The organism is Streptomyces sp. NPDC002680 (genome assembly GCF_042889145.1).
In the GTDB taxonomy this organism is placed as follows: domain Bacteria; phylum Actinomycetota; class Actinomycetes; order Streptomycetales; family Streptomycetaceae; genus Streptomyces; species Streptomyces adonidis.
The window spans coordinates 57672-115342 of the sequence record NZ_JBIAQP010000001.1 but is presented as its reverse complement, the minus strand read 5'-3'; the positions used below and the strand labels follow the sequence as shown (position 1 = coordinate 115342).

The following is a 57671-nucleotide window of genomic DNA, read 5'->3' as shown; positions in this document are numbered from 1 at the left end:
CTGGCCGACCCGGCGATGGCGTCGACCGTCGCCGCGGCCGGCGTCCCGTACGTCGCCATGCACTGGCGTGCGCCGAGCCGGGAGATGGACCGGCACGCGGACTACCGTGATGTCGTCGCCGAGGTCGGGGCCGAACTCGGCCGACGTCTGTGGGAGTTGACGGAACGCGGAGTCGACCCGGCCCGCATCGTCCTCGATCCGGGGCTGGGCTTCGCCAAGCGGCCCGAGCACGACTGGACGCTCCTGGCCGGTCTGGGATCCCTGCGGGAACTGGGGTGCCCTCTGCTCGTGGGTGCGTCGAGGAAGCGGTTCATCGGCGCGGCCCTCGCGGCCGGCGGTGCGGGTGAAGTGCCGCCCGGAGGGCGGGACATGGCCACGGCCGCGGTCTCCGCGCTCGCGGCCGTCGCCGGTGCGTTCTGCGTGCGTGTGCACGACGTCCCCTCCACTCTCGATGCCGTACGCATGGCATCCGCGTACCTCGACCACTGCGACCGCGACGCCGACCCGGTCCGCGCAGGGTGCGGGCCGCACCCGTAGACAGTCCGCGACCCAGTACTCGCTCGGGACCGGGCCGCACCGCCGGCTTGCTTGCGCTGGATCGTTCTCGGCATCACTAGATCGATTTAGCTTTCTCGGGACAGACCGCATGGATCGTACGGATCACCCAGATCCCTACGAACGAAGGAACAAGGAGCCCGCATGACAACCCCCTCCCTCCAGGACGCCATCGACAAGGCCGGATCGCCGATCCAGCTGCTGTGGCGGCCGGGTGCAGAGCCGTGGACCCCCGAGGTCGTGGAGCGCGAGTACGCCGGCTGGAGCCGCGAGCAGGCCGCGTGGCACGAGGGCGTGGCGCTGCTCAATCTCTCGCACCACATGTACGACATGTGGATCGAAGGCCCGGACGCCACCCGGGTGCTGGCCGACCACGGCGTCAACAACTTCGAGAAGTTCGCCATCGGGCAGGCCAAGCAGTACGTGCCGGTGACCCGGAACGGCCACATCGTCACCGACGGGATCCTGGCCCGCGAGGGCGAGAACAAGTACCTGCTCAGCGGGATCCCGGCCGCCCAGCACTGGGTGCAGTACCACGCCGAGAAGGGCGGCTACGACGTCGGCTTCGTCACCGACCCGTCCTCCGCGTTCCGCCCGGGCGGCGGCGATCCGAAGCTGTTCCGGTACCAGATCCAGGGCCCGCTGGCGACGGAGCTGGTCGAGCGGGTCTTCGGCGGGCCGTTGCCGGAGACGAAGTTCTTCCACTCCAGCGCCGTCTCCCTCGACGGCCGCGCCTTCCGTGCCCTGCGCCACGGCATGGCCGGCCAGGCCGGATTCGAGTTCATCGGCCCGTGGGAGCACGCCGCGTACGTCCACGAGGCGTTCCTGAAGGCGGGCGAGCCGCTCGGCCTGGTCCAGGTCGGAGCCCTCGCGTACGCCACGCCGAGCGTGGAGAGCGGCTGGATCCCCTCGCCCGTGCCCGGCATCTACACCGACCCGGACCTGGTGGAATACCGCAGGTACCTGCCCCTGTTCGGCATCGAGGGCAAGCGCCCGCTGAACGGCAGCTACTTCTCGGAGGACATCGAGGACTACTACGTCTCCCCGTACGAACTCGGCTACGGGAAGCTGATCCACTTCGGCCACGACTTCGTGGGCCGGGACGCCCTGGTGAAGGCCAGGGACGAGGCGCTGCGCGGCAAGGTCACCCTCGTCCTCGACCCCGACGACGTCCGCACCGTCATCGGACAGGGCGAGGACCCCGGCTTCGTCCTCAGCTACGCCCGCCACCGGGTGGAGAACGCGACCGGCATGGTCGGCATGACCATGCAGACGGCGTCCATCGACCCCGTCGGCGCGCTCCTGTCACTGGCATTGATCGACAAGGAGTACGCGGAGCCCGGCACCGAGGTCCGGGTGGTGTGGGGCGAGCACCCCGGTGCCGGCACCGACCCCGAGGCCGACCTCGGGCTCCCGCGCATCCGCGCCACCGTCCGGCCCGCGCCGTTCGACCAGCACGCGCGCACCCAGTACCGCCGCGACCGCTGACGCGGGCCCAGCACTCGGCCCCCGCAGACGAGAAAGCGAGACGCAAGACGATGAACCCCGCGAGCACGGTACGAACAGCGGTCAGTACGTCGCTGCTCGATGACTTCTCCCTGGAGATGACCGGGAAGGACGTCCCCAAACTGGAGGAGGCCCGCGACTCCATTCCCCAGGGCACCCGTATCAACGTCACCTTCCTCGGCAACGAGGACCTCTCGATGCGGCTGGACGCGGCCCGGGCGGTCAAGCGGCTCGGCTTCGTCCCCGTACCGCACATATCCGCCCGGCGCCTCGGGTCGCGCGACGACTTCGAACGGTTCCTGGCCGGCCTGCACGCCGACGGCACGTCCGACAACGCGTTCGTCGTCGGCGGGGATCCGACGCATCCCGAGGGGCCCTACGCCGACTCCCTCTCCCTGATCGACACCGGGCTGCTGCAGGAGTACGGCGTCCGCCACGTCGGCGTCAGCGGTTACCCGGAAGGCCACCCCGCGATCGACGGCGGCACACTCTGGTCCGCACTGCAGGACAAGCACACCTCCCTCGCCGCCCAGTCCCTGGAGGGCGGTGTCATCACGCAGTTCGGGTTCGACGTCGACCCGGTGCTCGCCTGGGTGGAAGAGGTACGGCGGCGGGGCATCGGGCTCCCGATCAGGATCGGTGTGCCCGGTCCGGCCGGAGTGCGCCGGCTCATGGCGTACGCCGCCCGGTTCGGCGTGGGGACCAGCGCGTCCGTCGTGAGGAAGTACGGGTTCTCGCTGACGAACCTGATGGGCACCACGGGCCCCGACCGCTTCCTGCGTGACCTCGCCGCGGGCCATGACCCGGACCGGCACGGCGAGTTGAAGATTCACTTCTATACGTTCGGCGGGCTCAGGGTCACCTCCGAGTGGGCCGCCCGCTTCCGCGAGGAGAGCCTGGCATGACCCTCACCCAAGACGCTCCGGCGCGCACCACCACGGGCGGGCCGCCCGCCCCGCAGGCCTCGCTCATCGTGCAGGGCGCCGACGCCACGGGCATCGTCGCCGCCGTGACGTCGGTCCTCGGCGGCCACGGCGCGAACATCGTCTCCCTCGACCAGTACTCCGACAACCCGCAGGGCGGCGCCTTCTTCCAGCGCACCGTCTTCGGTCTCGACGGTCTCCACGCCGTGCTGCCCGCCCTGCGGGCCGACCTGGACAAGCACCTGGTGGACGCGTTCGGGCTGAGCTACACCCTGCGTGACCTGTCCGTGCCCAAGCGGGTCGCGATCTTCGCCTCGAAGTCCGACCACTGTCTGCTCGACCTGCTGTGGCGGCACCGGCAGGGCCAACTGCCCGTCACCGTCGCCATGGTGATCTCCAACCATCCCGATGTGGCCGAGGAGGTACGAGGGTTCGGCATCCCCTTCTTCCACGTTCCCTGCCAGGGCGCGGACAAGTCCGCCGCGGAGGCGGAACATCTGCGGCTGCTGAAAGGCAACGTCGACTTCGTCGTCCTGGCCCGCTACATGCAGATCCTCTCCGGCGACTTCATCGCGGGCGTCGGCGTACCGATCATCAACATCCACCACTCCTTCCTGCCCGCCTTCATCGGCGCGGGCCCCTACGCCAAGGCCAAGGAGCGGGGCGTGAAGCTGGTGGGCGCCACCGCGCACTACGTCACCGAGGACCTCGACGAGGGCCCGATCATCGAGCAGGACGTCGTCCGCGTCACCCACGCCCACACCGCGACCGACCTCACCCGCCGGGGTGCCGACGTGGAACGCGCGGTGCTCTCCCGCGCCGTGCTGTGGCACGCCGAGGACCGGGTCATCCGCGACGGCAACCACACCATCGTCTTCGCCTGAGGCGAGACAGCCCATCGACTCCCACCGACAGGTGGCCCTGTCGTGCGCCACATCCTCGAACGACCGAGCCGGCCGTCTCGCCCCATGGCGGCCGGCTCGGTCGAATCGTTCCCCACCACACGAAGGCGGCTCGCCACCATGACAACCAGGATCGACGGCACCGGGATCGCCCGGCGGATCCGTTCGCGGGTCGCCGAGGAGGTCGCCGCGGCCACGGGCTCGGGACGCACCCCCGGGCTCGCGACCGTCCTCGTCGGGGACGACCCGGCCAGCGCCGTGTACGTCGCCGCGAAACGGCGCGCCATCAAGGAAGCCGGCATGCGCGACTTCCACCAGCATCTGCCCGAACACGCGACGCACGACGACGTGGCCGCCGTACTCGACGAACTGGCCGCGGACCCACAGGTGTCCGGCATCCTGCTCCAACTCCCGCTGCCCGGGCAGCTCGACGCGGCCACCCTCATCGACCGTATCCCGGTCACCAAGGACGTCGACGGTCTCACCACCGCCAGCCTCGGCCTCCTCGCCCGCGGGGAGCGGGGCCTGCGCCCCTGCACGCCCAGCGGCGTCATCGAACTCCTCGACGCCGAGGGCGTGTTGCTCAAGGGCGCGAACGTCGCGGTGGTCGGCTGGGGCGAACTCGTCGGCAAGCCCCTGACCCAGCTGCTGCTGCGGCGCGGGGCGACCGTGTCTGTCGCCCACGAGTTCACCACCGACCTCGCGGCGGTCACCCTGCCGGCCGACATCGTCGTGGTCGCCACCGGCGTCCGGGGCCTCATCGGTCCCGAACACGTCAGGCCCGGCGCCGTCGTCATCGACGTCGGCATCCACCGGACACCCTCGGGCCTGACCGGCGACGTCCGCTCCGACGAACTCGACGGCATCGCGGGCCGCATCACGCCCGTCCCCGGCGGGGTGGGCCCGATGACCATCGCGATGCTGCTGGTCAACACCCTGCGTGCCGCCCGCTGGAGCGCCGAACCCGAGGCCGTCGCGGCTTGAGGAGCCGGGGGAAGGGAGTTCCCTCCCGTGGCGCAGTTCGGCGGACACCTCGCCACCGGCTTCGTGGACGTCACCGGCGCCCCCTCGGCGCTGGACTCCGAGGGCTTCCGCGACGTACGACAGATCGAGGACCGACGCGTACCTACGACGTCCTGGCGCGGCCCGCGCCCGCCGACGAGGTCCACCAGGCCAACCTCTGCCGGGTGCTGTCCGCCCCGGTCGCGCCGGATGCCGATGTGACGGCGGCACAGGGGGAGGGGAGCGCCCTGCGGATCACCGAGGCGTTGGAGCCCTCGCCCCGGGGCCCCTACTGCGGAGGCACCGGCTGGGTCGACGGTCGGCATCCGCACGTTCTGGATCGACCGTACCGAAGGACTGCGGGCATCACTTGGGGCTCGGAGCCCGAACGGGAGTGACAGGAGACCGAGTTGAAGGCACGTCGGCTGCCGGCCGTCGGGAGTGGAGGTCCGGCATGCCGGTAGTCGGGGAACCCCCTGCCTGAGGCGCATCCTCGTCCGGGAGGTGAAACGATCTAGCGCGTAGAGTGAACTCCACGCACCCGGACGTTCACAGGCCGGCACCGACTTCCGGCGAAGTCGGCTCGTGGGGCCTGGAGCGTGCGGGGCCGACGGATGGGAGTGTGCCGACATGGGCCGTTCGGGCCGGGTGACGTTGACCGACGTGGCCAAGGCGTCCGGCGTGTCGCGGGCGACGGTGAGTTTCGTGCTGAACGACGACCCACGGCAGACGATCTCCGCGGCCACCCGGGAGCGGGTCATGGGGGCCGCCCAGGAACTGGGATACGTCCCGCACGGCATCGCCCGCGCCCTGCGCGAGGGGTCTTCGCGGATCGTCGTCCTCAACGTCGACTGGGGTATGGAGGGCAACTTCTCCCGCAGCTACGTCCGGGGCCTGGACGAGGAACTGGCCGAACACGACCACATCCTTCTGGTCCGGCACGGCCACTCGATCCCGGAAGCCACGCAGAAGGTCCTCGACACCATCGTGCCACGGGCGGTGCTGCGCCTCGGCGAGGTCTACATGCAGGGCGCCGAACCGCCCGAGCAGGACTGGGAGAACGGGTTCGCCGCCAACGCCGCGATGCAGATCGGCTATCTTGCCGAACGCGGGCACACCCGGATCGCGATGGCCATGCCCGACCACGAGTTCCCGCTCACCGAGGCCCGGCTGGGATTCGCCCAGGAGGCCGCCCGGCGCCTGGGACTGCCTCCCCTGGAACGCTTCGTCGTCCCGGGGCCCCGGGAGGTCGGCGCGGCCGCCGTCGAGACCTTCCTGGCAGCCCACACGGACGTGACCGCCCTGGCCGCCTTCGACGACGACATCGCGCTGCGCAGCCTCACGGCCCTGCGTGATCTCGGGCGGCGGGTCCCCGAGGACGTGGCGGTGATCGGCTTCGACGAGACCGAGTACGGCTCCCTGTCCACCCCCGCGCTCACCACCGTGCACATCGACGCCGAGGTCCTCGGACGGATCGCCGCACGCAACGCCCTGGGCGTCGACACCGGAACTCTGGCGCCCGCGTCCGGCCGGATCGTGGTACGCGCTTCGGTGTGACGGCCGCAAGCCCGTGAAAGGCGGGCGGACCCTCGTGGTTCCGGGGAGTCTCTGTTAGCGTGACTAGAACGATTAAGTGATGCTCGGCCGTACCGCCCCATGCTCGACGCGGCCCGGAGGGACACCGGAGCCGTGGACGACCGGAGGACCCCATGGACCGTCTGCTTCTCATGCGCAGCTTTGTCACCGTCGCCACCATCGGCAGCTTCAACGGGGCCGCCAAGACGTTGAGTTCGTCGGGGTCGCTCGTCTCACGCCATGTCGCGGAGCTGGAACGGCAGATCGGTGTGCGCCTCGTCAATCGCACGGCCCGTTCGGTGAACCTGACGGAACAGGGCCTGCGCTACGCCGAGTTCGCCTCGCGCATCCTCAAGGAGATCGAAGCGGAGGACTCCAGTATCGCCCACCGGCACGACCGGGCCGAAGGCGCACTCAACATCATCTGCCCCAAATGGATAGGGAGCTACGATCTCGGCGACGCCATCGCCGCATTTTCCGCCGCACATCCGAAAATCCATGTGCGGTTCGAATTGGGAGGACTGTCCGACCGGACCTACGATTTCATCGACGGTGGATTCGACGTCGCCTTCCACACGCGCGATCTGAGGGATTCAAGTGTCCGCCTCAAGAAGATCGCCTCACTGCCCTTCGTTCTGTGCGCGTCGAAGAAATACCTCGACCGGTGTGGCCCCGTCGCCCATCCGAACGACCTGACCGCCCACGACTGCCTCGTGCACGTCAACGACCCGGTGTGGCGCCTCGGCCACGGGCCCGCCAGCACGCTGCACAAGGTGCGCAACGTCGCCTTCTCGTCCAACTCCTATATCGCCCTGCAGAAAGCGGCCGTTCACGGGCGTGGCGTTGCCATGCTGCCGCAGCGGCTGGCTTACGACGAACTCGTGTCCGGCGCTCTGCAGGCCCTGCTTCCCTATGTGTCGGCGCCCGACCGCCCGCTCTACGCGATCTACGGGCCTGACCAGAACACCCCGCGAAAGATCGCCGTCTTTCTGGAATTCCTTGTCAAATGGTTCAGGGAGAATCCAATTCCCACCATTGGGTATTGAATCACGTACAGAAAATGATTTCGGACACGACCGACTCGGCTCGGGCTCCGGGGCGGCGCCCGAGGCGTACGGGAGCTTCTTCTTTGTTTGCAGAACGTGCAGCAACAGAGTCGCCGCACGGCTGTCGCTGAGGTCGACACGATCTGTTAGCGTCCACTGAATCGATCTAGTTCGCTTCGTCGACGATCAGTGGAGGGGCGACGCCCGCGAAGTGCGCCCCGGGTCAGCGGGATGACCACGGGACTCACGTGCATCGCAGAGTGGGAGTACGAAATGGATTTGGTCGCACAGCAGCGCAGCATCTACGAAGCGGTCCTCCGGCAGAACGAGGCGCCGTTCATCACCGAGCGGCCGGCGATGTTCAGCCCGGCCGCAGCAGCCCAGGACAAGGGCAACACGCGGGGCACGTTCGGCCGCTTCGCGCAGATCCTGCTCCCCGAGGAGTATTCGGACTGGGTGGAGGAGAGCGCCGCCCACGTCGGGTCGTGCTACATCGGCGACTGGACCTCACTGCACAAGGTGAAGGTGCACGGCCCGCAGGCGCTGGAGTTTCTCGGCAGGCTCGGGATGCGGGATCTCTCGCGGTTCGAGACCGGGCAGATCAAGCACCATGTGCAGCTCGACGAGAACGGCTGGGTCGCGTCCGAGGGCGTGCTGTGCCGGCTCGGGCCGCAGGAGTTCGTCTACACCGCGGGCAGCTGCGACTGGCTGCTGTGGCAGCTCGGCCGGGGCGGATGGGACGCGGCGGCGACCGACATCAGCCCCGACGTGTTCGTCTTCGGCGTCCAGGGGCCGGCGTCCCTGGCCACGCTGGAGAAGCTGACCGGGGACGATCTGCGCGACATCGGGTTCAGCTGCAGCAGGATGTCGACGGTCGGCGGGGTCCCGGTACGGGTCCTGCGCACCGGCATCTCGGGTGAGCTCGGCTACGAGCTGCACGGGTCGACCGAACACGCCAACGAGATCTGGGCGGCCGTCGTGGCGAGCGGGCGGGATGCAGGCATCCGCCAACTCGGCTTCCGGGCCCAGCCCGTTCAGCACATCGAGGCCGGTATCGCGACCAACGGGCTCGACTATCTGCCGGCGTCGATCCTCACGCCGGGTGCGCCGAGGCAGTTCCGCAAGGGAGCGCCCACGGGCAGTTTCGTCCCGGCCAACGGGGTGACCGACTACTTCCGCAAGCCGGCCGAACTGGGCTGGGGGTTCCGCAAGGGCGTCCCCGATCGGGACTTCATCGGCCGGGACGCTCTCGTCAAGGACGCCGAAAGCGGTGTCCCCACGCGGCGGTTGGTCGGTCTGCGGTGGAGCGAACAGGATGTCACCGGCGTCCTCACGTCGCTGTTGAGCGACGCCGGGCTGCCCGACCAGATGGAGATCCCTCGCTCGCGCGGTCCCCACTTCGACCATGTCCTGATAGACGGCAACCCGGTGGGCGTGGCCACGGGCCGGACCGTGAGCCCGACCCTGCGGGCGATGATCTCGCTCTGTGTGATTGCCCCTGAACACGCGACACCAGGCAAGGAAGTCGTTGTTCTCTGGGGCCGCCCGGGCACCCCGCAACGGGAGATCCGAGCGACGGTCACCGCACTGCCGTTTAAGCCGGACAACCGCCGAGCCGACATCGCGAAGCTGTGACGGTCCCTCTCACGGGCCGGTGTCGAGGCAGGCGTCCGCCAGACGGTGAGTCCGAAGTCGAGGTCGTCGGCCCGGCACATGGTGAACAGCACCTCGCCGCCGGTGGCGATACCGGTGAGGACCAGGCTGTCGATGTCGTGACGGCGCGGCAGGGCGCCGTACTCATCGCGGGGCGATGATCCGCCGCACCGCGTCCTGGGCCACCGCCACGCAGTGCTGCTCGGACAGGCCGTCGGTGCCCGAGGCGCGGACCCAGTACGTGGCGGTGGCGAGGACCAGTTGCAGGAGTTCGTCGGGGTTCCAGGCGGCATCGACCGTACCGGCTGCCTGTGCACGACGCACCGCGGCGATCTTCCGCTCGTGGTGGGCCGCGATCGTGTCGAGAGCCAGGGCCCGTTCGCACTGTTCCTCCAGCCGCATCCAGGACAACAGGCGTACGTCGTCAGGGCGTTGGAAGAAGAACCGGGCCAGGCGTCCCGCGTAGGCCACGACATCGTCGTCGTCGAGCCCGACGGCCAGCAGGCTGCGTTCGGCCGCGTTGCGGACCGCCTCGTCGAAGAGGCCCTGCTTGTCACCGAAGTACGCGTAGAGGCGTTCCTTGCTGGCGCCCGCGGTCTGCGCGATCCGGTCGATGCGGGCGCCGTCGGCGCCATGGCGGGCGTACTCGTCGATGGCCGCGTCGAGGATCCGCTGTCTGGCTTCCGCTCCCGTCCTTCGCATACCGGACACTCTACAGACGAACCAGTTTGTTTGACAAAGTCAACGGCATGCTCCTAACGTACAAACTAATTCGTTTGTTAAGCGAGCTCGGTGCTCGTTGGAGAGAGGCGGCGACCATGGTCGGCAACCTGGCCGGGAAGACGATCGTGATCACCGGAGCGACCTCCGGCATCGGGGCGACCGCCGCGCGGGCCCTTGTAGCGCAGGGCGCAACCGTCGTTCCCGTCGGGCGGTCGCCGCAGCGGGCCGCAGCCCTGTCCGACGAACTCGGCGTCGAGACCCTGGTAGCCGACTACGCCCGTTTCACCGATGTGCGCCGGCTCGCCGCCGAACTACTGGACCGCTGCCCGGTCATCGACGTCCTGGTCCACAACGCCGGCGGGGTCGTCAACGGGCGACAGCGCACCGAGGACGGCCACGAGACGACGTTGCAGACGAACTATCTGGCGCCCTACCTGCTCCAGTCGCTGCTGCACGACCGGCTGGCCGCCTCTCGCGCCAACGTCGTCGTCACCAGCAGCGCCGCGCACCGTTCCGCCCGGATCCGGCTGGACGACCTGGAGTACGACAAGCGCCGCTACATCGGGGGGCTGGCCTACGCCGCCGCCAAACTCGCGGATCTGCTGTTCAGTCGAGAGCTCGCGAGCCGTGCGAAGGAGACCGGCATCACCTCCGTCGCCTTCCACCCGGGCACGGTTGCCTCGGACTTCGGCCGTGACGCCAAGGGTTTCAGCAAGTTCATCTACCACACCCGGGCCGGCCGACGGCTGTTCGGAGTCGTGGACAACGACGAAGGCGCCCGACCACTGATCGCTCTCGCCGGCTTGTCCGACCCGCAGCAGGTCAACGGCCAGTACTTCGACCGGCTCAAGCCGGATGCCCCCACCTCGAAGCAGGCCCGGGACGCGGACCTGGCGGCCCGCCTGTGGGAGACGACCGCCGACATGCTCGGCCTACCCGCTGTGAGCTGACCGCGACGACCGTGCCCCGCGTCGGCCGTCGCCGACAACAACCAGCTCCGGCCGCGTGTCGTGGACCGCGCGCCGGGGCCCGACACCTCCTCAGAAGGCAGGAACGCCTCTCATGACCGAGACCCTCGGCATCATCGGCACCGGCAACATCGGCACCGCGGTGGCCCGTCTCGCCGTCGCCGCCGGCCTCAACGTGGTGCTCAGCAACTCCCGCGGCCCCGAAACGCTCGCCGACCTGGTCGCCGAGCTCGGCCCGCACGCCCGAGCCGCCACACCCGAGGAAGCGGCGCAAGCCGGCGACATCGTCCTGGTGGCCGTACCGCTCCACGCATATCGGCAGCTTCCCGCGATCGCCCTGGCCGGCAGGACGGTGATCGACGCCATGGTCTACTACCCGCACCGCGACGGCCGCATCGCGGAATTGGACGCCGCGAAACTCACGTCCAGCGAGCTCGTACAACGTCACCTCGCGGGTTCGTCGCTGGTAAAGACGCTGAACAACGTCGACTTCCTCCACCTGTTCACGCTCGCCCGGCCCACCGGGGCCGCCGATCGCAGTGCCCTGCCCGTCGCGGGTGACCGCAGTCAGGCGAAGACGGACGCGATCCGGCTGCTGGACACGCTCGGCTACGACGCGGTCGACATCGGCACCCTCGCCGACAGTTGGCGCGCCGGCCCCAACACGCCGGTGCATGTCCAGCCGTATCTGCCGCCGTGGCCCGAGGACCTGCACACCCCCGAGGAGCGTGGACGCTGGTTCTTCCGGACGCCGGGAATCCCGGTGCCCGCCCACCGGGTGACCGAGCTGATCGACTCGGCCGTCCCGGTACCGGCCGGCGGCCCGGACCCGACTGCCGCCCACGGCGGCGACACGGCGGAGGGCACCGCGAAGCAGGACCGTTGAAGCCGTTGCCCCGCCACGTAGGTAGGAGCCGTCGACCGGGCGGGGGGCTCGACCCGTCGGCGCGCCACTCGGTTCGCGCCTATCACCTCGCCGGATCGTGGCTCGCGTATGGACCGCAATTCCAAGTGGTCCTGCGGCATCTCTCGCATCGAACAGTCTCCGCGCCGCGCCGCACACCGTCAGCCGAGCTGCTCAAGCGTGCTTCGAAACGGCACCGATTCCAAGCTTCCACATTTCGTAGTTCCCGCATTCTGCCGTGATCTCGGCCGCCGCCTGAGCCGCGGTGAAGAAGTCGTCGACCACCGGCGAGGTGTGCGATGCCGCCACCGCGAGGCACACCTGGTCGGACGCCAGATCCGGAACGGGCACGTAACTGATGTTCGGATGTGAGTAGAACACGGTCGCCGAACGGGCCAGGAACGAGATGCCCCGGCCGGCCGCGACATGCTCAAGCGTCTCGTCCACCCCGCGCACCAGGTACCCGGCGTTCGGATGCGGTCGCCTGGTGGGCTGCGTGCTCGGGTCCATATGCCAGACCAGCGGCTCGCCGGCCAGGTCGGCCTCGGTGATCTGCTCCCGGCCGGCCAACCGGTGGCCGACGGGCAGCACCGCCACCCGCGGCTCGGTGTACAGCGGGGCGACGCGCAGGCCGGCCTCGTCCATGGGCAGCCGCACATAGCCGACGTCGATGCGGCCGTCGAGCAGCATCGGGGCCTGGTCGTCCCATTCGAGCCGCTGCACGTCCACCAGAACGTCCGGGTGCCGGGCGGCGAACAGCTGTACCGCCGGGGCAATCGCGATGCCCGCCCGGAAACCGACCATTATTCGCCGGCTGCCCCGCGCGGCGACGGTCACCCGGCGGCGGACCGCGTGCGCGGAGGCCAGCAGCGGGCCGGCGTCGGTCAGCAACTGCCTACCGGCGTCGGTCAGCACCACGCCGTGGCTGTCCCTTGTCAGCAGCGGGGTTCCGAGGTCCTGTTCCAGTGCGCGGATCTGCCGACTGAGCACCGGCTGCGCGATGTGCAGCTCATCGGCGGCGCGGCCGAAGTGCAACGTGCCGGCGACGGCGACGAAGTAGCGCAACTTGCGCAGATCCAGATCCATGGAACCTCCCGGTCCGGCGATGCCTTCAGGGTATCGCCACGGCTGAAATAGATCTTGGACACTCCACTCAGCCCAATGGCACCCTTAATACGTACCTAATGGGGCCGGGAGCGAATTCGACATCGAGACTTTATAGCAGGCCCGGAACCAGAATTACCGCACCAAGAATTAGGCACCATTCATCGCCCCATTCAGCTTCAGAAAGCAGACTCACCCATGAGCAGTATCAGCATTATCGGTCTGGGGAACATGGCCGGCGCCCTGGCCGACCGGGCGCTCGCCGGCGGCAACGCCGTCGAGATCATCGGCCGCGACCCGGCCAAGGCCAAGGAATTGGCCGCCGCGCTGGGCGGCGCCACGGTCGGGACGGCCGGCGCCGCACCGACCGGGGACATCGTTGTCCTCGCGGTGCCGTACGCAAGCACGGCGGCGGTGGTGAGCGAGTACGGGGACGCACTGGACGGCAAGGTCATCATCGACATCACCAACCCCGTCTCCCCGGATTTCCAGGGCTTTGTCACCCCCGACGGCAGTTCCGGCGCGCAGGAGATCGCCAAGGCCGCCCCCGCCGGCGCGCATGTCGTCAAGGCGTTCAACACCCTGTTCTCCCATGTTCTGGCCGCCGGCCCAGCCGAGGGCCGCCCATTGGACGTGTTTATCGCCGGCGACGACGCGCAGGCAAAGGCACGCGTGTCGGCGTTCATCGAGAGCCTGGGACTGCGTCCGTTGGACACCGGGCAGCTGGCAATGGCGCGAACACTGGAGAACGTCGCCCTGTTGGAGCTGGGCCTCGTCGCGCACTCCGTCAAGCACACCAACTTCTTCCTCGGCGTCAGCATTCTCGGCTGAGCACACCGGCACCACCACTTCTCGCACCACATCACGCCGGCCGGTCCACGGCACGCGAAGAACAACCCCTCCACCTGCCCTGACAAGGAAGTAACATGCGCGTTTTCGTCACTGGTGGGACCGGCCATTCCGGTTCGTACGTCATCCCCGAGCTCATCGCCGCCGGGCACGAGGTCACCGGCCTGGCCCGGTCGGACACCGCCGCGGCGGCGCTGTCAGCGCTCGGCGCGAAGGTGCGTCGCGGCGACCTCGGGGATCTCGACGGGCTCAAGGAGGCGGCCGCGGACTCCGACGGCGTCATCCACGTCGCGCACAGGCAGGATCTGCTTCCGTCCGGCGGGATCGACGCCGTGGCCGCCGCGGAGCTCCCGATCATGCTCGCGTACGGCGAAGCACTCGCGGGAACCGGAAAGCCGCTGGTCGCGGCGGGGAGCATAGGATCGCCGGGAAACCTGGGCCGGCCGGTCACCGAGGAGGACCCGGCGCTTCCCGGCGGCGATGAGTACAAGGGCACCCTGCGGGTTCGCAACGTCGTGGAAACCGCCGTGGTCGGCCTCGCCGAGCGGGGAGTGCGGTCTTCGGTCGTGCGGATCGCCAACATCGCGCACAGCACGACCGACCGTGCCGGCTTCCTCGTACAGCTGATCGCGCTCGCGAAGGAGAAGGGCTTCGTCGGCTACCCCGGAGACGGCGCGAACCCTTGGAACGCCGTGCACATCCGCGATGCCGCCTCCTTGTTCCGCTTGGCGCTGGAGAAGGGGCCGGCCGGCAAGTACTGGCACGCGGTCGGGGACGGGGCCATCCCGCTCCGCGAGATCGCCGAGGCCATCGGCAGCCGTCTGGGCCTGCCCGTCGTGAGCGTTCCCGCGGACGTACTGATGGTGCCGGGATACTTCGGCTTCCTCGCGAACATCGTCACGCAGAGCTACCCGGCGTCCAACCTCATCACCCGCCGGACCCTCGGCTGGGAACCCGCCCAGCCTGGCCTGCTCGCCGATCTGGACAACGGCCATTACTTCTCCGCCGGCTGACGGCGGAGCCCCGAGTCGGTGACGTGGCTGGCTCATGCGGGACGGGGTTCTCGCACGTGACGGCGGCGCTCGGTGCTCCCTGAGTGCTGTTCGGCGGAAGCAATCCTCTGTACGGGAAGAAGATCGTCTGCCTCGGCACGGTGCCACGGCCATGCCGGGGTCTTCGACAGACGCTCCGGCCGTGCGCATCCGTGACGCGCTCGACAAGAACCTGCTCGACCTCATCGAGGCCCACACCCTGGCCGTACTGCCCGGCAGCGACCAGCCGCTCGCCGAGTACATCGCACAGCGCCACGAACTCCACCGAGACCTCGTCGACGCCCTCGACGCCCTCGACGCGCGCGACCGCGACACGGCGCTGCGGCTCATCCACGAGCACAACACGAGCCTCGCCGGCGAAACCTGACCGCGCGCAGGGGATGTGGCGGGCAAGTCGCCCCGGAGTTGCCGCAAATCAACGAGGACGACGAACCGGTCATCGATGTCACCGAGTCCCGCCGACACACACGACGACTCGCTGACGCCGCGGTGCGCGCCTGACCCGTAGCGGCTCTGAACATCTCCATGGCTTGGGCGCAGGCATGACCACACGGCGCCGCATCGTCATCGGGGCATCGCAGGTCGGATGCGCCTCGGCCGCCGTGCCGCAGGGCTTTCGGTTTCGATGTTGAGATCGGTCATCACGATGAGCGCCATCTCCGGCCCTCGTCCGCGGGACGCGGCCCGGGCGACCGCGGCGCACTCCGCCTCGCATGCGGCATACCGGGCGACCGCGTTCAGCGTCAGGGCGCGGTCCGACCGTCTGCTGGTGTTCGGCGCCGATGACGCTGCGGAAGAAGGGCAGCAGCGTGTCGTCCGCGATGGCGGCCTCGGCATGACGACCTTGGGCGCCCGTCGCCGACGCGGTGACGTTCAGCGCCGGCGGCGCGTACATGTCGTTGCGCCGCTGAGACCGGGCCGCAGCCACGGCGCGGACCTCGGCCTCCGCCTCGGCCCAGGGGGGAGCGGGGCTGTTTGCGGGGGTGGCTGTGGGCCTTCCCGTACCCGGCGGGACGCCCCAGCACGGTCGGTCTGCGAGCCGTAGGCCGGTGCGGAGCGTGCCGCCTTCGGCCCTGTTTCCGCCCCGGAAGCCTTCCCGCCGTCCCGGCTCCATGGCCTCTCAGAGGGGAACCTCCGGATGGCTCGCCTCAGGATGCCGCCACCGCGCCGATCAGGAGGAATGGATACCGACGGCAGGCGGACGGGCCGCGCCTTACTCCTGGAGGACGGATGACGAGCCCGCTCGGCCCAGCGCACGGCTCCGCTCAGGAGGGTTCACCGTCGGGTGGCGGGTCGCACGTGGCCGGTGCGGGGAGACTCGCGCGGAAGGCGGCCTCGGCGGTACTGATCGTCCTGGCCTGTGTCCTCATCCCCGTGTCGGTACTGACCGTGTGGGTGCACGACATCGTCCTCGACACGGACCGTTACGTCGAGACGGTCCAACCACTCGCCTCCGACCCCGCGATCGAGGCCGCCGCACGCAACCAGATCGTGCGGGCCGTCGAGGTACGCGTCGACGCCAAGCGGGTCACCGCCGAACTCGCGACCTGGCTGGAGTCGCAGGGCTTGCCGCCGACGGCTGCCCGAGCGGTCAGGGGGCTGGCCCCGCAGCTGAACGCGGCCGTGACCGGTGCCGCGGACAGGGCGGCGAAGCGCTTCGTCGAGAGCGACTGGTTCGAGAAGGTGTGGATCTCGGCCAACCGGGTCGCCCACTCGACCGTGGTTCACGCCCTGACCGGAAGGGGCCGCGGGGCGGTCGGCGTGAACGAGGACAGCGTGACCCTCGATGTCGGTACCGCTGTCGACCGGGTCAGGAAGGAACTCGTGGACTCCGGCGTGACGCCGGCCGGCAACATCCCGGACGTCGACAAGCAGATGGTGTTGTTCACGTCCGACAAGCTTGAACGCATGCGGGGCGCCGCACACGCCCTCGACGTGATCGGTACTTGGATGCCGGCGCTGACAGTGCTCATCGCCGCAGCGGGAGTACTCCTCGCCCACCGGCGCAGACGCGCCCTGGCCAGGGCCGCCCTGGGTACCGCCACCGCCTGTCTGATCGTCGCCGTCGGCCTTGCCGTCGCCCGCCGCTACTACCTGGATCACCTGCCCCCGCGGGTCCTGTCGGAGGCGGCCGCGGCAGCGGTCTTCGACCATCTCCTGCAGTTCGTACGGGCCACCTTGCGTACCGTGATCGTGCTCGGTGTGGTGGTCGCCGTCGGCGCCTATGCCGTCGGCCCCGGCCGAGGAGCACGCGCCCTGCGAGCCGCTTCCGAGCGCACCGCCGACTCCGCCGCCCGCTGGGCGGACACCCACGACATGCACGCAGGGCGGGTGGGGACGTGGACAGCGGACCATCGACGCCGGCTCACCGTCGGCGTCCTGCTCGTAGTGGCCCTGTTGTTCGCTCTCTGGAATCACCCCACTGTCCTGACGGTGCTTCTGCTGGCGCTCGTCCTGCTGGCGGTGCTGGCGTTGATCGCTCTGGTGGCGGCGATCGGCCGCAGGACACAGGCGGGGGAGCCGGTCACCGATCCGGAGTGAGGATCGGCCTGGGGTCCGCCTGCTGGAGTTCGGCGAGCAACTCGCTCTGGCCGGAGATCAGTTCGGTCAGGATCCGGCGGGCCGCGCGCAGGAGTTCGGCCACATCGCCGCCGGCCAGGGCGTAGCTGACGGTCGAGCCCTCCCGGATGGAGACAACGATTCCCGAGCGGCGCAGTACGGCCAGCTGCTGGGAGAGATTGGACGGTTCGATCTCGATCTCGTTCAGCAACTCGCGTACGGGGACGGGGCCGTTCTGCAGCAGTTCCAGGACCCGGATGCGTACCGGGTGGCCGAGCATCCGGAAGAACTCGGCCTTGGCCTGGTAAAGGGGGACCTGCATGGTGAATCGCGCTCCCTGCCGCATTCGACGGGCTGCATCCGGGAGCGGTGGCCCCGTACGTGCCACCGCAAGCGGTCCAACGGATTGACGGACCAATTTTCGTGCATCCGGCCCCGCACGCCCATGGGGTTGATCTGATCCGGATATGCCCAGTTGAAGAAGTCTTCAATTCATGGGCGTGCGAGGCCGTGAAGAACGCGGCTTTCTACACGTCCAGTTGGCCCTCGACGCCCTTGAGCTGATGGCGGGCCATGGCGAGGTTCGATTTCCTCTTGTCGAGCACGAGGTAGAGGAACAAGCCGTTGCCGCTACGGCCCTTGAGTGGCCGGAGGACGTGGTACTGGCTGCCGAGCGTGATGAGGATGTCCTCGATCTCGCCCTTGAGACCGAGGTGGTCCATGGTGCGGGTCTTGGCCCGGATCACGTCCGTGTTGCCCGCCGCCGCAACGGTCAGGTCGAGGTCCTTGCCGCCTCCCAGCGTGCCCAGCGCCATACCGCTGGTGTAGTCGACGAGAGCAGTTCCCAATGCGCCTTCGATCGAGGTCATGATCTCTTTGAGGCAGATCTCGACATTGCTCATCCCTGGCATCTCCTCCTTGTCGCTGCGAGGCTCGGGCGTCGCCCGCCTCACCGATGCCCCCGGACCTTACGTAGGGCCGGCGGCCGGCAGTCCTGTTGTTCCGCTACTGACCGACACGGCTACGGGAAAGTCGGATGATGCGATATCCGTGACCGCTTGGGCCCGGCGAATGACGACCGGCACACGCCTCCCCGCGTGGACCCGAGGTAGCGATCAGGCAGAGTGGATGGATGCCTGAGTCGTTCTTGCCCGGAGGTTTCGTCAATGCGGTCGTGCGTGTCGGGGACACGGTGCGGCGTCCCGCCTCGGCTCGCACGAAGTTCGTGGGTGATCTGCTGAGGTTGCTCGAAGCCGGTGGCTGGAGTGGTGCTCCGCGGTGTCTCGGTGTGGACGACGAGGGCCGCGAAGTCCTCAGTTACCTCGATGGCCACGTGGCGTGGGAGCCGCGACAGCCTGCTGCTGTGTCTTCCGACGAGAGTCTGGTGACGGTCGCCCGGCTCGCGCGTGAGTTCCACGACCTGACGGCCGGTACCCATCTGGCCGGAGACCAGGAGGTCGTGTGTCACAACGACCTGTCGCCCAAGAACACGGTGTATCAGCTGTCCGGTGGCGAGCTTCGGCCGACGGCATTCATCGACTGGGACCTTGCGGCGCCGGGCGCGCGGATCCACGACATCGCTCATGTCTGCTGGCAGTACCTCGGTCTGGGCCCTTCGGTCACCGACGTCGAGAAGACTGCCCGACGCATGCGGCTGATCGTCGACAGCTACGAGTTGCCTGACCGGCAACGCCTCGTGCCCACGATCTTGTGGTGGCAGGACCGCTGCTGGCGGGGCATCGAGACCCAGGCCGATGCGGGTGACGTCGCGATGACCCGGCTCCGTGACGCGGGAGTGGTGAGGCACGTTCGGTCGGCCTATCGGTGGGTTTCCGATCACCGGAGTGCCTTGGAACGTTCAGTGCAGTGAGTACGTGGTAGCGGCCTCGGTCGGCTCGATGGTTCCGTCCTGTGACGGTCGGGCGGCCTTCTGCGATCAGGCGTTCTGGGTCCGTACTCAACCTGAAGGCGGCCTCTGCCAGAGACGGACCTGACGCCGCTCTTCGCGCGCCGGAACCGGCACGGCCGCCGGTCGCCACTCTCGCCTGATCAAGCCGAAGACCCACGAGTCGGACACCTCGCCGTTCACGACGCAGTCCTCCCGCAACGTCCCTTCACGCACGAATCCGATCTTCTCCAGGACCCGGGCGGATTCCACGTTGCGTGTATCGGTCTCGGCCTGGACTCGGTTCAGGTCCAGTGTGTCGAATGCCCACCGCAGCAAGGCGTGCGCGGCCTCCGTCGCGTAGCCGTGTCCCCACATCGCTTCGTCGAGGACGTAGCCCAACGACGCGCTGCGGTAGTCCGGGTTCCATCTGGTCAGACCGCACCAGCCGACGAAGGCCCCGTCGGAAGCGCGGTCGATGGCCACCCGGGCCCCGGTGCCATCGTCCGCCATCTCCCGGCACATGGTGATGAAGCGTTCGGCGCGGGCCCGTTCCTTCCACGGCGGGGAGTCCCAGTAGCGCATCACGTAGGCGTTGCTGTGCAGGGCAAAGAGCGGGTCAGCGTCGGCGGGGGTGAAGGGGCGCAGTCGCAGGCGAGCGGTGTGCAGTACGGGGGTGGCCAAAGTCATGCGCACCATCCTGTGTCCTCATGGGGCGGGCAGAACACCGAATATCCGAGCCGGTCCGCTCTTCACGACCAAGGTTTCCCCGCCCGACCCGGACCAGGGGGAGAGCATCGGCGAGCAGCTTGCGTTCAGGGGTGGTTGGCCCTTCTGCTTGTCCCGGCGGCTGGGCTGTGGGTGACTGGCGGCGGCATCGAGGGGGAGTGGGCATGGGTAACTGGGCTGTGATCGCGCAGTACTACAACGGCGAGTCGTACAGGACCGAGTTCGTCTGCCGTGGGCGGGAAACGAAGGAGCAGGTGATGGAGGAGCTCCGCGCTGCCCTCCACACGTATGTACCGAGCAAGAATCTCGTCGAGAAGCGACGCCGCGTGTACCGCTTCGCCGATCAGGAGTCATACCTGGTGGTGATCAAAGGCAGGCTGACGGAGTGGGAGTGCACTCTGCGCATCGCGGAGCTGGTCTCGGACTCGGCCGACCCGGCCGTGGCCGAGAGAGCGCGGCTGGAGGAAGGCGCGGCAGAGGCGGCGGACGGACCACAGGACCGGATCCCGCCCGGCTACTGAGCGGCTGACCCCTGGGATCAGACAGAGTGGGGTCTCATGCGCCGTCGAAGTCGTAGACGGTGGCGGCGATGTCGCGGGCACTCAAGGCTGTGGTGATGATCGGTTCGATGCGTTCCCACTTGCCGCCGGCGAGGCCACAGCCGATGCGGGGCATATGAACAGACGCCTTGTTGGCAAGGGCGTGCTCAGCGAGGGCGTGCAGACAGCGTTCGACGGCGTCGTACCGGATGGGCGGACCGCCGCTGCCCACCTTCATCCCGCGCTGCGCGACCATGTTGGCGACCCAGATGTCGGATCGGACCTGAACCATCTGTACTGCTCCGAGGGCGAAGTCGTTACCCGCGCGCTCGCGGTGCCAGCGACGGTATTCGCGCTCCGGTTCGGGCCAGTGACGCGAGATCGCCAGGACGAACCCCTTGCCCCATCCGCCGAGGTCGTTGCAGATATGGGCGATAATCTTCGGCCCCTTCGCCTGGGGGTTGGTCGCGTCGCCCGCGACGATCTTCAACGGTTTCACGGAGTCATGGTCGCTTGGTCCACGATGAGAAGTCAGTGCTTCTTCGCCGGCGGTTCCGGCAGCGCAGGCTCAAGCGTCCGCGAGGGGGGAAGGTCAGATGAGCCCAGATCAAGGGTCTCCTGTGTGCGCTTGCCCCTGTATCCGGCACTCTGGACCCATGCGCGTGGGGGATGTCCGGACCGAACAGTGGGTGGCAGTCGGCATCGGGCTGGCCATCGGTGTAGCGACTGTTTCCACGGTCGGGTACCTCGATGAGCGGTTGTGGCAGGTGTGGGCGGCGTTGGCGGTCGGGCTGACGACAGCCTCGGGCCTGGTGTTCAACTACGGGATCGCCCGTTGGAGGGAACTGCCGGAGGCCGAACGCGTGGGCGGCCGGAGAGACGCCGTGGTCCTGGCTGCGCTGGTGGGTGGCTTGCTCGTGGTGGCTCTCGTGCCGGGCTTCCTACGACGCGAGAGCCACTGGCGTGGGCCTGCCCTGGTCGCCACGGCCTTTGCCGGCCTGGTCCCGGCCGCGTGCACCATGCTCGCGGTACGCCGTGCTGCCCGCAGCCCCGAGGTCTCCGGCGACGGCGAGTTGGCCGATTGGCTGCTTCGGCGTCGGCGACTGTTGCGGGGGCTGCTGTCCGCGGCAGGGGTGCCGATCGCTCTGGCCACACTGGCCCTGGGAGCGGCAGTGCAGTTGCAGAGCGACATGGTCGATGCACATCGGCTTGAGGCCGCGCAGGCGTTCGCCCCCCAGACTGTGGTGATCTTCGGCGGCAGTTGCTCGCTCGTGGTCGCGCTGTTCTATGTGCCCGCCGTGGGCGAGCTGCGGCAACGTGCGAGGGAACTCTGCGCGCGGCTCTTCGACCTGACGCAGGTGAACGATGGCCCGGCGTTGCTCAGCCGGATCGATGACCGGATCAAGTCGGAGATGCTGCTCGGCGCGGACACCGGGCTGTTCGCGGACCTGCAGACAGGCCTCGTTGTCCTGGCACCGCTCCTCGCGAGCACAGCTTCCTTGTTGCTGCCCCACTGAGTTCATGCCGAGGCCGGAGCGGCATCAGCACCCTGAGGCTCGGGACATGCCGCCGCCGGTGGCTCGGCCGGTCCGGGCCGTGCGCGGCGGCGGGTGGTCAGGGTCCAGGCGGTGGCGGCGAGTGCCGTCACCGTGAGGGCGGTCAGCATCGGAGTGGTGTGGGATCCGGCGCTGTCGGCTGCCCGGGCGACGGGGTTGGGCAGACCGAGGCGGTCGGCCAGCCAGCCGAGTGCCGCCGTGCCGGTGAGCAGGGCGCCGGTCAGCCGCAGCATGGGCTGGACACGCAGACGGGCGAGGACCAGCAGCGAGGGCAGTGCCAGGCAGACCAGCAGGAGCTGGACCAGCTCGATGCCGAGGTTGAAGCCGAGGAGACTGGTCACGAGCTGTCCGGCGGACAGGTGCATCTCGGCCAGGACGAAGGAGAACGCCATGCCGTGACCGAGCCCGAAGACCCCTGCCACGAGCGCCTCACGGCCGGGGAACAGCGGCCGGATCGCGTGGACGGCGCCGATCAGGATGCTCAGCGCGATGAACGCCTCGACCGGCCAGTCCGGGATGTCCAGGCGGCCGAGCGCGGTCACGGCCAGCGCGACGGAGTGCCCGGCGGTGAAGGCGAGCGTGATGCGGCCGATCCGGCCGAGCGCGGACCGTGCGCCGACCAGCCCGCTCCATCGTCCTGAGGTGGCCGCGAGCGGCGCGGGCAGGAGCAGGATCAGCAGGAAGAGCAGATGGTCGGTGCCGGTGAGGATGTGGTCGCCGCCCAGCTCCACCATGGCGACGAAGCCGCGCCAGGCGCTGCCTTCGCCGAGGTCGACCTTCAGGGCCGGGACCTTCATGGTCCGGGTGTCGACCCGGATGGTGCCGACCTGGGTGGTGCCCGCGTCGTCGATCTGCCCGCGGGCCCAGTCCTGACGTACCGTCACCAGGGCCGTGTGCGTGATGACTTGATGGACGATGACGTCGTAGTCGAAGGTGAAGTGCCGTACGTCGGCGCCGGCCGGCGGGGTGAGCACGGCCTCGGCGGACAGCTCGCGGTAGAGGCCGGTGGAGGTCTGTTGGGCGCGGCCGAGGCTCAGCGCGCCGATGTCGACCCGCCACGCCTCGCCCACCGGCGTGGTCGGGTGGATGTGCTGGGCGAGATAGGTGCGGACGGCGTCGGCCTTGGTGGACAGGGCCGACGACTTGATGGTGCTCAGGTCGATGCCGCTGGCCGAGGCGAGGTCGCCGACGGGCAGTTCGAGGCGCGCGGTGACCGAGTCCTTGTACACGTCGAGCTGGACCACTGAGTGCGGCATCGGATGCGCGGCGGCCGGCGACGCCCCGAGAAGGAGCGCCGCCGGTACCGCGATCGCGATCCCGGCCACCAGGCGGAGTGCTGTGGTCAGCCAGTTTCGCGGTCGGATCATGAGAAGGAGAACTCGCTCCCGTAGTCGCGGGTGTGGTCGCGGTACACGGTGTGGTAATGGATCTTGTCGCGGTATACGACGCCGGTCTGGCAGACGAACTCGATCCACACGCCGGGGCCGTCGATACGCACGTAGTCGCCGTGGGTGTCCAGGCCGGTGCCGCCGGAGTAGGCGACATACGTCTCGTTCAGCTCACGCTCATAGGTCTTCATGAGCTGCTTCGCGGTGGCGTCGTCCACGTTGGAGACCCAGGGGTAGATCGCCTTCAGGACCAGCTTCTGCTGCTTGGGCGACAGCTCGCTGACCTTGAGGCCTTCCTTGGTCTCCGGGAACTGGCCGTCCTCGCCCGGGCCGAGGAGCACGTCGTTGTACGTCGCGGACAGCTTGGCGGCGGCCAGCTGCTCCGTGCTCAGGCTGCCGGTCAGCGCGAGCAGGCCCTCGCGCTGGTTGGCCAGCGGCGTGTACGTGGTGCCGTCGTCGGCGGTCCAGCTGGTGGGCTCGACACCGAGGAAGAAGGGGCTGGCGCCTGCCACCTTGCCCTTCTTGTAGGTGAGGTTCACGGCGAGGTGGTGACCGCCGAAGTGCAGTTGCCAGGTGCCGTCCGCCGAGGGGGTGCCCAGGAACGCCAGGTAGTAGAGGCCGGTGCCGTAGCCGAACGCGCCGCCGCCACCGCCGCCGGTGCCGCCGGAGGGCGGGGCGCCCGTCGGGGCGTCGGTGGCCGTGGACGTCGAGCTCGGCACCGCCGTGGCGGACGGGTCGGCCGAGGCGGTGCTCGACGCGGCGTCCGAGGGGGCGGGCCCGGCGGAGCTGGTGCTCTCAGCGGCGGCGAGCACGCCGTCGGCCTTGATGATCTGCGTGATCTGGTCGTACCCGGAGCCCTTGCCGGTGCCCGTGGCGAGCTTCACCACCTTCATGGCGGCGGCCAGCTGGGTGTCGGTCAGGGTGCCGAGCTCGATGCCGGGACGGCAGGTCCCGCCGCACGGCAGGTTCGACCACGCCGTGGCGTTCTCCTCGGTGAGGTCGAGGAGCACCGACGCCTGCTGGTCGGCGTCCAGCGTGTTGAGGAACGCGTTGGCGGCGCTGACCACGGCCTTGGTGCCGGTGGCCTTCTTGTTGACCGGGTAGTGCGCACCCGCGGCCGACTTCTGCGCGGTGCCCGTGGTCGTCGCGGCGTTGGCCGCTACGAATCCGCCCCCGACGAGGACCACGCCGGCGGCCACGCCGGCTATGCCTCGCCAAGTCCGTCGGTTTCGAGCCCGACTTGTTCTCTGCTTGCTCACGAACACTCCCTGAAGACAAGGGTGGGGGACGGTGCGCCGACTCCGTGGTCGGCGGCGTCCAGGACACGCGCGTGCCGCAGAGAACTACCAGCAATATTGTTGACAACTCAACGCGCGAGCCTCCGCGCCCGTCCCGATTGGGCTGCTGACACCACGTATGCGGCAAATAAGCTGTGCTCGTTGACAGGTTGCTCTCATCGCGGCTTCAGCCGCCGAAACGGGCCCGCGTCATGAGAGGCCCGGATCCAGGGCGAGGGGTGGCCGGAGTCCACGGACACCCCCGCACCTTCACTGTTACGATTCAGTGACGCTCGCTCCTCAGTCGCGCGCGCCGTACCGGCTTGTCCGAGATGTTCACAGGAGGCTCCCATGGCGGGCAGGACCGGCCGCGTGACGGCGACCGATGTCGCCAAGGAGGCGGGAGTCTCACAGACCACGGTCAGCTATGTGCTGAATGACGTGCCGCACCAGAAGATCTCCGAGCAGACCCGGCGCAAGGTGCTGGACGCGGTGGCGAAACTGGGTTACAAGCCGTCGGCCGCCGCACGCGCGCTCCGTCTGGGCCGCAGCGATCTGGTGCTGATGTTCCTTCCGGACGTTCCGGTCGGCGGCACTCTGACCGCCCTGGTCGAGCTGCTCGGCGACGAGCTGGAGCGCCACGGCCTGAACCTCGTCACCCGGCGGGAGCGGCACGCCCCGCTGAAGTCGCTGTGGCAGGAACTCATGCCGGCGGCCGTGATGACGGCTTTCCAGGTCTCCGCCGAGGAAGTGGCCAGTATGAGGGCGGCCGGCATCCACGTGGTCAGCGCCGGGATGGGCCCCGGGGTCGTCCCGGGCGTGCTGACCATTCCCCAGAACCTCATCGGCGCGATGCAGGTCGAACGGCTGGCGGACACGGGACACGTACGCATCGGTTATGCCGCTCCCGGGGATCCCCGGCTCCGGGATTTCCTGGCCCTGCGGCTCGACGGCGCTCGCGCCGCCTGCGCGGAGCGCGGTCTTGAGCCGCCCGTCGTGCTGGAGGTGCCCCTGGACATCTCGGCGGCGGCCGCGGCGGCCGAGCAGTGGCACGCGGCCGCCCCCGCCGTCACGGGAGTGTGCGCGTACAACGACGAGACGGCTTTCGCCCTCCTCGCGGGTATGCGCAGGGTCGGTCTCTCCGCCCCCGGCGACCTGGCCGTGATCGGTGTCGACAACGACAAGCTGGCGCCGTTCGCGATGCCCCCGCTGACGACGATCGACAACAACCTCGATGTCGTCGTGGGCCGCGCGGCCCGGATGATCGTCAGTGGCGTGACCGGCCGATCGCTTCCCACACCGCCCCAGGTGACGCCGCTGAGCCTGGTCGTGCGCGAGTCGGCCTGACGCAGACCGGTCCGTGCTGGACCTGTTCGGCCCGATGCGGGGCCGGTGCCGGGGAGAGCTCTGTCTGCCGCGCCATGGCGCCGCTCCCGAGGGTTCCCGCTTCCCCAGAAAGCTGATGCAAGGGCCTTGTGGTCGGCCAACGGCGGGGCTACGTTACGCATACGTTTCACTTGTACGTATCAGTGGCTGGTTCGAACCCACCGAAAACGGTGGAGACACAACCCGTTCGCCAGGGGACGGCTGACCGCCAAGAACGGTCCAGGCCGCTTCAGGACCTGGTTTCCCATTACCTCCGAGGCCCTTGAGGGCAGCTCGATGTCCGAAGCTGCCCGGTCATCCACTCACCAGCGGAGTACCCATGCGAAGAATCGCGCTGACGGCCGTGTCCGTGGCCCTGATGTTGTCCGCAGCGGCGTGCGGCTCCGGCTCAGGTTCCGGCTCGGGGAAGGCGGCCACCGGCGGCACCCTCACCCTGGCCCCCCTGGTCGCGGCACAGCCGTGGGACCTGGCAGACGCCGGACTCGGCAACAACACGCAGTACTACCAGCCCGTATACGACTCGTTGCTCCGGCTGTCCCCGACCGCCGAGGTCGAGCCCAACCTGGCGACCAAGTGGTCGTACGACACCGCCCGCACGGTACTCACGCTGACCCTGCGCACCGGAGTCAAATTCACCGACGGCACCGCCCTGGACGCGGCGGCGGTCAAGGCCAATCTGCTGCACACCAAGGAAGGCACCAGCGAGGCCGCGGGCCAGCTCACCAGCATCAGTGGCGTCGACGTCGTCGACGCCACCACGGTCGCGATCAAGCTCTCGGCCCCCGACCCCTCGTTGGTGCCGAACCTCGGCAATGTGGCCGGCATGATCGCCAGCCCCAAGGCCATCACCGCGGGGACGATCAAGACCACCCCGGTGGGCTCCGGCCCCTACACCCTGGACAAGTCCGCCACCACGGCGGGCAGCACGTACACCTTCGTCCGCAACCCGGGCTACTGGAACAAGGCCGCCTTCCCCTTCGACAAGATCGTCCTCAAGCCGCTCACCGACCCGACCGCCGTGCTCAACGCGCTGCGCTCGGGACAGGTCAACGGCGCCCTGCTGGCCAGCGCCAAGAACGTGGCGCCGGCGAAGAGTAGCGGGCTGAACGTCACCAAGTTCACCTCCGGCGACGTCGAGGGCGTGTACATCTGGGACCGCGAAGGAAAGATCGTCAAGGCGCTCGGCGACGTCCGGGTCCGCCAGGCACTGAACTACGCCTTCGACCGTTCCACGATCGTCAGGACGGCGAAGCAGGGACTGGGGAAGGCGACGACCCAGATCTTCAACCCGGCGGGCTCGGCCTTCGACAGTTCGCTGGACTCGAAGTACTCCTACGACCCGGCGAAGGCCAAGCAATTGCTGGCCGAGGCGGGCTATCCGGACGGTTTCTCGGTCACCGTCCCGGATGTCTCGGCGGTCTTCCCCGACCAGCAGGCGGCCATGGTCCAGCAGTTGGAGGACATCGGGATCAAGGTCAAGGTCGACAAGATCCCGGTCACCGAGTTCATCAACGCCCTCCTCTCGGGCAAGTACCCGCTGTCCTACATGACCCTGGCCTCCTTCCGCCCCTGGGACACCATCCAGATCGAGGTGGCCAAGGACGCCCTGTGGAATCCGCTGCACAGCGAGGACCCCAAGGTCACCGACCTCATCGCCAAGGCCAGGGCGGCAACGGGCGCCACCCAGGACGCGCTGTTCAAGGAACTCAACACCTACCTCGTCGACCAGGCGTGGAACGCGCCCTGGGACTCCGTGGAGAACACCTACGCGACGACCAAGGGCGTCACCTTCACCCCGCAGGCGTTCGCCGCCGTTCCGCCGATCTACAACTTCAAGCCCACTGGCTGACTCGGGCGGCGGGCCGGGCGGAGCGGGTGGTCCCACTCCCGCCCGGCCGCCGGTGAACACCCGTCAGGGAAAGGCAAGGTGGAGAGACAGATGATCGTTTTCTTGGTCCGGCGCATCGCCGCAGGGCTGGTCCTGGTCCTGGTGATCGCGACCACGACCTTCGCGCTGATGGGCCTCACCGGCTCCGATCCGGTGCGCCAGATCGTGGGGCAGACCGCCACCCAGCAGCAGGTGGCCGCCAAGTCCACCGAACTCGGACTCGACGAGCCCTTCGTGGTCCGCTACGGGCACTGGCTCGCGGACGCCGTGCACGGGAACCTCGGCAGCTCGTGGTTCAGCAGCGAGTCCGTGACGAGTTCACTCGCCAACAAACTGCCGGTCACCCTGTCGATCGTGCTGGCGGCGCTACTTCTGTCGGCGGTCGTGAGTACGGTGCTGGGAGTGGCCGCCGCGGTCCGCCGGGGTGTAGTGGACCAGTTGGTGCAGCTGCTCGCCGTAGTGGGCTTCGCGGTACCCAGTTTCCTGGTCGCCCTGGTGCTCGCTGTGGTGGTCGGCGTCGACCTGGGCTGGCTGCCCGCGACCGGTTACGTCCCGTTGGCGGACTCGGCGAGCGGCTGGCTGAAGTCGATCACCCTGCCGGCGTTGTCGCTGGCCGTCGGGGCGATCGCCGCCACCGCCCAGCAGGTGCGCGGCTCCATGGTCGACGTACTGCGCGCGGACTACGTACGCACCCTCCGCAGCCGGGGCATCAGCGAGCGGAGCCTGCTGTTCCGGCACGCGCTGCGCAACGCGGCCCCGGCGGCTCTGACCGTGCTGGCCCTGCAGTTCATCGGCCTGGTCGGCGGCGCGGTGGTCGTCGAGAAGGTCTTCGGCCTCAACGGGATCGGCAGCCAGGCGACCACCGCCGGATCGCAGGGCGACACCCCGGTGGTCATGGGCGTCGTCGTGGTCATGGTCGCCATCGTCGTGGTGGTCAACATCCTGATGGACATCGCGTACGGCTGGCTCAACCCGAAGGTGCGTGTCGGATGACGCTCCCACAGTCCGAGAAGACGCCGGACACGGTCGCCCTGGCCGTCGCCGCACCGGGGCGGGCCGGACTCCTGCGCCGGCTCCTGCGCAGCCCGGTGGCCGTGACCTGCCTGATCCTCCTCGCGCTCATCTCGCTGGCCGCCCTGTGCGCACCGCTCCTGACCAGCCAGGACCCGGCCCACACCTCGCTGACCGACAGCCTGGCGCCGATGAGCGGAACACATCCCCTGGGCGGTGACGGCGTCGGCCGTGACGTCCTGGCCCGACTGCTCTACGGCGGGCGCACCAGCCTGCTGGGAGCCCTGCTCGCGGTGGCCGTCGCCCTGGCGATCGGCGTTCCCGCCGGGCTGGTGGCCGGCTACTACCGCAAGTGGTTCGACGCCGTCAGCAGCTGGCTGGCCAACCTGCTGATGGCCGTACCGGCGATCATCGTGCTCCTGGTCGTGATGTCCGCGGTGGGGCAGAACACCTACGTCGCCATGGCCGTCTTCGGCGTGCTGATGTCGCCGGGTGTCTTCCGGCTGATCCGCGCCTCGGTGATCTCCGTACGCGAGGAGCTGTACGTCGACGCGGCTCGGGTGTCCGGCCTGGCCGACCCGCGGATCATCCGCCGGCACATCCTGCCCGTCGTACAGGCGCCGACCATCATCCAGGCCGCCCAGATGCTCGGTCTCGGCATCGTCATCCAGTCCGGCCTGGAGTTCCTCGGCCTGGGCTCGGCGACCCAGGCGAGCTGGGGCTCCATGCTCAACGACGCCTTCGCCAACATCTACACCAAGCCGGTCCTGCTGGTCTGGCCCGGAGTGGCGCTCGCGGTGACCGTCGCCGCGTTCGGACTGCTGGGCAACGCCCTGCGGGACGCGCTCGACGGAAGCGCGGCGAGCGAGCGGAGACCGCGCGGCGCCGCGCCCCGCAAGCAGGCCGCGCAGAAGAAGGCGCCGCGCGTCACCGCCGGGACGTCCGGGGCGGACGACGCGCTGCTCGTCCTCGAAGACCTGAAGGTCTCCTATCCGACGGCCGAGGGAGAGAAGACCGTCGTCGACGGCGTCTCCCTGACGGTCCGCCGGGGTGAAGTCCTCGGACTCGTGGGGGAATCGGGCTCGGGCAAGAGCCAGACCGCCTTCGCCGTGCTGGGTCTGTTGCCCCGGGAGGCCCGGATCTCCGTCGGTCAACTGGTGTTCGACGGCAAGGAGTTGGGAGGCCTAGGCCGCGCGGAGATGAACCGGTACCGCGGCCGCCGGATCGCGTACGTGCCGCAGGAGCCGATGTCCAACCTCGACCCCTCCTTCCGTATCGGCTCCCAACTGGTCGAGCCGGTACGCCGGCACCTCGGACTGTCGGCGGCCGAGGCGAAGGCGAAGACCCTCGGCCTGCTGGAGCGGGTCGGCATCGCCGACCCGGAGCGGGTCTTCCGCTCGTATCCGCACCAGATCTCCGGCGGTATGGCGCAGCGCGTCCTCATCGCCGGCGCGGTGTCCTGCGAACCGGACCTGCTGATCGCCGACGAGCCGACCACGGCGCTCGACGTGACCGTGCAGGCCGAGGTCCTCGACCTGGTGCGGTCCCTTCAGCGCGAGCGGGACATGGGCGTGATCCTGGTGACCCACGACTTCGGTGTGGTGGCCGACATCTGCGACCGCGTGACGGTGATGCAGACCGGCGCAGTGGTGGAGTCCGCGCCCGTACGGCAGCTGTTCGCCGATCCGCAGCACCCGTACACCCGCATGCTCCTGGCGTCCACGTTGGAGGACGCCGAACCGCGGTCCGCGCTCGGCCGCACCGCGCCGGCGGGCGTCGCGGGGACCACGAACATCGGACGTCAGGAGGGTTCGGCATGACCGGGACACTGGACAAGGAACTCCCGGCGCAGCCGCTGCTGGTCGCCGACGACGTGGTCGTCGAGTACCCGTCGAAGGGCTGGCGCAAGCCGCCGTTCCGGGTGCTGAAGGGGGTGTCGATCGCCATCGGCGCGGGGGAGACCCTCGGGCTGGTGGGCGAGTCGGGATCGGGCAAGACGACCCTGGGCCGGGCCGTTCTCGGGCTGGCCCCGGTCGCCTCCGGCACCGTGCGCTACCGAGGCAAGGTCATTTCGGGCCTGGGAAGAAAGGAGCGCCGCGCGCTCAGCGACGACATCCAGGTGGTGTTCCAGGACCCGTACACCTCGCTCAACCCGGCGATGACGGTGACCGACATCCTCAGCGAGCCGCTGAGAGTCGCGGGAACCTCGCGGGCGGAGGCCGAGCGGCGGGTGAAGGACCTGCTCGACCAGGTCCGGCTGCCCGCCGACGCCGGACAGCGGCTGCCACGGGAGTTCTCCGGCGGCCAGCGCCAACGCATCGCCATCGCCCGGGCGTTGTCGCGGGACCCACGGGTCATCGTCTGCGACGAGCCGGTCAGCGCTCTGGACCTGTCGACCCAGGCCCGGGTCCTTGACCTGTTCGTCGAGATCCAGGAACGCACCGGCGTGGCCTATCTCTTCGTCACGCACGACCTGTCCGTGGTCCGGCACATCAGCCACCGGGTGGCGGTCATGTTCGGCGGGGAGATCATCGAGACGGGGGACGCGGCGACCGTCACCACCGCGCCCGAACACCCCTACACCCGGCGGCTGTTGCTGGCCGCACCCGTGCCGGACCCGGAGCGGCAGGCGGAGCGCAGGGCCGAGCGGCGGCGGCTCGCGGCGGCCATGGCGGCCGACGCATCCCAGGGCGCCGACGCGGCCGTGCCCACAGCCGTCTCCACAACCACATCCACGGCCGTCTCCACAGCCACTTCCACAGTCGGTTCCGCAGACGCTTCCACGAACGCCTCCACGTCGGGAGACCGAGCATGACCCTGCCCAACCCCACCGTTCCCGGCTTCCACCCGGATCCCAGCGTCACCCGCGTCGGCGACGACTACTACCTCGCCTGTTCGAGCTTCGAGTACTTCCCCGGCCTGCCGCTGTTCCATAGCCGCGACCTGGTGCGCTGGGAGCAGATCGGCCATGTGGTGACCCGCCCGGGGCAGCTCGCGCTGGAGAAGGTCCCCACGCTCGGCGGGGCCTGGGCGCCCACCATCCGGTTCCACGACGGCCGTTTCTGGCTGGTCGTCACCGACGCGATGGGGCGCGGCAGCCTGATCTTCACGGCCGACCGGGCCGAGGGCCCCTGGTCCGACGGCGTCGTCATGCAGGGCGTGTCCGGCATCGACCCGGACCTCGCCTGGGACGCCGACGGCACCTGTTTCGTCACCTATTCGGGTCTGCAGCTCGACGGTGACCGCGCCGGCGAACATCTGGGCATCCAGCAGGTCCGCATGGACTTGGACACGGGCCAGGCACTCGAAGAACCCCGGTCGGTGTGGTCGGGCACGGGTCTGATGTTCCCCGAGGCGCCGCACCTGTACGAGATCGACGGCACCTGGTACCTCCTGATCGCCGAGGGCGGCACCGAGCGCGGGCATTCCGTGAGCATCGCCCGTGGCACCCGTCCGGACGGTCCCTTCGAGGGCTGCCCGGCCAATCCGGTGCTCAGCGCCCGCAGCACCGACCGCCCGATCCAGAACACCGGCCACGCCGACCTCGTACAGACACCCGACGGCGGCTGGGCGCTGGTCCTGCTGGGGATGCGGCCCCGTGGTCTGACCCGGGCCTTCTCTCCCATGGGCCGGGAGACGTTCAGCGCCGCGCTGGACTGGGTCGACGGCTGGCCGGTGGTGCAACCGGTCGAACTGACTCCGCCCACCGGACCGGTCGAGCACCACGACGACTTCACCGGCGCCGAACTCGGCGTGGAATGGCTCTCCATCCGTACGCCGGCCGTCGAATGGTCCTCGCTCACCGAACGACCGGGCCACCTCGTCGTGCACGCCGACGGCTCCACCATGGACGACCCACGGCCACGGTTCGTCGGCCGCCGCCAGCAGCACCAGGCCGCCGAGTTCTCCGTAGGGGTGGACAGCAGCGGCGGAGTCGGCGGGCTGAGTCTGCGGATCGACGAACGTCACCACTACGACATCGAGGTGGGCGGCGGTGTCGCGCGGGCTCGCGCCCGGGTGGGCGGGCTCTGCCAGACCTGGGAACAGCCGGTTCCTCCGGGTCAGGTGACCGTTCGGATCGAGACCGAGCCGGTCAGCGGCATGGGCCTGGACGCCCTCGGCCCGGACCTGGTCCGGTTGTCCGTCGACTCCGGCGCAGGACCGGTCGAGCTCGCGGCACTCGACGGCCGCTATGTCTCCGCGGAGACCGCGGCGTCCTTCACGGGCCGAGTCGTCGGCATGTACGCGGCCGAGGGCTCCGTCGCCTTCGACCGGTTCAGCTACCGGGGCGAGGACTGACGCCCTCATCCCGGCCAAGACAGCCGACCGGCACCTGACAGAAAGTCACCAGTACCGTATGGGCACTTCACCCTCACGCATGCTCTTCGGAGCCGCCTACTACACCGAGTACCAGCCGTACGAGCGGCTCGCGCAGGACCTCGACCTGATGGCCGAGGCCGGGTTCAGCGTGATCCGGGTCGGCGAGTCGGTCTGGTCGACCTGGGAACCCCGCGAGGGCCGGTTCGAACTCGACTGGCTGCAACCGGTGCTCGACGCCGCCCATGAACGAGGCATCAAGGCGATCGTGGGCACCCCGACCTACGCCGTCCCGCCGTGGCTGCGCCGCAAGTACCCGGAGACGGCGGCCCGTTCACGCACCGGGGAGCCGATCCCGTACGGCATGCGGCAGGACGCGGACTACTCCCACCCCGCGTTCCGGCATCTTGCCGAGCGGCTGGTCCGCAACATCGTGGGGCGCTACGCCGACCACCCGGCGGTCATCGGCTGGCAGGTCGACAACGAGCCCGGGCTGCGGCTCTTCCACAACGACTCGGTGTTCCAGGGTTTCCTGGACCACCTCCGTGAACGCTACGGCGACGTCGAGACGCTCAACAGCCGCTGGGGGCTCACCTATTGGTCCCACCGGCTCCAGGACTGGGCGGACCTGTGGACCCCCGACGGCAACTCCACCCCGTCGTACGACCTCGCCTGGCGCCGCTACCAGTCCCGGCTGACCCAGGAGTACATCACCTGGCACGCCGACCTGGTCCGCGGCCTCGTGCCGGAGCACCACTTCGTCACCACCTGCGTCGCCCTAGGCCAGCGGGGCCTGGACATCTCGTCCATCGGTCGGCCCCTCGACATCGCCGGGGCGAACATCTACTACGCCACCCAGGACGGGCTTGCGCTGCCAGGCCCCGACGAGCCGGACGGCGGACTGCACCCGTTCTTCGTCCCCTGGTCAGGACCTGCCTGGCTCTACCTCCAGAACGACATGGCTCGCGGCATCCGCCAGGAACCCTTCCTCGTCATGGAGACCAACGCCACCTCGATCGGCGGCTCCGCGGACAACTTCCCCCTCTACCGGGGCCAGGCCCGCCAGGCCGTGTGGAGCATGGTCGCGCGCGGCGCCAGGATGATCGAGTACTGGCACTGGCACTCCCTGCACTACGGCGCCGAGACCTACTGGGGCGGCATCCTCGGCCACAGCCTGGAGCCCGGCCGGACGTATGAGGAACTCTCGGTGATCGCCCGGGAGTTGCAGCAGGCCGGCCCGGCTATCGAAGGCCTGCGGGCCCGCAGCGACGTGGCGATGCTGCTGTCCGCCGACAGCCGCTGGGCCATGGAGTTCATGGGCCCGCTCAGGGGCAACACCCCTGCCTGGTTCGGCGATCCGCAGTCCTACGACCGTATCGTCGCCGCCTTCTACCGGGGACTGTTCGACGCCGGACTGTCCGTCGACATCGTTTCCCCGGAACAACTTCCCTCCAGCCCCGAGGAGTTGGTGGACCGCTGGCCGGTGCTGGTCGTCCCGGCGCTGTACATCGCGGACGACGCGACCCTCGAACTGCTGCGCCGGTACGCCGAATCCGGTGGCCATCTCGTCCTCACCCCGCGCACCGGCTACGCCGACGAGGAGGCCGTCGCCCGGCACACGGTCATGCCCGGAGTGCTGCGGACCGCCGCCGGCGCGTACTACCAGGAGTTCACCAATGTGCTGACGCCGGTCACGATCACCAAGGGGGACGGGACGACGGCCCTCCACGGGCAGGCGACCGCATGGGCCGACGGGCTGATCCCGGACGGCGCCACCGTCCTCGCCGGGTACGAGCATCCCCATCTGGGCCAGTTCGCCGCCGTCACCACCCATGAGTACGGCGACGGCCGGGTGACGTACGTCGGCACCGTCCCGGACCGTGAGCTCTCGCACAGCCTCGCCGACTGGGTCGCCACGGTCTCGCTTCCCTCCGACGCCTGGCGCGAGAACCGGCCTGCCTCCGTCACATGCACCTCCGCCGCCACCACCGACGGCACCGTCCTGCGCTTCGTCCACAACTGGGCCTGGGATCCGGTCGATTACCACCTGCCGGGGGACGTTCGCGACCTGTTCACCGGCGAGCCCCTCGCCGCCGGAACCGTGCTCGCGCTAGGCCCCTGGGACGTCCGGGTCCTCATCGAGAGCACAGTCGACGCCCCCACCAGCCACACCTCACCGAGGAGGACGCCGTGACCCGGCAGCCCACCACCGACGCCCCGTCCACTGCTGACGAGGCAGAGTTCGCCCGGCGCCTCGGCGCGCTCACCCTGGAGCAGAAGGTGAGGCTGCTGACCGGCGCGGACTTCTGGTCCCTCCATCCCGAACCGGCCGTAGGACTGCGCAGGTTGGTCGTCTCCGACGGGCCCGCCGGAGTCCGCGGCGAGCTGTGGGACGAGCGCAGCCCCTCCGCCAACGTGCCCTCGCCCACGGCGCTGGCGGCCACCTGGGACGAGCCGCTGATCGAGCGGCTGGGCGGGCTCCTCGCCCACGAGGCACGCGCCAAGGGCGTGGACGTCCTCCTCGCCCCCACCGTGAACCTGCACCGAACCCCGTACGGCGGACGGCACTTCGAGTGCTTCAGCGAGGACCCGCTGCTCACCGCGCGGATCGGCGTCGCCTACGTGAAGGGGGTGCAGGGCGGCGGTGTGGCGGCCACCGTGAAGCACTTCGTCGGCAACGACTCGGAGACCCAGCGGATGTCGCTGGACGCGCGGATCGGCGAACGCGCGCTGCGGGAGCTGTACTTGACGCCGTTCGAGGCGATCGTCGGCGAAGGCCGCGTCTGGGCCGTCATGGCCGCCTACAACGGGGTCAACGGGCACCCGATGACCGAGAGCCCGCTGCTGCGCGAAGTCCTGCACGGCGACTGGGGTTTCGACGGACTCGTGATGTCGGACTGGTTCGCCGTCCGCACCACCGAGCCGTCCGCACGCGCCGCGCTCGACCTGGTGATGCCCGGACCGATCGGCCCGTGGGGCGACGCGCTGGTCGCCGCCGTACAGGAGGGAAAGGTCGACGAGTCGCTCGTGGACGACAAGGTGCTGCGACTGCTGCGCCTCGCCGCCAGGGTCGGCGCGCTGAGCGAGATGCCGATCACCACCGCCCGGCCGCAGGAGTACGACGCGGTGTCGGTGGCGGCCCGGCTGCGCGAGACCGCCGCCGCAGGGTTCGTGCTGGCCCGCAACGAGGACGCCGTACTGCCGCTGGACCGCGCGACCTTGAGGAAGGTCGCCGTTCTGGGCCCCAACGCGGCCGTGGCCCGGACCCTCGGCGGCGGCAGCGCCACCGTCTTCCCGCCGTACACCGTCTCACCGCTCGACGGCATCCGCGCCGCCCTGGGCGACGACGTCGAGGTCACCCACGGCATCGGCGTCACCTCGCAGACTCGCGTGCCCGCGGCGGCACTTGCCCACCTCCGCCACCCCGACGGCTCCGGCGAGGGCGTGGAGGTGAGCTTCCTGTCCGAGGACGGAACCCTGCTCGGCTCCGAGCGCCGTACTGGCGGCGCGTACACGTGGATGGGCTCGTACGGCCCCGGAGTGCCGACCGGTCGGGTCGCCCGGGTGGAGGCACGCACCGTGATCCGCGCGACCGACGCAGGCCGGTACGCCATCGGCGGCTCGGGCATCGGACGCTTCCGGATGTCCGTCGCGGGCACCGAGGTCTTCGACGTACGCCTCCAACTCCCGCCGGGCGCCGACCTGGTGGAGGGTCTGATGACCCCGCCGCAGCGTCTGCACACCGTCGGTCTGGCGGCGGGCGAGGAGACCGAGGTCGTCCTCACCCACGACATCGTCGCCTCCGACGAGGCCCTCGGTGACGGCGTCACCATGTTCCAGCTCAACCTCCAGCCGCCGCACGGTGGCGACGAAGAGGAGATCGAACGGGCTGTGGCACTCGCCCGCGCGGCCGAGGTCGCCGTGGTCGTGGTCGGCACCACCGAGGAGGTCGAGAGCGAGGGCTTCGACCGCGACACCCTGGCCCTGCCCGGCCGACAGGACGAACTCGTCCGCCGGGTCGCCGAGGCCAACCCCCGTACCGTCGTCGTGGTCAACTCCGGGGCCCCGGTGCTGCTTCCGTGGGCCGAGGAGGTGTCGGCGGTGCTGCTCGCCTGGTTCCCCGGGCAGGAGTTCGGCAACGCGCTCGCCGATGTGCTGCTGGGCGTGGCGGAGCCGGGCGGACGGCTGCCCACGGTCTGGCCCGCGTCCGAGCGGGGGCTGCCCGCCACCGAGCCGGTCGACGGCGTCCTCGCCTACGACGAGGGGCTGTTCATCGGCTACCGGGGTACCGGCCGTGCCGACTGGCAGCCGCCCCGCTACGACTTCGGCCACGGACTCGGGTACACCACCTGGGAGTACGTCTCGATCGACGTCCCCGGTGAGACGCGGCCCGGTGCCGACTTCACGGCTGAAGTGCGTGTACGCAACAGCGGTACGCGGCACGGCAAGGAGGTCGTGCAGGTGTACGCCGGTCGCCCGGGCGGTGGCGTGGAGCGTCCGGTCCGCTGGCTCGCCGGGTTCGCCACGGTCGAGGCGGCGGCCGGCGAGGAGGCGGTCGTGACGGTGACGGTGGACGCGCGGGCGCTGCGGCACTGGGACACGGAGGCGGACGGCTGGGCCGTCGAACCCGGGATCTACCGGTTGGAAGCGGGCCCGTCGTCGAAGACGTTGCCGCTCACCACCGACATCGCCGTGGGCCGGTCATGAGCGATGCTCTGCCGGAAAAGGAAGCGGAACCGGTGGTCGCCCCCTGGCGCCAGACCGAGATCACCCTGACCGGGACACGCGACTACGCCAACCCCTACACGGACGTCGACGTATGGGCCGAGTTCACCCATGAATCCGGGACCGTCCTGCGCCGTCCCGCCTTCTGGGACGGCGGCCGGGTCTGGAAGATCCGTTTCGCCTCCCCGGAGACCGACGGCCGCTGGACCTGGCGGAGCGGCAGTTCCCTCATGGACGAAGGGCTGTCCGGGCAGAGCGGAGCGCTCGTCGTCCGCCCCGCTCCGGACGACGGCAACGCCTTCCACCGGCACGGGTTCTGGCGGATGTCGCCCGGCGGGCGCAGCCTGGTGCACGCGGACGGGACGCCCGCGCTGCTCGTCGGCGACACCGTCTGGGCCCTGCCCTGGCGGGCCACGGAGGAGCAGGTCACGGTCTATGCCGCCGACCGGCGGGTCAAGGGCTTCAACGCGGCGCTGCTGATGAGCGTCCAGCCCGACATGGACGCGCGCGGCCCGCGCGACCGCACCGCCGACGAGGGGTTCGACGTCGGCTTCGAGGACCTGCCCACCGGGCACGTGAACGTGCTGAACCCGGCGTACTTCCAGTACCTCGACCGGCTGACCGGCATCCTGCGCGCCCACGGGATCGTCCCCGTGCTCCAGCCGCTCTTCCACGGGTTCGGCTGGAAGGGCCTGCGCGTGGCGGGCCCGGTGGTCCCACCGCAGGAGTACGCGCGCTACTGCCGCTATCTGGTCGCCCGCTACGGCGCCGCCCCCGCCGTCTACCTGGTCGGCGCCGACGGCGAGGGCGGCGAACCACAGATCGCGGCGGGCGGCGCGGAGGTCGGCCGCTGGGACGGGTACGGTCAGCCCTGCGGCATCCACTACCGGCCGCACTCCACCAACAGCGCCCACCAGAGCGAGAGTTGGCTGCACTTCCAGTGGTGCCAGACCGGCCACATGGGCGGGCACGTCCAGGAACGGGTCGCGGACATGTGGCGCAACACCCCGGCCAAGGCGGTCGCCAACGGCGAGCCGACCTACGAGAACACCGGCCGCCCGAGCCGGGCCGCGGGCTGGTGGCAGGGACACGAGGCCTGGAGCAACCTCTGCGCCGGCGGCACGATGGGCGTCGTGTACGGCGCGGCGAGCCTGTGGCAGTGGCGGCTGCACGCCGCCGAACCCGGCCACGAGGAGTTCTTCCTGGCCGAGAACGCGGGCTGGCGGGAGGCACTGGACTTCGAGGGCTCACGCCATGTCGGGCTCGTCTCCCGGATCCTCGACGGCCTTCCGCTGACGGACATGCGGCCGGACTGGCAGTCGGCCCTGACGCCCCGGGGCCTGTCCGTCCCCGGCGTGCTCCACCTCTGGTACGCGGAGGAGGGCGGCCCCCTGTTCGTCACCGATCCGGTGAACGTCCCGCTGCCCTACCGGGTGGTCGACCCCCGGACAGGCGAGACCGTCCGCGAGGGCGTGCGCGCTGCCGCCGGGGAACCCGTGCCCGACGAGGGCGGTGCCCCACGGGTGTACATCTGCCATGACCCGGACCGGAGTTGATCCCCGTGCATGTCACGCCCCCCACCTTCGAGCACCACCGCGAGCCCCTGGGCATCGGCGAGTCCGCCCCTCGCCTGAGCTGGCGCACGGTCACCGACACCGCGGACTGGCGGCAGGGCGCCCACCAGGTGGAGATCACCGCCGCCGACGGCACGGTCGTGGCCGACACCGGATGCGTGGCGTCCCCCGAGTCTCTCCTCGTCCCCTGGCCGGGGCCGCGGCTCGGCTCCCGGCAACGGGTCGGCGTACGCGTACGCGTCTGGGGCGAGGGCGACGACGAGCCGTCGCCCTGGTCGCCGGCCGTGTACGCAGAGACCGGGCTCCTGGAGCCGGCCGACTGGACGGCCCGGCCCGTCACCCCGGACAGCGTCCCCGCCGACGACCCGCTGCCCGCCGCGCTGCTCCGCCGCGACTTCGCCCTCACCGGCCCCGTCACCTCGGCCCGGCTGTACATCACCGCGTACGGCGTCCACGAGGCCGAGATCAACGGCGAGCCCGTCGGCGACCACGTCCTGGCCCCCGGTTGGACCTCGTACACACACCGGCTGCGCTACCAGACCTACGACGTGACCCCCTTGCTGCGGACCGGCGAGAACACCATCGGAGCGCTGCTCGGCGAAGGCTGGTACACGGGACGCCTCGGCTTCCACGGCGGCAGACGCAACATCTACGGCGAACACCGCGCGCTCCTGGCCCAGTTGGAGATCGTGAACGCCGACGGCACGACGCTGACCGTCGGCACCGACGAGCACTGGCGTACGGCAGCGGGCCCCGTGCTGCGTTCCGAGATCTACGACGGTGAGGCCTACGACGCCCGGTGCGAGCGGCCGGGCTGGTCCGCACCGGGACACGATCCGTCGGGCTGGGCACGCGTGCGCGAACTCCCGCCACCACAGGCCGAGTTGGTGGCACCGACCGGTCCTCCCGTGCGACGAACCCAGACCGTCGCCCCGGTCGCGGTCATCACGACGCCGTCCGGGAGGACCGTCCTGGACTTCGGACAGAACCTCGTCGGCCGGCTGCGCATCCGCGTCTCGGGCGCCGCCGGGCACAAGGTCACCCTGCGCCACGCGGAGGTGCTGGAGGACGGCGAACTGAGCACCCGCCCCCTGCGGATCGCCGCCGCCACGGACAGCTATGTCCTACGCGGCGAAGGCGTAGAGGTGTACGAACCGCACTTCACCTTCCACGGCTTCCGCTACGCCGAGATCGGGAACTGGCCCGGACCGTTCGACCCCGCCGACATCGAGGCGGTCGTGCTCCACACGGACATGGCCCGCACCGGCTGGTTCGAGAGCTCCGACCCTCTGGTGAACCGGCTGCACGAGAACGTCGTACAGGGCATGCGCGGCAACTTCCTCGACGTCCCCACGGACTGCCCGCAGCGCGACGAACGCATGGGCTGGACCGGCGACATCCAGGTCTTCGCGCCCACCGCGTCCTTCCTCCACGACTGCTCCGGCATGCTGGTCGGCTGGCTGCGCGACCTGTCCGCGGAACAACTGGCACGGCCGGACGGTGTGCCGCCCCTCGTCGTCCCCGACGTGCTGCCGGCCGCGTTCGAGGGGGTGGGCGCGCAGGCGGTGTGGGCCGATGTCGCGGTGCTCCTGCCGTGGACGCTGTACCAGCGGTTCGGGGACCTGGAGGTGCTGCGCACCCAGTACCCGAGCATGAGGGCCTGGGGCGAGGCCACGATCCGGCTCACCGCCGAGGGCGACGGGCTGTGGCGGCAGGACTTCCAACTCGGGGACTGGCTCGACCCGCAGGCCCCGCCGGACCGGCCGGGGGAGTCGCGGACCGACGGCGACCTCGTCGCCAACGCGTACGTCATCCGCTCCGCGGAGGTTCTCGCCGAGACCGCCGAACTCCTGGACGACACGGAGACCGCAGCCCGCTTCCGCATGCACGCACACGCGGTACGCGAGCGGTTCGCCGACCACTTCGTCACACCGGACGGCCGGCTGGCCTCCGACGCCCAGACCGCGTACGCGCTGGCACTCTCCTTCTCGCTCCTGCCGACGGAACGTCAACGACGGGGCGCCGCCGAACGGTTGGCGTCCATCGTGCGGCGCGCGTCCTTCCGGATCGCCACCGGTTTCACGGGCACGCCCCTGATCTGCGACGCCCTGTGCGCGGCGGGCGAACCACAGCTCGCCTACCGGATGCTCCTGGAGAAGGACTGCCCGTCGTGGCTCTACCCGCTGACCATGGGCGCCACCACGATCTGGGAGCGCTGGGACTCGATGCTGCCCGACGGCACCGTCAACCCCGGCGAGATGACCTCCTTCAACCACTACGCGCTCGGCGCCGTCGCCGACTGGCTGCACCGCACGGTCGCGGGTCTCGCCGCCGCCGGACCCGGCTGGCGTCGGCTGCGGATCGCCCCGGTCCCGGGCGGCGACCTGACGTGGGCGAAGGCGGCCCACGACACCCCGTACGGCAGGGCCGAGGCGGGATGGCGCATCGAGGGCAACAAGAGGGAAACCCTGGTCGTCGAGGCGGTGGTGCCCCCGAACGTCCGGGCCGAAGTCCAACTCCCGGACGGCAGCGACCCGTTCGAGATCGGCTCGGGACGCCACACGTTCCACTGTCCCTACACCGCTCCGACCTGGCCACCGACCGCGATCCGGTACCCCTGAGGGGGTGCCCGAGGTCCTGCCCGGGTCCCGTGCCTCAGACCCAGCCCCGCCGGGCGGGCTCCGAGCCCGCGTGGAAGCGGCTTCTCGCCTGCAACGCCGTCAGCAGTGCCTGGACGCGGCGGCGCACGGTCCGGGTGGTGGTCCCTGTCCCTCGTGCGATCGCCTCGTCCTTGAGGCCTGCCGCCAGCAACCCCATCACCTCGCGTTCCTCCGCGCTCAGCCCCGAGGCGTCGCGGCCGATGGGCACCCCTCGGCTCCAGCACGTCTCGAAGAGCATGACGAGGCCGTCGAGCAGGGGTGAGGGGCGTACGAGGAGCGCGTTGGCGTTCTGCGAGGCGCGGTCCATGGTGATGACGGCCGCCGTGCCGTCCGCGATCGCTCCCCGGAAGGGGAGGTCGGAGTGGATCCGCACGTGCAGGCCGCGTACCGCCGTACGCTCCTGCTTCACCTCGTCGGGCATGCCGTCGGGATCACAGAGCTGACGGAAGTGAACACCGCGGTCGAGGGCCGTCCGTTCCGCCGGGCCGACCTCGCCGGGGACATAGGGGGCGGTGTCCCACATCAGCACCTCGGCCTCGGCGTCGCGCAGCAGCCGGTGGTAGCGGTCGCCGATGTCCTGCCAGGTGTCGAGCCGCTCGATGGCGCCCGCCTCCTCGCCGGTGCGGCGGGAGAGCCGGTAGCGCTTCTGTAGTCCGGGCAACCGGCCGCGCACGTCGAGCAGCCCCTCCTCGTAGCGGAGCACCAGGCCGCGCAGCGCCCGGTCGGGGTCCTCCGCCGCCCAGCCGGCGTCGTCGTCGCCGGTGTGCGCGAGCACGTTGGCCCGCAGGACGAGTATCGAGCGGTCCTGAACGTCGCCCGCACGGCTCAGGGCTGGGAGTTCTCACGGTCATCGACCACGGAGTGGACCTTCGAGGTCCCGCAGACCGGCGTCAACCGCACCATCCCGGCGCCGCAGTTGTCGTACGACGTCGGCGTCGACCTGCGCAACCGGGTCGGGGGCGGCGAACGACAGCACCTCACCGTCCGGGCGGGGCATCACCCCGGCCGCCCATGGACGGCGCTCGGCCGGCTCCCCCCCGGCCGGCCTTTCCATCCTGGCAAGCACAATCAGCACAGGGGGTGCGAGGCTCCCGCTGCCGCACAAGCCGGGGCCCGTTCGCTTAGCGGGCTCAGGACCGCTTCGCCCACAACTGGAACGCTTTCGGCGACCCTCTGCGAAGGGGTGATACGAGAGTTGATGTGCGGCTCGTGGTCGCCTGATCGTGTGGGTCTGCGGGGGTCCGGCCGGAGGGCGTTCCTCGCGGGGGAGTTCTGGGAGGCCGTCCTCCCCGACTGCGGACAGGATCTCCGCGCTCCTTTCCGAGGCTTGCGACGATCCTCCACGGGAACGTCAATCGGCTTCGGACCCGGGCAGCAGCCGCGACCCTGCCACGGTGAAGCCGATCCGGGCCCCGCCGCCCGGGCGAGGGCCCGCGGTCACCGTGCCGCCGTGGGCCTCGGCGACGTCGCGGACGATGGCGAGGCCGAGTCCGGAGCCGGGCAGGGCGCGAGCGGTGTCGGCGCGGTAGAAGCGGTCGAACACCCGGGGGAGGGCGTCGGCGTCGATGCCCGGTCCACGGTCGGACACGGTGACCGCGCCACGGCGGATGCGCACCTCGATGGGATCGTCGCCGTCGGGGTCGAACTTGGCGGCGTTCTCCAGCAGGTTGCCCAGCGCGCGTTCCAGGCCCTGCGGGCGGCCACGGACCACCGTGCCGTCGGCGTCGACATGGACCAGGCGACCGCTGCGCCGGTACACGCGCCGCGCGACACGGCGGGCCACTACGGCCAACTCCACGGCCTCCTCGGCCTCTTCCTGGCCGCCGGCCAGCGCCAGCTCCACGAGTTCCTCCACGAGGTGCGCGAGTTCGCCGGTCTCGCCCTCCACGTCGTCGAGGAGCCGCTCGCGGGCCTGTGGCGAGAGCTCGGTGACGCGACGCAGCACCGCGGCGTTGGTACGCAGACTGGTGAGAGGGGTCCGCAACTCGTGGGCGGCGTCGTGCACCAGTCTCTCCTGGGCGTCACGGGCGGCGGCGATCCGCCCGAGCATCCTGCCGAACGACGTGGACAGCCGGCCCACTTCGTCCCGCCCGCCCGTCAGGTCCGCGTGTCCGAGCACGGCCCGGCCGTCGGCACTGACCTCTTCGGCGGCCTCGGCCAGCCGTACCAGACGCCGGGTGATGCGCCCCGCGACCAGCACACCCGCGCAGGCCGCGACCAGCATGGCCACGAGGCTGACCCCCGCGATCTCCCTGGCCATACCGCCCAGGACACGACGGGTCTCGTCGATCCGGACGGCCACCTGCAGCGCGCCCCGGTTCCCGCCCAGGGCGGTGGTCAGACGACGGTAGGTGCGGCCCGCCACGACCACCTCGGCGATGTCCGTGTCCCCGGCCCGGCCCGAGGCGGCCAGGGTCCGCCCGGTGTCGGACACCGGCAGCGGCACGCCCGGGCCACCGAGGCGGGCGACGGTTCCGTCGACGGCGACGGTCTGAAGGACCATCCGACGTTCCGGCTCGTCACCGGGACCGGGGCGGTCAGGGCCGGGAAAGAGTTCCGGCACCTGGGCGATCAACTCGGAGACCAGCGGCCGCCCTCCCCGTTCCTCGGCGTGCGCCAGAGCGACCGTGGCCGACCGCAGGGTCCGGTCGATCTCGGCGACGACCCGGTCGGAGGCGGCGCGATAACTCAGCGCTCCGACCAGCAGCGCCACCACGGCACCGATGGCGGCGAAGGCGAGCGCGAACCGCGTACGTAGGGTCATGACCGTGCCGCGTACCCCACGCCGCGCACGGTGTGGATCAGGTCGGGCGCTCCCGCCGCGCCGAGCTTGCGCCGCAGATACCCGACGTAGCCCGCCAGGTTCTTGGCGTCCACGCCGGCGTCAGGACCCCAGACCTGCTCGTAGAGCGTCCCGTGATCCAGCACGAGTCCCTCGTTGCGCACGAGGAGTTCCAGCAGGTCGAACTCCGTTCTGGTGAGCTGCACTTCGCTCTCGCCCCACCACACACGCCGGGCCCCCGGAGAGATCCGTAGCGAGGCCATGCGCAGGACGGTGTCGCCCCACTCCGCGTCCTCGGTCTCCCGTACGGGCTTCGGTGCCAGAGCGGCTCTGCGCAGCAACGCCCGTAGCCGGGCCGTCAGTTCGGGCACCGCGAAGGGCTTGGGCAGATAGTCGTCGGCACCGGCGTCGAGGCCGGCCGCCCGGTCCGGGGTGCGGGACCGGGCGGTGAGCATGAGGACCGGTGTGCGGTCACCGTCGGCGCGCAGCACACGGCACACGGCCATGCCGTCGACATGGGGCATCATGACGTCGACGACCAGCACGTCGAAGGACTCCCGGCGGACCCGGGTCAGCGTCTCGACCCCGTCGGCGGCGGTGACGACGTCGTACCCCTCCAACTCCAGTGCGCGCGCGAGGGATTCACGGACCGCGCGATCGTCGTCGGCGATGAGGACACGATCAGACATCCGGGCATGATGGCACACCGCTTCCGGGCACCGGTTCGCATTCCGGGCACCGGTTCTCATCGAATTCCGGACCGGCTCCCGACCGGGTCTGAGATCGCTCGCGGAGCATGGGACCGCACCTGAACCCACCCCCCCCACAGGAGTCCCATGTCCTCCGTTCCCTTCTCCATGTCCGCACCGACCGCACCGACCGCGTCGGCTCGGCGGCGGTTACGCGTACACCGTGCCGTGGCGCTCGTCGTGTGCCTCGGTCTCGGCGGCGCGGGCTGTGGCACCGTCGACCCGGCGTCGTCGCCGGCGGCGCTGACGAAGCCGCATCCGGTCCCGGCGTCCGCCCTGCGCACCGGCGCCGGCGGCGCGAACACCGCGCAGGTCGTGGCCGCCGCGAACGTCTTCCTCGCCACGCTGTCCGACGAGCAGAAGGACACCGCCCTCTACGACTTCGACGACCCGGCGAAGAAGACCGGCTGGTCCAACTTCCCGACGCCCGTCGTCGAGCGCAACGGCCTGAAGCTGGGCGACCTCACCGACACGCAGGAGGCCGCGGCCCTGAAGGTCATGGAGGCCGCGCTCAGCAAGAAGGGCTACGAGGAACTCGTCGAGATCCGCAAGGCCGACGACTATCTCGCCTCGCTCCCGGACACCGGCGGACCGGGCGGCGGCACCCCGACCGGCACCCCGACAGCCACCCCTACCGCGACGCCCACCGGCGGCGGTCGTCCCCCAGGCGGAGGCGGCGGCGCCAACTTCGGCTCGGAGTGGTACTACGTCTCCTTCTTCGGAACACCCAGCAAATCCGGGCAGTTCACGCTCCAGTACGGCGGTCACCACGCCGCCTACAACCTCACGTACGCCGGCGGCAGCGTGAGCATCTCGCCCACCCTCACCGCCGTGGAGCCGATGGAGTTCGACTGGGAGAACCTGTACTACGCCCCGCTGGAGGACAAGCGGACCGCCACGATCGCCGCGATCCAGTCCCTCACCGCCGGGGAACTGACCGCCGCCGAGATCGACGGCAGCTTCGACGACCTCTACCTCGGCCCCGGCCACGACGGCCCCTTCCCCGCCCAGCCGGAGGGCGTCCTGGTCAGCAGCCTCACCAAGAAGCAGCGGGCGAAGGTCACCGCGATGCTCAGGGCGTGGGTCGACGACCTGGACGAGAAGGCGGCGGCCCGGCTGCTGGCCAAGTACGTCTCGGAGTACGACGAGACGTACATCGGCTGGAGCGGCGGGACGACCCTGGACAACAGCCAGACCTACGTGCGGCTTGACGGACCGTCGGCCTGGATCGAGTTCTCCAACCAGCCGGGCGCGTCCACCGACGAGATCCACCAGCACACGATCTTCCGGGACGAGACCGCCGACTACGGCTGGGAATGACGTCCGTGCGCCGTCTCCTGTCCACCCTGCTGCTCACGGCCTTCCTGCTGGTCGGTGGCCTCGCGTCACCGGCCGGCGCCCACCCGATGAGCACCTCCGCGGTCCTCCTCGACGTCCGGGACGACCGGGTCGAGGGGGAGGTGCAGCTGCCGATCGACAGGCTGGCCGTCGCCGTGCACCGCGAACTCACCTCCGCGAGCGTTCTCGGCGCCGACCGGTCGTTCCTCGGCGACTACACGGCCGGGCACATCGCCGCCGTCGGCGACGACGGCACCCCCTGGACGGTGACGCTCGGCACCCCGACGGTCCGTACGATCGACGCGACGGACCATCTCGTCTACCCGCTGGAGATCCGCCCGCCCGACGGCCGTGTCACCGACTTCGACCTCCGCTACGACGTCGTCGTCGAGGAACTCGTCACCCACCGGGTCATCGCCACCGTCCGGTACGACTTCGACCGCGGAATCCTGAGGACGGATGACGCCCAGACCCTCGGGGTTCTCGACTGGGACACCACCAACCTGAACGTCCCCGCCGGGCAAGGGTCATGGGTGCGGGGCTTCGTCACCACCGTCGGTCTGGGGACGGAGCACGTCGGTGAGGGCGCCGATCACCTGCTGTTCCTCCTCATGCTGCTGGTCCCGGCCCCGCTGGTGGCGTCCGGAGGTCGGTGGCGCGCCGCCGGCGCGTCGAGGCGGCGGGTCGTCGTCCGCGTCGTGCACGTGGTCTCCGCGTTCGCCGCGGGCCACTCGCTCACCCTCGCCCTGGCGGCGGCCGGAGTGATCCACGTACCGTCCCGCCCGGTGGAGACGCTGATCGCCTTCTCGATCGCGGTGTCGGCGGTCCACGCCATACGTCCTCTCGTGGCCCGCGGCGAGGTCCTCATCGCCGGTGGCTTCGGGCTCGTCCACGGGCTGGCGTTCGCCTCGCTCATCGGCGACCTCGGCCTGGACCGGGGATCCCTCGTCACCACACTCCTCGGCTTCAACCTGGGCATCGAACTGACCCAACTGCTCGTCGTCGTACTGATCATGCCGTCGCTGCTCGTCCTGGCCCGCACAGCCTGCTACCCGGCGTTCCGCCTCACCCTGGCCGCCCTCGGGCTGCTGTTCTCGGCCTCCTGGATGCTGGAGCGCGCGGCGCTGACGCCCTCCGACCCGTTCGAAGGCGTCCAGACCTGGCTGGTCGCACACCCCTTGCTGGTCGCCGCATCACTTGCGGTACTCGCCGTCGTCGCGCTGCGCCTGACACCGCGCACTTCTTCCACCGGGAGACTCACTTGAGCACGCCAGACATCCAACCTGCCCACACCGGGCACCCGCACGCGGCCGCCGCAGCGACGGGCGACCCGGCCGGGCTCGGACGCCGCGGCTTCCTCGGACGCACCGTCGGCGCGACGGCCGGCGCGGCGCTGCTGGGCGGCCTGGCGGCGGATCCGGCGTTGGCCGCGCCCGGGAGCACCTCCGGCAGCCCCGTGAGGACGCAGTCGGGTCCGGTCGTCGGCGTACCGGCCGCCCTCGACGGGATCACCGTCTACAAAGGCATCCCGTACGCGGCGTCCACCGCAGGGCAGAACCGCTGGCGTCCGCCGCAGCCGCCGCCGTCCTGGACGGGCGTCCGCACGGCCGACACCTGGGGCGCGGCCTGCCCTCAGCCGGTCACCGGCATCGCCGCCGACAAGGTGCCCCCGCTGAGCGAGGACTGCCTCAACCTCAACATCTGGACGGGCGCGGCGAGTTCGGGGGAGCGCCGCCCGGTCTTCGTCTGGATCTACGGCGGCCGCAACAGCGCGATGTGGGCCTCGCAACCGGTCTACGACGGCGCCAACCTGGCCGCCAAGGGCGCGGTGGTCGTCACCTTCAACCACCGGGTCGGCGCGTTCGGCAACCTCGCCCACCCCGAACTGAGCGCGGAGTCGGGGAACGGAGGCTCGGGCAACTGGGGCGTCCTGGACACGGTGGCGGCACTGCGGTGGATCCGGCGCAACATCGCCGCGTTCGGCGGCGACCCGGACCGGGTGACCCTGGCCGGCTGGTCGCACGGTTCGTCCTTCGTGAACATCCTGATGATCTCGAAGCTGGCCCGAGGACTGTTCCACCGGGCACTGCTGGCGGCGGGCGTGCAGTACACCAAGGACCCGGCGCTCGGCCGGGTGGCGGGTGGCTACGACATCCTGCCGGTGGCCGAGGCCAACGGCACCGCGTTCGGCACCTACATGGGCGCCGCCTCACTGGCCGGGCTGCGGGCGCTGTCGGCGGACGAGATCGTGGCGAAGGTCTACGCCCCCGGGGCACCGGCCGTCGGCACCGACTTCGGCAACGTCCTGGACGGTCATGTCCTGCCGACCGGCTACACCGCCGCCATGGAGTCCCGGACCGAGTACGACGTTCCGGTGTTCACCGGCAACAACAAGGACGAGAACGGCGCTTCGGTGACGCCGGCGATGACCGTCGCCCAGTTCCAGGCGTTCGCGGCGACGACCTTCGGTGACAAGGCCGCCGACTTCCTCACGCTCTACCCCGCCACCACCGACACGGAGGCGGCCGCGCAGTACAACGCCTACGCACGGGACGAGGAGCGGGTCTCCACCTTCCTGTGGGGAACCCAGTTCAGGAACACCGCGGGCAGCCGCAGCCCGGTCTACAACTACTGGTGGACGCACGCGCCGCCCGGCTCGGACACCACCAACCCGATCGAACCCGCGAACGGCGCCGGCGCCTACCACGGCGCCGAGAAGTACTACCTCTTCGGCAACCTGTACGGCACCGACCGCCCCTGGACCGACGCCGACCACGCGATCGCCGACACCACCTCCTCCTACGTGGCGAACTTCGCCGCCACGGGCAACCCCAACGGGCGCTCCCTGCCGGTCTGGCCCGCCCTGCGCACGACGCGACCGCTCTCGATGGAACTCGGCGACACCTTCGCACCCCGGGCGGCGGCGGACACGGACGCCAAGTACGTCTTCCTGAAGAGCTACTTGGAGTCGCAGAAGACGGAGTACTGAGAACCCGCCGCACAGACTTCGAGATGTGAGCACTATGCGTGGCACAAGGTCCTGCAACTCTTCAGCCGTCGACGTGCGACGCCCAGAGAGGGAGAGATTCGCCCGATGAGCAACGACCCAAGATCCGGGACACCGTCCCGCAGAACGCTGCTGGGAGCCATGGCGGCGTCCGCCGCGGCAGGAGTACCGCTGTTGTCCGCCGCGTCGGCCGAGGCGGCGCCGGGCGGGCCGGTCGACCTCCTCCACGTCGGCAGCTGGACCCTCGGCCAGGTGCACGCGCTGCGGTTCGACCCGTCCTACGCGACCCTGACATCGGTCGGGCCCGTGGCGCAGACCGGCTCCAACTGGCTGGCCGCCCACCCGAGGAAGGCGGTCCTGTACGCCACCGGCGGTGAATCCGGCGGGACCGTCCGCGCCTTCCGCGTCGACAGGGCCACCGGCGCGCTGGAGCAGTTCGGCGAGATCGCAACACAGGCGACACCGGCGGGCGGTGGACTGTCGTACATCGGAGTCGACGTCCGGTCGAGGACGCTGCTGGCCGCGGACTTCGCGGCCGGCACCGTCGTCTCCGCGCCGATCGGCGCGGACGGCGGACTCGGCGCCGTGATGTCCCGGGTACAGGACACCGGTTCCGGCCCCCACCCGCGCCAGACAGGGCCGCACGCCCACCACGTGGTCATCGACCCGAGCGGCAGATTCGCGCTGGTCCCGGACCTAGGCGCCGACCGGATCTTCGTCCACCGCTTCGACCGGCCCACGCAAACCCTGTCCGCCGGCCCGAGCGCCTACGCGACGGCGCCGGGGTCGGGACCACGGCGCGTGGTCTTCCACCCGAGCGGCAGGATCGTCTACCTCCTGAACGAACTGACCGCCGACATCCAGACCTTGGGATGGAGCCCGGAAGACGGCGTCCTGACCCATCTCCAGAGCCTGTCGACCAACGTGCCCGAACACACCGGCACCACGAGCGCCGCCGAACTGGCCAGCAGCCGTGACGGCCGCTTCGTCTACACCTCCAACCGCGGCGAGAACACCCTCGTCGTCTTCTCGACGGACCGAAGGACCGGCCTGCTCACCTTGGTGCAGCGCATCCCCTGCGGAGGCCTCACACCGTGGAGCTTCTCCCTCCACCCCAGCGGCAGATGGCTGTTCGTCGCGAACCAGGGGAGCAGCACGGTGAACCTCTTCGGCGTTAACCCACACTCGGGCCAACTCACGGACACCGGCACATCCGTACCCGTACCGAGGCCCGCCTGCATCACGTTCGGCCGCCCCTGAGCCTCCGAGTGGGGGAGCGCGGCCAGGTCCGGGCTATGTGGCCACACGTGGGCTCATGGCCGTGTTGCGCAGCTCCGCTACGCGCTGTGTTCGCCGCTGGAGGCCGCGATGTCCGGCTGGTCGTCCCGTTCGTCCTGGTCGAGGGTGGCGGCCCAGCTGGCGAGGAGCTGGAGGCTGTCGTGGGCGGGGGTGCCGGGTTCGGCGCTGAGGGCGGTGAGGGTGAGGCCGGGCTCGGTGGGGATGGGCATGGCCTCGAAGGCGAGGGCGAGTTCGCCGACCGCGGGGTGGTGGAAGTACTTGACGCCGGTCTGGTGCAGCCGCACGTCGTGGGCGGCCCACAGGGTGCGGAACTTCTCGCTGCGGGTGGAGAGTTCACCGACCAGGTCGGTCAGGTCCCGGTTGTACGGGTCGCGTCCCGCCTCGGTGCGCAGCAGCGCCACCGCCCCGGCCGCCTGGCGTTCCAGCTGGGGCAGGAAGTCGGCCGCGCCGGGGTTGAGGAACTCGTACCGGGCGAGGTTCACGGGCCGGGCGGGGTCCGCGAAGACCGGGGCGTACAGGGCGCGGCCGAGCCGGTTGGTGGCGAGGATGTCGAGGCGGCCGTTGCGGATGAAGGCCGGGGCCTCGGTCATCGCGTCGAGCAGGTGCTGGAGGCTGGGCCGGATCGGCTGCGGGGCCCGTCGGCGTGCCGGGCGGCGGGTCGTGTTCGCTGTACGGGCGAGGTCGTCGAGGTGGGCGCGCTCGGCCTCGTCGAGCTGGAGGGCTCGGGCGAGTGAGTCGATGACGGGCTCGGAGACGCCGGAGAGGTTGCCGCGTTCCAGGCGGGCGTAGTACTCGGCGCTGACGCCGGCGAGCAGCGCGACCTCTTCCCTGCGCAGCCCTTTGACGCGCCGGTTCCCGGTGTGGGCGGGCAGCCCCGCCTGCTGGGGCGTGATCTTGGCACGGCGGCTGGTCAGGAACTCGCGTACCTCGCTTCGGTTGTCCATGGATCCGAGGCTACGTCTGCTTGTCCGGTGGTGTCTCCGGCCGTGGGGTGTACTGCCGGTACACGTATCAACGAGTCCTTTCACACACGTGTGACCTGCGGTTCCATCGGTTGTGTCGAACGGAAAGGACACGAACGATGACGGAGAAGAAGGCCCGGCCGGGTCCGCGTGAGCTGTTCGGGGATGTCGCTCCGGCGCTGGCCGGCTACAGCGAGGACGTGCTGTTCGGGCAGGAGTGGAAGAGCCCGCAGCTGTCCCCGAGGGACCGAAGCCTGGTGACCGTGGCCAGCCTGATCACCAGCGGCAGCAGCGAGCAGCTCACCTTCCACATCCCCCTGGCCAGGCAGAACGGCGTCACCGAGGAGGAAATCATCGGGACGATCACCCACATGGCGTTCTACGCCGGATGGCCCAGGGCGATGTCCGCCCTGAACGTGGCCCGGGAACTGTTCCGCAAGGCCTGATCTCCCTCTCATTCGCACGCCCCCACATATGCCGACGCAAGGAGCACGCACCACCATGGAGATCCTCAAGCAGCCCGCGACGATGAAGCTGCCCCCGCACATGTTCGCCGGCGACGTCTGGGCGGATGTCATCCACCGGGGTGAGGAGCCCTCCCGGGCGCGGGCCAACATGGTTCGCTTCGCGCCCGGTGCCCGCACCGCCTGGCACAGCCACGGCCTGGGCCAGACCCTGCACGTCGTCTCCGGAGTCGCCCTGGTCGGCACCCGGGACGGTGTGATCATCGAGGCCCACCCGGGCGACACCATCGGCTGCCCGCCCGGCGAGGAGCACTGGCACGGCGCGAGCCCGGACCAGTTCATGGAGCACCTCGCCCTGTGGGAGGGCGACGAGGTCAACTGGCTGGAGCACGTCACCGACGCCGAGTACGGCCGCCCGCGCACCAGCACCCGTACCGCCCACTGAGCACGCCCGGCAGGAACCTCGGCGTCACCTGCGACCGGGGACGGAAGACCCGCACGACGGCGGTGACCACGCACGCGGGAAACCGCCGAGCGGGAACTGCCACCCGCCTCCCCGACAACGCCATGACGCCCGAAACGCAGCCGAGCGCCGCCCGCCGTACGACTTCGACGCGCAGCCCACGCCGCCGGGCGAGCCGATGGAACGGCAGACCCGTTCCCCTCGCCCGGCCGTCCCCGGCAGCCGACGCCCGCCCCACCCCGTTCGCCCTTCCCCGCACTCTGGAATGAGCCATGCGCGCAACCGTGATCCACGCCCCCGGTGACATCCGGGTGGAGAACCTCCCCGAACCGAAGATCCTCGCCCCCACCGACGCGATCATCCGGACCGTCGCCGCCTGCGTGTGCGGGTCCGATCTGTGGGACTACCGAGGCATCAACCCCGTCGCGCAGCCCACGCCGATCGGCCACGAGTACGTCGGCGTGGTCGAGGAGACCGGCTCCGAGGTGAAGGACATCAAGTCGGGGCAGTTCGTCATCGGCTCCTTCTTCGCCTCCGACAACACCTGCCCGATCTGCCGCTCCGGCTATCAGACCTCCTGCCCGCACAAGGAGTTCGTGGGCGGTTGCCAGGCCGAGTACATCCGTGTCCCGCTCGCCGACGGCACCCTCGTCGCTCTGGACGGGCAGCCCGACGACACGTTCGTGCCGAGCCTTCTCGCCCTCTCCGATGTGATGGGCACCGGCTGGTACGCGGCCGTCGCCGCCGAGGTGAAGTCCGGCTCCACGGTGGTCGTGGTCGGCGACGGCGTGGTCGGCCTGTCCGGCGTCATCGCCGCCCGGGAACTTGGCGCCGAGCGGATCATCGCCATGAGCCGCCATGCCTCCCGGCAGCGGCTCGCGACCGGGTTCGGCGCCACGGACATCGCCGCCGAGCGCGGCGAGGAGGGTGTGGCCCGGATCAAGGAACTCACCGGCGGCATCGGCGCGGACTCCGTCCTGGAGTGCGTCGGCACGCAGGAGTCGATGCGTCAGGCCGTTCACGCCACGCGCCCCGGCGGCAACGTCGGCTTCGTCGGTGTCCCGCACGACGTGGCCATCGACGGGCAGGAACTGTTCTTCTCCCACGTCGCCTTGCGCGGCGGCCCCGCGCCGGTGCGGCGCTTCCTGCCCGACCTGGTCGAACGCGTCCTGAACGGCCGTATCGAGCCCGGCAAGGTCTTCGACCTGACGCTGCCGCTGGACGAGGCCGCCGAGGGCTACCGGGCCATGGACGAGCGCCGCGCCGTCAAGACGCTGCTGCGCCCCTGACGTGCCGACCCACGATGGGAACCCCCTCTCATGACCCCGACCTCGACTTCCACGAGCAGGTGGCCCTCGTCACCGGCGCGGCCTCCGGCATGGGCCTCGCCACCGCCCGGGCCTTCGCGGAGGCCGGTGCCGCCGTCGTCCTGGCCGACATCGACGAGAAGGCCGTACAGCACGCGGCAAAAGCTGACGGCGGCCGGTCACCGGGCGATCGGCGTCGCCTGCGACGTCACGGACGAGGAGCAGGCGGCCGTGACGGTAGACCGCGTGGTCGCGACGTAGGGCCGCCTCGACATGGCGTTCGACAACGCCGGCATCCAGGTCCCACCCAGTGACGCGGCCGACGAGACGGCCGAGAACTTCGACCGCGTCAACGCCGTCAACCCGCGCGGCTTCTGGGCCGCCCAGAAGCACGAACTGCGGCAGATGCGGCAGCAGGGGAGTGGCGCCTCCGAGCAGCACGACGGAGCCTTCGCGGAGTACCTCACGGGTCCGGGCCGCAACAGGTCCCCAAGCCGGACTGGCTGTCGCTCGTCGAGGCCGCCTGCCTGCCCGTCGCCTGGACCACCGCGTACCGGATGCTGTTCACCCAGGCCGGGATCACCGTCGGCGACCGGGTGCTGGTGCAGGGCGCGGGCGGCGGGGTCGCCTCCGCCGCGATCCGCCTCGCGGTGGCGGCAGGCGCGGTCGTGTACGCCACCAGCCGCAGCGAGACCAAACGCCCCGAGGCCCTGACCTGGGGCGCCCGCGCAGCCGTACCCAGTGACGAGCGGCTGCCCGAGCGGGTCGACGACGTCATCGAGACGGTCGGCGAGGCGACCTGGTCGCACTCTCTGAAGTCACTCCGTCCCGGCGGCACCGTCGTGATCGCCGGAGTCACCAGCGGCACCGACCCGACCGCCGGCCTCGGCCGTGTCTTCTACCCCCAGCAGCGCATCCTCGGCTCCACCGGCCGCACCCGCGCCGAACTGGTCGCGATCCAGGAACGCGGGCGGATCGCCTCCTGGCCGACATGCAGACGCGTGGACAGGCGCCGCGTCCGTCGGCGACGAGCGGGAATGGGGCCGCCGATTGGGCCGAGCGGTCCTCAGCCCCGCCGCGGAGCAAGCCCACCGCCGAACGCGGCCAGGCACCGGCCGCCATGGGACGGCTCTCACCCGGCCACGAACCCCTGGCCCGCAAGGCCGCCTTCGGTTCACCGACGGGGCCGGAAGCGGACCACCGGGCACATGGTGCCGTGCTGCACCGCTCAGCTGCCGATGCCGACGCGCAGGACGTCCTCGTCGTGAGGATCGACGGCCACCCGGTACCCGGCGCGGCTCAGGACCTTCGCGTAGCGGCGCAACTCCGCCTCGGGGTCCAGCGCTTCGGGCGCGCCGGGAGTACCGGGGGCGTCCGGTTCGTCTGCCTCGCAGAAGTACACCTCGATCGCCGAGGCGTCCCGGCCCACGACAAAGCCGTCGTCCCAGCGGTCGTGCTCCCTGCACCCGGCCAGCCGCAGGACGCCCCGGATCGCCTCGTCCGGGGTCTCGGGCGCGCTCGGGTCGGGCTGCGCGGGGCCGGGGGCCCGGAGCAGGGACCGCCCTGCCTCCATCGCCTTGAGGATGGTCCTGCTGTCGAGGTCCCAGAACTCGGGATCCAGGGCACGCAACGCTCGGGTCGACCGTGCACCGAGGTCCGGCAGGATATTGCCCTGGAGGTCGCAGACGTACCCCGACCAGGCGTTCACCTGCACCTTCGCCGGGCCCGCGACCCTGAGGAAGTTTCCGGCGATGCCCAGTTCGGCGTGCAGGCGGCCATGAAACTCGGTCAGGTGCTCCGCGGTCAGGACGACCTGGGCGCGGGTGTCGCCCCGTATGACGGTGTGGCCGTGGTTGTAGACACCCGCGAGAGTCTGGGCCACGTGCAGGTCGCCCTCGATGACGACCTCGCTGCCCGCGGTGGCGAAGTTCTTCGCCCTCACGTCTCCCCGCACCAGGAGGAAGGGGCCGAAATCCCATTCCCAGTTGGTGATCCAGTCGGCGACGGCGAGGCTTCCCTCGACGACCACGCCCAGGAACATGCCCGGGTGAGCCTTCGTCAGTCCGGACCAGGCATCGAGGTGGGAGAAGTCGAGCGGCAGGTTCTCCAGGGACGTGCCGCCGCGGAGGACGACGACTTCCGCGTCGTCGTCCTGCCTGTCGAGGTGAAACAGCGACCGGACCCCGAAAGCCTGATCGGCCTCCTGAAGCGAGATCGCCTTGATGTGATCCACGACAACAGTCCCTCTCGTCACGGAGCCGGTCCTCCGGGACCGGTGTCGAAGCCCGCTCTTCGACAGCGGATCGGCATCGTACGCCGACAGGACGGGCGCGGACGCGTCCGCGAACACCCGGTGGCCGTCCACGAGATGGAGCAGTTCGGCTCCGGCCCCACCCGCAGGTGACTCGGGGCCGCGGCAGGGCCGTAGCGGTCCTATCGAGCTGCGGGCTCGATGGGTTCGTCCTCTTTCGCGGGTGGTCTTTGCCAACGGAGGGTGAGGGTGTCGAAGGCTCCCGCACCGTGGTAGGCGAGTGTGAGGGTGGGGGTCTCGTGTGCGGGGTGCTTCGCCCATTGCACTCTGGGGTCCTGTTCGGCGGCGGTACGCCGGAGTGTCAGGGTCTGTGGTGAGGTGTGCGGTCGGGGGATGTGCGGGGCGTAGGCCGGATACGGCGGTACGGCCATGACGTGGTCGTCAGGCTGTTCCGCGCTGTCGCTCGTCACGACGACGGTGACGCCGATGATGATCAGCGCGAGGCCCGGTACGGTCGCCGGTTCGATGCTCTGGTCCATGAGCCACCAGGCGGCGAGCGCGGCCACGGGGGTCTCCAGCAGGAGCAGGACGCTCGCTGTCGTCGCCGAGGTCCTGCCGAGGACGAAGTTCAGCGAACCCAGCCCCAGGATCTGGGGAAGGATGAGCAGCCCGAGCAGCGACAGCTGGGTGGATCTGTCGAAACCCGTCAGCGAGATGTCGGCCAGCCAGCAGACGGCGAGGAGTTGCACCCCGCAGACGAGCGAGGTGAACGTCGAGTACAGCGGGGTGCTCA

General features: G+C 70.2%; 49 protein-coding genes and 4 pseudogenes (2 of these 53 cut by a window edge). 38 read left to right on the top strand and 15 right to left on the bottom strand.

Annotated elements, in window-relative coordinates:
* The 10 genes and pseudogenes from folP to ACFYXF_RS00475 form a co-directional block, all read left to right on the top strand.
* A protein-coding gene (gene folP, locus ACFYXF_RS00520) for a dihydropteroate synthase (protein ID WP_389346525.1) crosses the window boundary here: on the top strand, positions 1–537 show its 3' portion. It extends 393 nt beyond the left edge of the window; 537 of the gene's 930 nt are visible here — the last part of the coding sequence; the start codon falls outside the window, past its left edge; the stop codon is at positions 535–537.
* Positions 538–699: 162 nt separating this feature from the next.
* Positions 700–2043, top strand: a complete 1344-nt coding sequence (locus tag ACFYXF_RS00515) for an aminomethyl transferase family protein (protein ID WP_389346524.1) — start codon at positions 700–702, stop codon at positions 2041–2043.
* A 50-nt stretch (positions 2044–2093) separates the two neighbouring features.
* The gene (locus ACFYXF_RS00510) at positions 2094–2966 is read left to right on the top strand and encodes a methylenetetrahydrofolate reductase (RefSeq protein WP_389346523.1); all 873 of its coding nucleotides are present in this window, start codon (positions 2094–2096) and stop codon (positions 2964–2966) included.
* Positions 2963–3868 (top strand): formyltetrahydrofolate deformylase, encoded by a 906-nt coding sequence (gene purU / locus ACFYXF_RS00505; RefSeq protein WP_389346521.1) that lies wholly within the window; start codon positions 2963–2965, stop codon positions 3866–3868. Before ACFYXF_RS00510 ends, purU begins: the two co-directional genes overlap by 4 nt.
* 138 nt (positions 3869–4006) lie before the next feature.
* Positions 4007–4870, top strand: coding sequence for a bifunctional 5,10-methylenetetrahydrofolate dehydrogenase/5,10-methenyltetrahydrofolate cyclohydrolase (locus tag ACFYXF_RS00500; RefSeq protein ID WP_389346519.1), 864 nt, complete (start codon positions 4007–4009; stop codon positions 4868–4870).
* Between the two features lie 27 nt (positions 4871–4897).
* Positions 4898–5110 (top strand): hypothetical protein, encoded by a 213-nt coding sequence (locus ACFYXF_RS00495; RefSeq protein ID WP_389346517.1) that lies wholly within the window; start codon positions 4898–4900, stop codon positions 5108–5110.
* A pseudogene (locus ACFYXF_RS00490) lies at positions 5095–5283 on the top strand (chorismate-binding protein); the annotation flags it as partial. The gene ACFYXF_RS00495 and the pseudogene ACFYXF_RS00490, both read left to right, overlap by 16 nt.
* A 235-nt stretch (positions 5284–5518) precedes the next feature.
* Positions 5519–6445, top strand: coding sequence for a LacI family DNA-binding transcriptional regulator (locus ACFYXF_RS00485; protein ID WP_389346515.1), 927 nt, complete (start codon positions 5519–5521; stop codon positions 6443–6445).
* Positions 6446–6597: 152 nt separating this feature from the next.
* A complete protein-coding gene (locus ACFYXF_RS00480; RefSeq protein WP_389346512.1) occupies positions 6598–7509 on the top strand; it encodes a LysR family transcriptional regulator in 912 nt (303 codons plus the stop codon).
* Positions 7510–7782: 273 nt separating this feature from the next.
* A complete protein-coding gene (locus ACFYXF_RS00475) occupies positions 7783–9144 on the top strand; it encodes a glycine cleavage T C-terminal barrel domain-containing protein (protein ID WP_389346510.1) in 1362 nt (453 codons plus the stop codon).
* A 12-nt stretch (positions 9145–9156) separates the two neighbouring features.
* Here the strand turns inward: ACFYXF_RS00475 and ACFYXF_RS00470 are convergent.
* Positions 9157–9290: pseudogene (locus ACFYXF_RS00470) on the bottom strand (cysteine hydrolase); the annotation flags it as partial.
* A gap of 16 nt (positions 9291–9306) precedes the next feature.
* The gene (locus tag ACFYXF_RS00465) at positions 9307–9864 is read right to left on the bottom strand and encodes a TetR family transcriptional regulator (protein WP_389346508.1); all 558 of its coding nucleotides are present in this window, start codon (positions 9862–9864) and stop codon (positions 9307–9309) included.
* A 116-nt stretch (positions 9865–9980) separates the two neighbouring features.
* Here ACFYXF_RS00465 and ACFYXF_RS00460 point away from each other — a divergent pair, with 116 nt between their 5' ends.
* Together ACFYXF_RS00460 and ACFYXF_RS00455 are read left to right on the top strand one after the other, a co-directional pair.
* On the top strand, positions 9981–10835 hold the full coding sequence (locus ACFYXF_RS00460) for an SDR family NAD(P)-dependent oxidoreductase (RefSeq protein WP_389346505.1): 855 nt from the start codon (positions 9981–9983) through the stop codon (positions 10833–10835).
* A 55-nt stretch (positions 10836–10890) separates the two neighbouring features.
* Positions 10891–11739, top strand: coding sequence for an NADPH-dependent F420 reductase (locus ACFYXF_RS00455; RefSeq protein WP_389346503.1), 849 nt, complete (start codon positions 10891–10893; stop codon positions 11737–11739).
* A gap of 192 nt (positions 11740–11931) precedes the next feature.
* Here ACFYXF_RS00455 and ACFYXF_RS00450 read toward each other — a convergent pair whose 3' ends face one another.
* Positions 11932–12843, bottom strand: a complete 912-nt coding sequence (locus ACFYXF_RS00450) for a LysR family transcriptional regulator (RefSeq protein WP_389346501.1) — start codon at positions 12841–12843, stop codon at positions 11932–11934.
* Positions 12844–13059: 216 nt separating this feature from the next.
* Between ACFYXF_RS00450 and ACFYXF_RS00445 the strand changes: the two genes are divergently transcribed.
* The 4 genes from ACFYXF_RS00445 to ACFYXF_RS00430 all read left to right on the top strand — a co-directional run bounded on the left by ACFYXF_RS00445 (position 13060) and on the right by ACFYXF_RS00430 (position 17303).
* Complete coding sequence (locus ACFYXF_RS00445) at positions 13060–13692, top strand: NADPH-dependent F420 reductase (protein WP_389346499.1); 633 nt, start codon at positions 13060–13062, stop codon at positions 13690–13692.
* A 95-nt stretch (positions 13693–13787) separates the two neighbouring features.
* Positions 13788–14723, top strand: coding sequence for an SDR family oxidoreductase (locus tag ACFYXF_RS00440; protein WP_389346497.1), 936 nt, complete (start codon positions 13788–13790; stop codon positions 14721–14723).
* 181 nt (positions 14724–14904) lie between these two features.
* Positions 14905–15129, top strand: a complete 225-nt coding sequence (locus ACFYXF_RS00435) for a hypothetical protein (RefSeq protein WP_389346495.1) — start codon at positions 14905–14907, stop codon at positions 15127–15129.
* An 863-nt stretch (positions 15130–15992) separates the two neighbouring features.
* Entirely contained in the window at positions 15993–17303 is a 1311-nt protein-coding gene (locus ACFYXF_RS00430) for a hypothetical protein (protein ID WP_389346493.1), read from the top strand.
* On the opposite strand, the gene ACFYXF_RS00425 is transcribed toward ACFYXF_RS00430, so the two are convergent.
* Together ACFYXF_RS00425 and ACFYXF_RS00420 are read right to left on the bottom strand one after the other, a co-directional pair.
* Positions 17287–17643, bottom strand: a complete 357-nt coding sequence (locus tag ACFYXF_RS00425; RefSeq protein ID WP_369035264.1) for an ArsR/SmtB family transcription factor — start codon at positions 17641–17643, stop codon at positions 17287–17289. The two genes, ACFYXF_RS00430 and ACFYXF_RS00425, sit on opposite strands and share 17 nt — an antisense overlap.
* A gap of 205 nt (positions 17644–17848) precedes the next feature.
* A complete protein-coding gene (locus ACFYXF_RS00420; protein ID WP_389346491.1) occupies positions 17849–18223 on the bottom strand; it encodes a hypothetical protein in 375 nt (124 codons plus the stop codon).
* Positions 18224–18453: 230 nt separating this feature from the next.
* Between ACFYXF_RS00420 and ACFYXF_RS00415 the strand changes: the two genes are divergently transcribed.
* Positions 18454–19191 carry a phosphotransferase gene (locus ACFYXF_RS00415; RefSeq protein ID WP_389346489.1) on the top strand — a complete coding sequence of 246 codons (738 nt, stop codon included), beginning with the start codon at positions 18454–18456 and terminating at the stop codon, positions 19189–19191.
* A gap of 87 nt (positions 19192–19278) precedes the next feature.
* Here ACFYXF_RS00415 and ACFYXF_RS00410 read toward each other — a convergent pair whose 3' ends face one another.
* The gene (locus tag ACFYXF_RS00410) at positions 19279–19896 is read right to left on the bottom strand and encodes a GNAT family N-acetyltransferase (RefSeq protein WP_389346487.1); all 618 of its coding nucleotides are present in this window, start codon (positions 19894–19896) and stop codon (positions 19279–19281) included.
* Between the two features lie 203 nt (positions 19897–20099).
* Here ACFYXF_RS00410 and ACFYXF_RS00405 point away from each other — a divergent pair, with 203 nt between their 5' ends.
* On the top strand, positions 20100–20456 hold the full coding sequence (locus ACFYXF_RS00405) for a hypothetical protein (RefSeq protein WP_389346485.1): 357 nt from the start codon (positions 20100–20102) through the stop codon (positions 20454–20456).
* A 34-nt stretch (positions 20457–20490) separates the two neighbouring features.
* Here the strand turns inward: ACFYXF_RS00405 and ACFYXF_RS00400 are convergent, their stop codons facing one another.
* The gene (locus ACFYXF_RS00400) at positions 20491–20973 is read right to left on the bottom strand and encodes a macro domain-containing protein (protein WP_389346483.1); all 483 of its coding nucleotides are present in this window, start codon (positions 20971–20973) and stop codon (positions 20491–20493) included.
* A gap of 157 nt (positions 20974–21130) precedes the next feature.
* Here ACFYXF_RS00400 and ACFYXF_RS00395 point away from each other — a divergent pair, with 157 nt between their 5' ends.
* A complete protein-coding gene (locus ACFYXF_RS00395) occupies positions 21131–21991 on the top strand; it encodes a hypothetical protein (RefSeq protein ID WP_389346481.1) in 861 nt (286 codons plus the stop codon).
* A 2-nt stretch (positions 21992–21993) separates the two neighbouring features.
* Here the strand turns inward: ACFYXF_RS00395 and ACFYXF_RS00390 are convergent, their stop codons facing one another.
* Both ACFYXF_RS00390 and ACFYXF_RS00385 read right to left on the bottom strand, forming a co-directional pair.
* Positions 21994–23397 (bottom strand): HupE/UreJ family protein, encoded by a 1404-nt coding sequence (locus ACFYXF_RS00390; RefSeq protein ID WP_389346479.1) that lies wholly within the window; start codon positions 23395–23397, stop codon positions 21994–21996.
* Positions 23394–24617, bottom strand: a complete 1224-nt coding sequence (locus ACFYXF_RS00385) for a DUF3500 domain-containing protein (protein ID WP_389346477.1) — start codon at positions 24615–24617, stop codon at positions 23394–23396. Before ACFYXF_RS00385 ends, ACFYXF_RS00390 begins: the two co-directional genes overlap by 4 nt.
* 429 nt (positions 24618–25046) lie before the next feature.
* On the opposite strand from ACFYXF_RS00385, the gene ACFYXF_RS00380 reads away from it, so the two are divergent.
* From ACFYXF_RS00380 to ACFYXF_RS00335, 10 genes are all read left to right on the top strand, one after another.
* Entirely contained in the window at positions 25047–26042 is a 996-nt protein-coding gene (locus tag ACFYXF_RS00380; protein WP_389346475.1) for a LacI family DNA-binding transcriptional regulator, read from the top strand.
* A gap of 358 nt (positions 26043–26400) precedes the next feature.
* Positions 26401–27930 carry an ABC transporter substrate-binding protein gene (locus ACFYXF_RS00375; RefSeq protein ID WP_389346472.1) on the top strand — a complete coding sequence of 510 codons (1530 nt, stop codon included), beginning with the start codon at positions 26401–26403 and terminating at the stop codon, positions 27928–27930.
* A 90-nt stretch (positions 27931–28020) separates the two neighbouring features.
* A complete protein-coding gene (locus tag ACFYXF_RS00370; RefSeq protein WP_389346470.1) occupies positions 28021–28962 on the top strand; it encodes an ABC transporter permease in 942 nt (313 codons plus the stop codon).
* On the top strand, positions 28959–30800 hold the full coding sequence (locus tag ACFYXF_RS00365; protein WP_389346467.1) for a dipeptide/oligopeptide/nickel ABC transporter permease/ATP-binding protein: 1842 nt from the start codon (positions 28959–28961) through the stop codon (positions 30798–30800). Before ACFYXF_RS00370 ends, ACFYXF_RS00365 begins: the two co-directional genes overlap by 4 nt.
* A complete protein-coding gene (locus tag ACFYXF_RS00360; protein WP_389346465.1) occupies positions 30797–31795 on the top strand; it encodes an ATP-binding cassette domain-containing protein in 999 nt (332 codons plus the stop codon). Before ACFYXF_RS00365 ends, ACFYXF_RS00360 begins: the two co-directional genes overlap by 4 nt.
* Positions 31792–33279, top strand: coding sequence for a family 43 glycosylhydrolase (locus ACFYXF_RS00355; RefSeq protein WP_389346463.1), 1488 nt, complete (start codon positions 31792–31794; stop codon positions 33277–33279). The genes ACFYXF_RS00360 and ACFYXF_RS00355 overlap by 4 nt, the downstream gene beginning before the upstream one ends.
* 58 nt (positions 33280–33337) lie before the next feature.
* Entirely contained in the window at positions 33338–35491 is a 2154-nt protein-coding gene (locus tag ACFYXF_RS00350; protein WP_389346461.1) for a beta-galactosidase, read from the top strand.
* Positions 35488–38004 (top strand): beta-glucosidase, encoded by a 2517-nt coding sequence (locus tag ACFYXF_RS00345; protein WP_389346459.1) that lies wholly within the window; start codon positions 35488–35490, stop codon positions 38002–38004. Before ACFYXF_RS00350 ends, ACFYXF_RS00345 begins: the two co-directional genes overlap by 4 nt.
* A complete protein-coding gene (locus ACFYXF_RS00340; RefSeq protein WP_389346457.1) occupies positions 38001–39578 on the top strand; it encodes a DUF4038 domain-containing protein in 1578 nt (525 codons plus the stop codon). Before ACFYXF_RS00345 ends, ACFYXF_RS00340 begins: the two co-directional genes overlap by 4 nt.
* Before the next feature lie 5 nt (positions 39579–39583).
* Entirely contained in the window at positions 39584–42217 is a 2634-nt protein-coding gene (locus ACFYXF_RS00335) for a family 78 glycoside hydrolase catalytic domain (RefSeq protein ID WP_389346455.1), read from the top strand.
* Positions 42218–42251: 34 nt separating this feature from the next.
* On the opposite strand, the gene ACFYXF_RS00330 is transcribed toward ACFYXF_RS00335, so the two are convergent.
* The 3 genes from ACFYXF_RS00330 to ACFYXF_RS00320 all read right to left on the bottom strand — a co-directional run bounded on the left by ACFYXF_RS00330 (position 42252) and on the right by ACFYXF_RS00320 (position 45727).
* Entirely contained in the window at positions 42252–43031 is a 780-nt protein-coding gene (locus tag ACFYXF_RS00330; protein ID WP_389346453.1) for a TrmB family transcriptional regulator, read from the bottom strand.
* Positions 43032–43607: 576 nt separating this feature from the next.
* The gene (locus ACFYXF_RS00325; protein WP_389346451.1) at positions 43608–45020 is read right to left on the bottom strand and encodes an ATP-binding protein; all 1413 of its coding nucleotides are present in this window, start codon (positions 45018–45020) and stop codon (positions 43608–43610) included.
* A complete protein-coding gene (locus tag ACFYXF_RS00320) occupies positions 45017–45727 on the bottom strand; it encodes a response regulator transcription factor (RefSeq protein WP_389346449.1) in 711 nt (236 codons plus the stop codon). Before ACFYXF_RS00320 ends, ACFYXF_RS00325 begins: the two co-directional genes overlap by 4 nt.
* Positions 45728–45874: 147 nt before the next feature.
* Here ACFYXF_RS00320 and ACFYXF_RS00315 point away from each other — a divergent pair, with 147 nt between their 5' ends.
* From ACFYXF_RS00315 to ACFYXF_RS00300, 4 genes are all read left to right on the top strand, one after another.
* A complete protein-coding gene (locus tag ACFYXF_RS00315; protein ID WP_389346447.1) occupies positions 45875–47107 on the top strand; it encodes a DUF3500 domain-containing protein in 1233 nt (410 codons plus the stop codon).
* Positions 47104–48390, top strand: coding sequence for a HupE/UreJ family protein (locus ACFYXF_RS00310; RefSeq protein WP_389346444.1), 1287 nt, complete (start codon positions 47104–47106; stop codon positions 48388–48390). Before ACFYXF_RS00315 ends, ACFYXF_RS00310 begins: the two co-directional genes overlap by 4 nt.
* Positions 48387–50114, top strand: coding sequence for a carboxylesterase/lipase family protein (locus tag ACFYXF_RS00305; RefSeq protein WP_389346442.1), 1728 nt, complete (start codon positions 48387–48389; stop codon positions 50112–50114). The genes ACFYXF_RS00310 and ACFYXF_RS00305 overlap by 4 nt, the downstream gene beginning before the upstream one ends.
* A gap of 105 nt (positions 50115–50219) precedes the next feature.
* The gene (locus tag ACFYXF_RS00300; RefSeq protein ID WP_389346440.1) at positions 50220–51392 is read left to right on the top strand and encodes a lactonase family protein; all 1173 of its coding nucleotides are present in this window, start codon (positions 50220–50222) and stop codon (positions 51390–51392) included.
* 77 nt (positions 51393–51469) lie between these two features.
* Here ACFYXF_RS00300 and ACFYXF_RS00295 read toward each other — a convergent pair whose 3' ends face one another.
* Positions 51470–52375 carry a helix-turn-helix transcriptional regulator gene (locus tag ACFYXF_RS00295; RefSeq protein WP_389346438.1) on the bottom strand — a complete coding sequence of 302 codons (906 nt, stop codon included), beginning with the start codon at positions 52373–52375 and terminating at the stop codon, positions 51470–51472.
* Positions 52376–52512: 137 nt separating this feature from the next.
* Between ACFYXF_RS00295 and ACFYXF_RS00290 the strand changes: the two genes are divergently transcribed.
* The 5 genes and pseudogenes from ACFYXF_RS00290 to ACFYXF_RS00270 form a co-directional block, all read left to right on the top strand.
* Positions 52513–52839 (top strand): carboxymuconolactone decarboxylase family protein, encoded by a 327-nt coding sequence (locus ACFYXF_RS00290; protein ID WP_389346436.1) that lies wholly within the window; start codon positions 52513–52515, stop codon positions 52837–52839.
* A 55-nt stretch (positions 52840–52894) separates the two neighbouring features.
* Positions 52895–53302: a cupin domain-containing protein gene (locus ACFYXF_RS00285; protein ID WP_389346434.1), complete on the top strand. Its 408-nt coding sequence runs from the start codon at positions 52895–52897 to the stop codon at positions 53300–53302.
* A gap of 290 nt (positions 53303–53592) precedes the next feature.
* Positions 53593–54609, top strand: coding sequence for a zinc-dependent alcohol dehydrogenase family protein (locus ACFYXF_RS00280; RefSeq protein WP_389346432.1), 1017 nt, complete (start codon positions 53593–53595; stop codon positions 54607–54609).
* 14 nt (positions 54610–54623) lie between these two features.
* A pseudogene (locus tag ACFYXF_RS00275) lies at positions 54624–55056 on the top strand (SDR family NAD(P)-dependent oxidoreductase); the annotation flags it as partial.
* A pseudogene (locus ACFYXF_RS00270) lies at positions 55057–55586 on the top strand (zinc-binding dehydrogenase); the annotation flags it as partial.
* A 269-nt stretch (positions 55587–55855) separates the two neighbouring features.
* Here ACFYXF_RS00270 and ACFYXF_RS00265 read toward each other — a convergent pair.
* Complete coding sequence (locus ACFYXF_RS00265; RefSeq protein WP_389346430.1) at positions 55856–56860, bottom strand: hypothetical protein; 1005 nt, start codon at positions 56858–56860, stop codon at positions 55856–55858.
* Positions 56861–57060: 200 nt separating this feature from the next.
* Positions 57061–57671: the 3' portion of a DMT family transporter gene (locus tag ACFYXF_RS00260; protein WP_389346428.1), read on the bottom strand. Its footprint extends 526 nt past the window's final position; 611 of the gene's 1137 nt are visible here — the last part of the coding sequence; the start codon falls outside the window, past its right edge — the gene reads right to left on this strand; the stop codon is at positions 57061–57063.

Coding starts and splice junctions, on each gene's coding strand:
- ACFYXF_RS00515 (WP_389346524.1), top strand. CDS start 700: ATGACAACCCCCTCCCTCCAGGACGCCATCGACAAGGCCGGATCGCCG.
- ACFYXF_RS00510 (WP_389346523.1), top strand. CDS start 2,094: ATGAACCCCGCGAGCACGGTACGAACAGCGGTCAGTACGTCGCTGCTC.
- purU (WP_389346521.1), top strand. CDS start 2,963: ATGACCCTCACCCAAGACGCTCCGGCGCGCACCACCACGGGCGGGCCG.
- ACFYXF_RS00500 (WP_389346519.1), top strand. CDS start 4,007: ATGACAACCAGGATCGACGGCACCGGGATCGCCCGGCGGATCCGTTCG.
- ACFYXF_RS00485 (WP_389346515.1), top strand. CDS start 5,519: ATGGGCCGTTCGGGCCGGGTGACGTTGACCGACGTGGCCAAGGCGTCC.
- ACFYXF_RS00480 (WP_389346512.1), top strand. CDS start 6,598: ATGGACCGTCTGCTTCTCATGCGCAGCTTTGTCACCGTCGCCACCATC.
- ACFYXF_RS00475 (WP_389346510.1), top strand. CDS start 7,783: ATGGATTTGGTCGCACAGCAGCGCAGCATCTACGAAGCGGTCCTCCGG.
- ACFYXF_RS00465 (WP_389346508.1), bottom strand. CDS start 9,864: ATGCGAAGGACGGGAGCGGAAGCCAGACAGCGGATCCTCGACGCGGCC.
- ACFYXF_RS00460 (WP_389346505.1), top strand. CDS start 9,981: ATGGTCGGCAACCTGGCCGGGAAGACGATCGTGATCACCGGAGCGACC.
- ACFYXF_RS00450 (WP_389346501.1), bottom strand. CDS start 12,843: ATGGATCTGGATCTGCGCAAGTTGCGCTACTTCGTCGCCGTCGCCGGC.
- ACFYXF_RS00445 (WP_389346499.1), top strand. CDS start 13,060: ATGAGCAGTATCAGCATTATCGGTCTGGGGAACATGGCCGGCGCCCTG.
- ACFYXF_RS00440 (WP_389346497.1), top strand. CDS start 13,788: ATGCGCGTTTTCGTCACTGGTGGGACCGGCCATTCCGGTTCGTACGTC.
- ACFYXF_RS00430 (WP_389346493.1), top strand. CDS start 15,993: ATGACGAGCCCGCTCGGCCCAGCGCACGGCTCCGCTCAGGAGGGTTCA.
- ACFYXF_RS00425 (WP_369035264.1), bottom strand. CDS start 17,643: ATGCAGGTCCCCCTTTACCAGGCCAAGGCCGAGTTCTTCCGGATGCTC.
- ACFYXF_RS00420 (WP_389346491.1), bottom strand. CDS start 18,223: ATGAGCAATGTCGAGATCTGCCTCAAAGAGATCATGACCTCGATCGAA.
- ACFYXF_RS00415 (WP_389346489.1), top strand. CDS start 18,454: ATGCCTGAGTCGTTCTTGCCCGGAGGTTTCGTCAATGCGGTCGTGCGT.
- ACFYXF_RS00410 (WP_389346487.1), bottom strand. CDS start 19,896: ATGACTTTGGCCACCCCCGTACTGCACACCGCTCGCCTGCGACTGCGC.
- ACFYXF_RS00405 (WP_389346485.1), top strand. CDS start 20,100: ATGGGTAACTGGGCTGTGATCGCGCAGTACTACAACGGCGAGTCGTAC.
- ACFYXF_RS00395 (WP_389346481.1), top strand. CDS start 21,131: ATGCGCGTGGGGGATGTCCGGACCGAACAGTGGGTGGCAGTCGGCATC.
- ACFYXF_RS00390 (WP_389346479.1), bottom strand. CDS start 23,397: ATGATCCGACCGCGAAACTGGCTGACCACAGCACTCCGCCTGGTGGCC.
- ACFYXF_RS00380 (WP_389346475.1), top strand. CDS start 25,047: ATGGCGGGCAGGACCGGCCGCGTGACGGCGACCGATGTCGCCAAGGAG.
- ACFYXF_RS00375 (WP_389346472.1), top strand. CDS start 26,401: ATGCGAAGAATCGCGCTGACGGCCGTGTCCGTGGCCCTGATGTTGTCC.
- ACFYXF_RS00370 (WP_389346470.1), top strand. CDS start 28,021: ATGATCGTTTTCTTGGTCCGGCGCATCGCCGCAGGGCTGGTCCTGGTC.
- ACFYXF_RS00365 (WP_389346467.1), top strand. CDS start 28,959: ATGACGCTCCCACAGTCCGAGAAGACGCCGGACACGGTCGCCCTGGCC.
- ACFYXF_RS00360 (WP_389346465.1), top strand. CDS start 30,797: ATGACCGGGACACTGGACAAGGAACTCCCGGCGCAGCCGCTGCTGGTC.
- ACFYXF_RS00355 (WP_389346463.1), top strand. CDS start 31,792: ATGACCCTGCCCAACCCCACCGTTCCCGGCTTCCACCCGGATCCCAGC.
- ACFYXF_RS00350 (WP_389346461.1), top strand. CDS start 33,338: ATGGGCACTTCACCCTCACGCATGCTCTTCGGAGCCGCCTACTACACC.
- ACFYXF_RS00340 (WP_389346457.1), top strand. CDS start 38,001: ATGAGCGATGCTCTGCCGGAAAAGGAAGCGGAACCGGTGGTCGCCCCC.
- ACFYXF_RS00325 (WP_389346451.1), bottom strand. CDS start 45,020: ATGACCCTACGTACGCGGTTCGCGCTCGCCTTCGCCGCCATCGGTGCC.
- ACFYXF_RS00320 (WP_389346449.1), bottom strand. CDS start 45,727: ATGTCTGATCGTGTCCTCATCGCCGACGACGATCGCGCGGTCCGTGAA.
- ACFYXF_RS00315 (WP_389346447.1), top strand. CDS start 45,875: ATGTCCTCCGTTCCCTTCTCCATGTCCGCACCGACCGCACCGACCGCG.
- ACFYXF_RS00310 (WP_389346444.1), top strand. CDS start 47,104: ATGACGTCCGTGCGCCGTCTCCTGTCCACCCTGCTGCTCACGGCCTTC.
- ACFYXF_RS00300 (WP_389346440.1), top strand. CDS start 50,220: ATGAGCAACGACCCAAGATCCGGGACACCGTCCCGCAGAACGCTGCTG.
- ACFYXF_RS00295 (WP_389346438.1), bottom strand. CDS start 52,375: ATGGACAACCGAAGCGAGGTACGCGAGTTCCTGACCAGCCGCCGTGCC.
- ACFYXF_RS00290 (WP_389346436.1), top strand. CDS start 52,513: ATGACGGAGAAGAAGGCCCGGCCGGGTCCGCGTGAGCTGTTCGGGGAT.
- ACFYXF_RS00285 (WP_389346434.1), top strand. CDS start 52,895: ATGGAGATCCTCAAGCAGCCCGCGACGATGAAGCTGCCCCCGCACATG.
- ACFYXF_RS00280 (WP_389346432.1), top strand. CDS start 53,593: ATGCGCGCAACCGTGATCCACGCCCCCGGTGACATCCGGGTGGAGAAC.